General features: G+C 60.5%; 52 protein-coding genes, 1 tRNA gene and 1 pseudogene (2 of these 54 only partly in view). 21 read left to right on the top strand and 33 right to left on the bottom strand.

The window, feature by feature from the left end:
- From queE to AACY42_RS01300, 3 genes are all read left to right on the top strand, one after another.
- A protein-coding gene (gene queE / locus AACY42_RS01310) for a 7-carboxy-7-deazaguanine synthase QueE (RefSeq protein WP_339475523.1) crosses the window boundary here: on the top strand, positions 1-17 show its 3' portion. 631 nt of this gene lie to the left of the window's left edge; the window shows 17 of its 648 coding nt (coding positions 632-648); the start codon falls outside the window, past its left edge; its stop codon occupies positions 15-17.
- A gap of 19 nt (positions 18-36) precedes the next feature.
- The gene (queC, locus tag AACY42_RS01305; protein WP_339475718.1) at positions 37-711 is read left to right on the top strand and encodes a 7-cyano-7-deazaguanine synthase QueC; all 675 of its coding nucleotides are present in this window, start codon (positions 37-39) and stop codon (positions 709-711) included.
- Between the two features lie 63 nt (positions 712-774).
- Positions 775-850: transfer RNA gene (locus AACY42_RS01300), tRNA-Lys, on the top strand.
- Between the two features lie 117 nt (positions 851-967).
- Here AACY42_RS01300 and AACY42_RS01295 read toward each other — a convergent pair.
- Positions 968-1,903 carry a LysR family transcriptional regulator gene (locus AACY42_RS01295; protein WP_339475521.1) on the bottom strand — a complete coding sequence of 312 codons (936 nt, stop codon included), beginning with the start codon at positions 1,901-1,903 and terminating at the stop codon, positions 968-970.
- A 169-nt stretch (positions 1,904-2,072) separates the two neighbouring features.
- On the opposite strand from AACY42_RS01295, the gene AACY42_RS01290 reads away from it, so the two are divergent.
- The 6 genes from AACY42_RS01290 to AACY42_RS01265 are packed head-to-tail and all read left to right on the top strand — an operon-like array spanning position 2,073 to position 8,977.
- On the top strand, positions 2,073-2,690 hold the full coding sequence (locus tag AACY42_RS01290) for a thermostable hemolysin (protein ID WP_339475519.1): 618 nt from the start codon (positions 2,073-2,075) through the stop codon (positions 2,688-2,690).
- Positions 2,687-4,252 carry an AMP-binding protein gene (locus AACY42_RS01285; protein WP_339475517.1) on the top strand — a complete coding sequence of 522 codons (1,566 nt, stop codon included), beginning with the start codon at positions 2,687-2,689 and terminating at the stop codon, positions 4,250-4,252. The genes AACY42_RS01290 and AACY42_RS01285 overlap by 4 nt, the downstream gene beginning before the upstream one ends.
- Positions 4,227-5,108, top strand: a complete 882-nt coding sequence (locus AACY42_RS01280) for a TauD/TfdA family dioxygenase (RefSeq protein WP_339475515.1) — start codon at positions 4,227-4,229, stop codon at positions 5,106-5,108. The genes AACY42_RS01285 and AACY42_RS01280 overlap by 26 nt, the downstream gene beginning before the upstream one ends.
- Positions 5,109-5,116: 8 nt before the next feature.
- Positions 5,117-6,241: an aminotransferase class III-fold pyridoxal phosphate-dependent enzyme gene (locus tag AACY42_RS01275; protein WP_339475514.1), complete on the top strand. Its 1,125-nt coding sequence runs from the start codon at positions 5,117-5,119 to the stop codon at positions 6,239-6,241.
- On the top strand, positions 6,219-7,559 hold the full coding sequence (locus AACY42_RS01270) for an aspartate aminotransferase family protein (RefSeq protein WP_339475513.1): 1,341 nt from the start codon (positions 6,219-6,221) through the stop codon (positions 7,557-7,559). The genes AACY42_RS01275 and AACY42_RS01270 overlap by 23 nt, the downstream gene beginning before the upstream one ends.
- Before the next feature lie 2 nt (positions 7,560-7,561).
- Positions 7,562-8,977 carry an amidase gene (locus AACY42_RS01265; protein WP_339475717.1) on the top strand — a complete coding sequence of 472 codons (1,416 nt, stop codon included), beginning with the start codon at positions 7,562-7,564 and terminating at the stop codon, positions 8,975-8,977.
- A 6-nt stretch (positions 8,978-8,983) separates the two neighbouring features.
- On the opposite strand, the gene AACY42_RS01260 is transcribed toward AACY42_RS01265, so the two are convergent.
- The 6 genes from AACY42_RS01260 to AACY42_RS01235 all read right to left on the bottom strand — a co-directional run bounded on the left by AACY42_RS01260 (position 8,984) and on the right by AACY42_RS01235 (position 15,414).
- Positions 8,984-9,895 (bottom strand): DMT family transporter, encoded by a 912-nt coding sequence (locus tag AACY42_RS01260; protein WP_339475512.1) that lies wholly within the window; start codon positions 9,893-9,895, stop codon positions 8,984-8,986.
- A gap of 129 nt (positions 9,896-10,024) precedes the next feature.
- Positions 10,025-11,212, bottom strand: coding sequence for a cyanate transporter (locus AACY42_RS01255; protein ID WP_339475511.1), 1,188 nt, complete (start codon positions 11,210-11,212; stop codon positions 10,025-10,027).
- A 182-nt stretch (positions 11,213-11,394) separates the two neighbouring features.
- Entirely contained in the window at positions 11,395-12,306 is a 912-nt protein-coding gene (gene copD / locus AACY42_RS01250) for a copper homeostasis membrane protein CopD (protein ID WP_339475509.1), read from the bottom strand.
- 4 nt (positions 12,307-12,310) lie between these two features.
- Entirely contained in the window at positions 12,311-12,697 is a 387-nt protein-coding gene (gene copC, locus AACY42_RS01245) for a copper homeostasis periplasmic binding protein CopC (protein ID WP_339475508.1), read from the bottom strand.
- A gap of 52 nt (positions 12,698-12,749) precedes the next feature.
- Complete coding sequence (locus AACY42_RS01240) at positions 12,750-13,652, bottom strand: copper resistance protein B (RefSeq protein ID WP_339475507.1); 903 nt, start codon at positions 13,650-13,652, stop codon at positions 12,750-12,752.
- 10 nt (positions 13,653-13,662) lie between these two features.
- Complete coding sequence (locus tag AACY42_RS01235) at positions 13,663-15,414, bottom strand: copper resistance system multicopper oxidase (protein ID WP_339475504.1); 1,752 nt, start codon at positions 15,412-15,414, stop codon at positions 13,663-13,665.
- A gap of 316 nt (positions 15,415-15,730) precedes the next feature.
- On the opposite strand from AACY42_RS01235, the gene nadA reads away from it, so the two are divergent.
- Positions 15,731-16,789 (top strand): quinolinate synthase NadA, encoded by a 1,059-nt coding sequence (gene nadA, locus AACY42_RS01230; protein ID WP_003205010.1) that lies wholly within the window; start codon positions 15,731-15,733, stop codon positions 16,787-16,789.
- A 223-nt stretch (positions 16,790-17,012) separates the two neighbouring features.
- Here the strand turns inward: nadA and AACY42_RS01225 are convergent, their stop codons facing one another.
- From AACY42_RS01225 to AACY42_RS01190, 8 genes are all read right to left on the bottom strand, one after another.
- Positions 17,013-17,501, bottom strand: coding sequence for an RDD family protein (locus tag AACY42_RS01225; protein WP_339475502.1), 489 nt, complete (start codon positions 17,499-17,501; stop codon positions 17,013-17,015).
- A gap of 95 nt (positions 17,502-17,596) precedes the next feature.
- Positions 17,597-17,809, bottom strand: a complete 213-nt coding sequence (locus AACY42_RS01220; protein WP_166591775.1) for a cold-shock protein — start codon at positions 17,807-17,809, stop codon at positions 17,597-17,599.
- A 394-nt stretch (positions 17,810-18,203) separates the two neighbouring features.
- Positions 18,204-19,328 (bottom strand): glycine cleavage system aminomethyltransferase GcvT, encoded by a 1,125-nt coding sequence (gene gcvT / locus AACY42_RS01215; protein ID WP_339475497.1) that lies wholly within the window; start codon positions 19,326-19,328, stop codon positions 18,204-18,206.
- A gap of 39 nt (positions 19,329-19,367) precedes the next feature.
- Positions 19,368-20,744 (bottom strand): L-serine ammonia-lyase, encoded by a 1,377-nt coding sequence (locus tag AACY42_RS01210; protein WP_339475495.1) that lies wholly within the window; start codon positions 20,742-20,744, stop codon positions 19,368-19,370.
- A 186-nt stretch (positions 20,745-20,930) separates the two neighbouring features.
- On the bottom strand, positions 20,931-23,780 hold the full coding sequence (gene gcvP / locus AACY42_RS01205) for an aminomethyl-transferring glycine dehydrogenase (protein WP_339475492.1): 2,850 nt from the start codon (positions 23,778-23,780) through the stop codon (positions 20,931-20,933).
- A gap of 10 nt (positions 23,781-23,790) precedes the next feature.
- Positions 23,791-24,174: a glycine cleavage system protein GcvH gene (gene gcvH, locus AACY42_RS01200; protein ID WP_339475490.1), complete on the bottom strand. Its 384-nt coding sequence runs from the start codon at positions 24,172-24,174 to the stop codon at positions 23,791-23,793.
- 427 nt (positions 24,175-24,601) lie between these two features.
- Positions 24,602-26,110 (bottom strand): sigma-54-dependent transcriptional regulator, encoded by a 1,509-nt coding sequence (locus tag AACY42_RS01195; RefSeq protein WP_339475488.1) that lies wholly within the window; start codon positions 26,108-26,110, stop codon positions 24,602-24,604.
- Between the two features lie 205 nt (positions 26,111-26,315).
- Entirely contained in the window at positions 26,316-27,221 is a 906-nt protein-coding gene (locus AACY42_RS01190; RefSeq protein ID WP_339475486.1) for a LysR family transcriptional regulator, read from the bottom strand.
- 115 nt (positions 27,222-27,336) lie between these two features.
- On the opposite strand from AACY42_RS01190, the gene AACY42_RS01185 reads away from it, so the two are divergent.
- Both AACY42_RS01185 and AACY42_RS01180 read left to right on the top strand, forming a co-directional pair.
- Entirely contained in the window at positions 27,337-28,215 is an 879-nt protein-coding gene (locus tag AACY42_RS01185; RefSeq protein ID WP_339475483.1) for an MBL fold metallo-hydrolase, read from the top strand.
- A gap of 97 nt (positions 28,216-28,312) precedes the next feature.
- Positions 28,313-28,927 carry an NAD(P)-dependent oxidoreductase gene (locus tag AACY42_RS01180; RefSeq protein WP_339475480.1) on the top strand — a complete coding sequence of 205 codons (615 nt, stop codon included), beginning with the start codon at positions 28,313-28,315 and terminating at the stop codon, positions 28,925-28,927.
- A gap of 162 nt (positions 28,928-29,089) precedes the next feature.
- On the opposite strand, the gene AACY42_RS01175 is transcribed toward AACY42_RS01180, so the two are convergent.
- From AACY42_RS01175 to AACY42_RS01125, 11 genes are all read right to left on the bottom strand, one after another.
- On the bottom strand, positions 29,090-29,419 hold the full coding sequence (locus tag AACY42_RS01175; RefSeq protein WP_339475715.1) for a GlpM family protein: 330 nt from the start codon (positions 29,417-29,419) through the stop codon (positions 29,090-29,092).
- Between the two features lie 25 nt (positions 29,420-29,444).
- Positions 29,445-30,773 carry a sigma-54-dependent transcriptional regulator gene (locus tag AACY42_RS01170; RefSeq protein ID WP_339475478.1) on the bottom strand — a complete coding sequence of 443 codons (1,329 nt, stop codon included), beginning with the start codon at positions 30,771-30,773 and terminating at the stop codon, positions 29,445-29,447.
- Entirely contained in the window at positions 30,770-32,674 is a 1,905-nt protein-coding gene (locus tag AACY42_RS01165; protein ID WP_339475476.1) for a sensor histidine kinase, read from the bottom strand. The genes AACY42_RS01170 and AACY42_RS01165 overlap by 4 nt, the downstream gene beginning before the upstream one ends.
- 172 nt (positions 32,675-32,846) lie before the next feature.
- The gene (locus AACY42_RS01160) at positions 32,847-33,581 is read right to left on the bottom strand and encodes an amino acid ABC transporter ATP-binding protein (protein ID WP_003204983.1); all 735 of its coding nucleotides are present in this window, start codon (positions 33,579-33,581) and stop codon (positions 32,847-32,849) included.
- Positions 33,578-34,249, bottom strand: a complete 672-nt coding sequence (locus tag AACY42_RS01155; RefSeq protein WP_339475474.1) for an amino acid ABC transporter permease — start codon at positions 34,247-34,249, stop codon at positions 33,578-33,580. Before AACY42_RS01155 ends, AACY42_RS01160 begins: the two co-directional genes overlap by 4 nt.
- The gene (locus AACY42_RS01150; RefSeq protein ID WP_339475471.1) at positions 34,249-34,995 is read right to left on the bottom strand and encodes an amino acid ABC transporter permease; all 747 of its coding nucleotides are present in this window, start codon (positions 34,993-34,995) and stop codon (positions 34,249-34,251) included. Before AACY42_RS01150 ends, AACY42_RS01155 begins: the two co-directional genes overlap by 1 nt.
- 190 nt (positions 34,996-35,185) lie before the next feature.
- Positions 35,186-36,100, bottom strand: a complete 915-nt coding sequence (locus AACY42_RS01145) for a glutamate/aspartate ABC transporter substrate-binding protein (protein WP_339475468.1) — start codon at positions 36,098-36,100, stop codon at positions 35,186-35,188.
- 444 nt (positions 36,101-36,544) lie between these two features.
- Positions 36,545-38,083 (bottom strand): glycerol-3-phosphate dehydrogenase, encoded by a 1,539-nt coding sequence (gene glpD, locus AACY42_RS01140; protein ID WP_339475465.1) that lies wholly within the window; start codon positions 38,081-38,083, stop codon positions 36,545-36,547.
- Positions 38,084-38,399: 316 nt separating this feature from the next.
- The gene (locus tag AACY42_RS01135; protein WP_339475463.1) at positions 38,400-39,155 is read right to left on the bottom strand and encodes a DeoR/GlpR family transcriptional regulator; all 756 of its coding nucleotides are present in this window, start codon (positions 39,153-39,155) and stop codon (positions 38,400-38,402) included.
- 85 nt (positions 39,156-39,240) lie between these two features.
- Positions 39,241-40,746 (bottom strand): glycerol kinase GlpK, encoded by a 1,506-nt coding sequence (glpK, locus tag AACY42_RS01130; protein ID WP_339475461.1) that lies wholly within the window; start codon positions 40,744-40,746, stop codon positions 39,241-39,243.
- A gap of 73 nt (positions 40,747-40,819) precedes the next feature.
- Positions 40,820-41,671: an MIP/aquaporin family protein gene (locus AACY42_RS01125; protein ID WP_339475458.1), complete on the bottom strand. Its 852-nt coding sequence runs from the start codon at positions 41,669-41,671 to the stop codon at positions 40,820-40,822.
- A 326-nt stretch (positions 41,672-41,997) separates the two neighbouring features.
- Between AACY42_RS01125 and ybaK the strand changes: the two genes are divergently transcribed.
- The gene (gene ybaK, locus AACY42_RS01120; protein WP_339475456.1) at positions 41,998-42,468 is read left to right on the top strand and encodes a Cys-tRNA(Pro) deacylase; all 471 of its coding nucleotides are present in this window, start codon (positions 41,998-42,000) and stop codon (positions 42,466-42,468) included.
- A gap of 162 nt (positions 42,469-42,630) precedes the next feature.
- Entirely contained in the window at positions 42,631-43,413 is a 783-nt protein-coding gene (locus tag AACY42_RS01115) for a PhzF family phenazine biosynthesis protein (protein ID WP_339475454.1), read from the top strand.
- Between the two features lie 126 nt (positions 43,414-43,539).
- Here AACY42_RS01115 and AACY42_RS01110 read toward each other — a convergent pair whose 3' ends face one another.
- Positions 43,540-44,643, bottom strand: coding sequence for an ABC transporter ATP-binding protein (locus AACY42_RS01110; RefSeq protein WP_339475452.1), 1,104 nt, complete (start codon positions 44,641-44,643; stop codon positions 43,540-43,542).
- Positions 44,640-45,560 (bottom strand): ornithine carbamoyltransferase, encoded by a 921-nt coding sequence (argF, locus tag AACY42_RS01105; protein WP_339475451.1) that lies wholly within the window; start codon positions 45,558-45,560, stop codon positions 44,640-44,642. The genes AACY42_RS01110 and argF overlap by 4 nt, the downstream gene beginning before the upstream one ends.
- Positions 45,561-45,963: 403 nt before the next feature.
- On the opposite strand from argF, the gene AACY42_RS01100 reads away from it, so the two are divergent.
- The 3 genes from AACY42_RS01100 (at position 45,964) to grxD (ending at position 48,922) form a co-directional block, all read left to right on the top strand.
- Positions 45,964-46,251 (top strand): hypothetical protein, encoded by a 288-nt coding sequence (locus tag AACY42_RS01100; protein WP_339475449.1) that lies wholly within the window; start codon positions 45,964-45,966, stop codon positions 46,249-46,251.
- Positions 46,252-46,382: 131 nt separating this feature from the next.
- Positions 46,383-48,491 carry a molybdopterin oxidoreductase family protein gene (locus AACY42_RS01095; RefSeq protein WP_339475447.1) on the top strand — a complete coding sequence of 703 codons (2,109 nt, stop codon included), beginning with the start codon at positions 46,383-46,385 and terminating at the stop codon, positions 48,489-48,491.
- A gap of 89 nt (positions 48,492-48,580) precedes the next feature.
- Positions 48,581-48,922: a Grx4 family monothiol glutaredoxin gene (gene grxD / locus AACY42_RS01090; RefSeq protein WP_339475446.1), complete on the top strand. Its 342-nt coding sequence runs from the start codon at positions 48,581-48,583 to the stop codon at positions 48,920-48,922.
- A 121-nt stretch (positions 48,923-49,043) separates the two neighbouring features.
- Here the strand turns inward: grxD and bfr are convergent, their stop codons facing one another.
- Both bfr and AACY42_RS01080 read right to left on the bottom strand, forming a co-directional pair.
- Positions 49,044-49,517, bottom strand: a complete 474-nt coding sequence (gene bfr, locus AACY42_RS01085) for a bacterioferritin (protein WP_003178701.1) — start codon at positions 49,515-49,517, stop codon at positions 49,044-49,046.
- Positions 49,518-49,725: 208 nt separating this feature from the next.
- Positions 49,726-49,944 carry a bacterioferritin-associated ferredoxin gene (locus AACY42_RS01080; protein WP_339475443.1) on the bottom strand — a complete coding sequence of 73 codons (219 nt, stop codon included), beginning with the start codon at positions 49,942-49,944 and terminating at the stop codon, positions 49,726-49,728.
- A gap of 313 nt (positions 49,945-50,257) precedes the next feature.
- On the opposite strand from AACY42_RS01080, the gene AACY42_RS01075 reads away from it, so the two are divergent.
- Positions 50,258-50,860 (top strand): peroxiredoxin, encoded by a 603-nt coding sequence (locus tag AACY42_RS01075; RefSeq protein WP_339475442.1) that lies wholly within the window; start codon positions 50,258-50,260, stop codon positions 50,858-50,860.
- 187 nt (positions 50,861-51,047) lie between these two features.
- Here AACY42_RS01075 and rnt read toward each other — a convergent pair whose 3' ends face one another.
- Entirely contained in the window at positions 51,048-51,725 is a 678-nt protein-coding gene (rnt, locus tag AACY42_RS01070; RefSeq protein ID WP_003204947.1) for a ribonuclease T, read from the bottom strand.
- Entirely contained in the window at positions 51,722-52,768 is a 1,047-nt protein-coding gene (gene pyrC / locus AACY42_RS01065) for a dihydroorotase (RefSeq protein WP_339475439.1), read from the bottom strand. The genes rnt and pyrC overlap by 4 nt, the downstream gene beginning before the upstream one ends.
- Before the next feature lie 190 nt (positions 52,769-52,958).
- Between pyrC and AACY42_RS01060 the strand changes: the two genes are divergently transcribed.
- Together AACY42_RS01060 and AACY42_RS01055 are read left to right on the top strand one after the other, a co-directional pair.
- Positions 52,959-53,948, top strand: a complete 990-nt coding sequence (locus tag AACY42_RS01060) for a flagellar protein MotY (protein WP_339475436.1) — start codon at positions 52,959-52,961, stop codon at positions 53,946-53,948.
- A gap of 128 nt (positions 53,949-54,076) precedes the next feature.
- Positions 54,077-55,294 carry an argininosuccinate synthase gene (locus tag AACY42_RS01055; protein ID WP_339475434.1) on the top strand — a complete coding sequence of 406 codons (1,218 nt, stop codon included), beginning with the start codon at positions 54,077-54,079 and terminating at the stop codon, positions 55,292-55,294.
- 319 nt (positions 55,295-55,613) lie between these two features.
- Here AACY42_RS01055 and AACY42_RS01050 read toward each other — a convergent pair.
- Positions 55,614-55,871, bottom strand: a pseudogene (locus AACY42_RS01050) (hypothetical protein); the annotation flags it as partial.
- 467 nt (positions 55,872-56,338) lie between these two features.
- Here AACY42_RS01050 and AACY42_RS01045 point away from each other — a divergent pair.
- On the top strand, positions 56,339-56,840 hold the 5' portion of the coding sequence (locus AACY42_RS01045; RefSeq protein WP_003204939.1) for a response regulator transcription factor. It continues 125 nt past the right edge of the window; the window shows 502 of its 627 coding nt (coding positions 1-502); its start codon is at positions 56,339-56,341; its stop codon lies beyond the right edge, outside the window.

The raw sequence follows: 56,840 nt of genomic DNA, 5'->3' as shown, positions 1-56,840 counted from the left end.
ACGAGCCAGGGCGTTGATATGACTGAACATTCGAACATTGCAGAAAAACGTGCGGTCATCCTGTTGTCCGGTGGTCTGGATTCGGCCACGGTCGTGGCCATGGCCCATGCCGAGGGCTACCGCTGCTACACCATGAGTTTCGATTATGGCCAGCGTCACCGCGCAGAACTGCACGCCGCTGAGCGAGTGGCCCGGGACCTGGGCGCGGTGGAGCACAAAGTGATCGGCTTGAACCTCAATGGCATTGGAGGCTCGGCCTTGACCGACAGCTCCATCGACGTACCCGAGGCGCCTAGCGAAGGTATTCCGGTGACGTATGTGCCGGCGCGTAACACGGTGTTCCTGTCCTTGGCATTGGGCTGGGCTGAAGTGCTGGGCGCCCGTGACATTTTTATCGGCGTCAATGCCGTGGATTATTCCGGCTACCCGGATTGCCGCCCGGAGTTCGTCGAAGCCTTCGAGCGCATGGCCAACCTGGCGACCAAGGCCGGCGTGGAAGGGCAGGGTTTCCGCATCCAGGCGCCGTTGCAGAACCTCAGCAAGGCTGACATCGTCAAGGCGGGTGTGAAGCTTGGCGTGGACTACGGGCTCACTGTTTCCTGCTATCAGGCCGACGATCAGGGCCGTGCGTGTGGCAAATGCGACAGCTGCCGCCTGCGTGCAGAAGGCTTTGCGGCGGCGGGCGTGAGCGATCCAACCCGTTATTTTTGATTTATTTCAAATTAAGTGTTGAATAGTCCTTAGAAATCAGTATTATACGCGCCACCACACAGCGGGTCGTTAGCTCAGTTGGTAGAGCAGTTGGCTTTTAACCAATTGGTCGTAGGTTCGAATCCCACACGACCCACCATTTTTTGCAGTTTTAAAAGTCTGGAAGGCCCACGAAAGTGAGGATTTCCGGATTTTTTTTTGCCTGATGAAAAGTCGAAGCCTGAACCGCTCGACGATTCGAGCGGTTTTCGGCGGATTAAAGCAGGCCGTCCTCGGCACATACTTTGATGATCTGTTCGCGAAACCAGCTATTGGCGCTGTCCTGGCTCGTTTTTTCGCTCCACATCATGTCCAGCGTGAAATTCGGCAGACCTGCCGGTGGTCGACGATGGCTGAATGTGTCCTCGTCGCAGGTCAGCGCCTGAATGCGTCGAGGCAGCGTCAGGATGAAGTCGGTATCGGTGATCATGTTCAATGCCGCGACGTAGCTGTTGGCTCGAGCGACGATCTGTCGGTGATAGCCTTGCCGGGCGAGCCATCCATCGATCATGTTGGTGTCGGATGTCCAGGGTGTCGGAAAAACATGCTGGCAGGCGACAAACGCTTCCAGGTTGAACGCCTCTTCTGGCAATGTGAAGTGCTTATCGACCACGCACACCAGTTCATCTTCCAGTAGTACTTGCGAGCGCAATCCCTTGCCGCCTCGATGGAAGTTCGGACCGAAACAAATAACCAGGTCGAAACGACCGTCCATCAACTCGTCGGTTGGAATGTCCCTGTAAAATTTAGTGATATTAATGATGACCGGAAAGCGGCTGCCAATAAAACGTTTGACGAGTTTAGGTACGACAAGGAGTTCAAAGTATTCGGGGGCGTAGACATTGAAGGTTATCTCTTTCTGGGTCGGGTCGAATGCCGGGATGCCAGAATGACATGTGTTTATTGTTTTAAGGATATTAACCAGATGAGGGTACATGGAAGTGGCTTTGCTTGTAGGCAGCATGCCACTACGGGTATTAACATAAAGTTCATCTTCGAAGCTCGTACGCAGCTTCTTCAGGCAATAGCTTACGGTTGACTGGCTGACACAAAGGGCTTCGGACACCTCGGTGACGCTGCTCTGCTCGTACACCGCGACAAACACCATCAGGTCTTGGATATCCAGCTTTCTAAGCGCATTACTATTAAGCATAAGGTCCTTCTTGACGCATCCCGTTGGTAGCATCCCCGACTTTTATGACAAGGACGTTTATTTATATATTAGCGGAAGCATTTTATTTTTTAAATGGCCTGTAGGAGATTTCCTAAATATGCTCGCCTCGCTTTTATAGAAAACTCACACAAGGACGGAGGAGGACGATATGCAAATACGTATCGCAGAAACTCAAACACCGTTATGGGTGCAAGCCACACAAGTTGTAAGGGATAAATTTCGCAGTTCTTATTCGGCCTCAGTTGAACCGAATCCGCAGTACTTTGCGGTTACTCAGGATCCGGCTGATCGTATTCTTGCCTGCGCAGGTATTACCTTTGCGGATCACCGGATACTTTTTTCCGAGCAATACCTGGCGCAATCTATCGACAAGATATTGTCCCAGCGTTTCGAAAAAACGATTGAGCGCTCGAATATTGTCGAAATCGGCAACCTGATCTCCCATCACCTGACGGCCGGAATGATTCTGGTCAATATGATTCCGTTGTTGGCCTGGTGCATGGGCGGGCATTACCTGTTGTGCACCGTGACGCCTCGTGTACGGCAAATGATGGAGAGTTGCCAGATCGATTTCGAGCCCCTGCTGACCGCAGACCCTACGCGCCTGGCCGACGACGGTGGCAAGAGCTGGGGGAGCTATTACGCCAAGTTGCCCGTCACGGGGTTCATCCGCGTCGACCCACAACGTTCACGCTTCGCCGCCATGACGCTCAATACCTCATTCACTCAATTGGCCGGTGACGATCTGGCGAGGGCGCAGCCATGAGCGGCGGGTTTGTCACTCAGCTACAACGGGCGTTGCAGGACAATCGCCAGGCGGTCTGTGCGGTGGACTGGTTGGCGTCAGGCAAGGAGTCGGTGACGCTGACCTACGGCGAACTGGAGCACCGAGCCCTTAACCTGGCAGCCGAACTGCAGCGACGTTTCCCTGAGCCGGCCTATGGCGATCATGTGGTGTTGGGCATCGCCACGCGCAACAGCAGCGACTGGCTGGTCGCCGACTTGGCCTGTCTGTTCGCCGGGATCACCGCGCTGCCGCTGCCACTGGCGTTCAGCCAATCCCAGGCCGAACATCTGGCATCCCGTTGCGATGGATTTCTGGTAGATGCGGCAGGGCAGCGAACGCTGGAGCAGCGCTGGAAGTTGAATTTTGCCGACAGTCGCCTGCGCCGCCTCAACGAGCCGGTGATCGAACAACCTTTGCTGCAGATGCCGGACGGTGAGGGTGACTGGATCTGCAAGATCATTCATACCTCGGGCACTACCAGCCGTCCAAAGGGTGTGCGTCTGAGCAACCAGGCCGTCGGCACGGTGCTCGCCTCGCTGCGCCAGAGCATGCCGGTCAATGCGCATCGACGTTACCTGTCGCTGGTGCCCCTGAGCCTGCTGCTTGAGCAAGTCACCGCCGCATACCTGCCGCTGTTGGCGGGCGGGACCGTGCATTTCCTGCCACCGGACGAACCGTTGCTCGGCGAGCCGGGCGCTTCACCGCAACGCCTGGTCGACTGGATCCTGCACGTCCAGCCAACGGCCCTGACGGTTCCTCCGGTCATGGTCAATCGTTTCCTGGAGCAGGTGAACGAAGGCGGTGAGCCGGGCGAGCGCCTGGCGCGCTATCTGGCATCGGGCGCGCACATCACCTGCGGCGGTGCGGCGGTGAGTATCGATGCCCTGCGCGGTCTGACTGAGCAAGGCATCGACGTGTATCAGGGCTACGGCCTTTCGGAGAACGCATCGGTCGTTAGCGTGAACACCTTCGAACAGCAACGTCTTGGCAGTGTTGGCAAGCCGTTGCCCCATGTCCAGGTGCGCATCGGCGCTGACCAGACCATCGAGGTCAAGAGCAGCTCGCTGTTCAGCGGCTACTCGGGCACGGACCCCAGTGCCTGTTCCATGTCGGACGACGGCTGGATGGACACCGGTGACCTGGGCGCGTTGGATGCCGATGGCTACCTTTATGTGCACGGGCGCAAGAAGAGCGTGATCTGCCTGCCCAATGGCCGAAACGTCAGCCCCGAGCAGGTTGAGCTGGAGTATCGCAAGTACCCCGGCGTAAGCGATGCAGCGGTGTTTTTCGATGAGCAGCACGGTCTGGTGGCATTGCTGTGCGTCGAGTCGACGCCGGTGCGCGATGAACTGCTCGCCTGGTCGGCGGGGCGTTTCTCCGACATCGAGCGACCGAACCGACTCTGGTTGTTGACCCAGGACGATCCGTTGATCGAGCAGCTCTACACCGTCACAGGGCGGCCGAAACGCGCCGATATCGCCACTGTTTTTTCCACGCAGCAAAGGAATGCATCCAATGAGCACACCTGCTTTTCACTTTGAGAATCCGGACGTCTCCATCATTGAGTCGCGCCACTTCGCCAGCCTGGGCAAGGCTGAGTTGTATGAGCTGCTGGGACATTACGGTGTCGTACTGTTTCGCAACTGTATTCATAGCGCCGAGGATTTCAGTGCGTACGTGAAGCAAAACAGTTCGCGGTTGAGCCTTGACCCAGCCCGGGTCATGGTCGGTGGCGCAGCGCAATTGGTGGATGCCGGGCGCCAGGCGGTCGGCCTGCATTGCGAAAATGGCAACTCGCCGTTCTGGCCGGACATGACCTGGTTCTATTGCCAGGAAGCACCGCGCAAGGGCTCGCAAACCACCCTGTGTGACGGCGAACGGGTGCTGGAGAAACTGTCCTCGGACTGTCGCACGTTCTTTGAAGAAAACCCGATTCGCTACAGTCGCACCGTGGCGGGGGAAAAATGGCGCCGACTGGTGTGTCATTACTCGTCAACGTTATCGGATCCGGCGGCCGTCGCGATCGAGGATCTGTTGAAGATCATCGGTGACGACCCGCAAACCCTGATTTCCTTCAACCCGGCCGATGACTCGATCCATTACGCCTTCAGCACGTCGGCGATCCTGACGTCCCCCTTCAGCCGGCGTCCGGCCTTTGCCAACAGCATTCTGGGGCCTTCCTTCAACTACGAGGCACCCGTTATCGATACGGTGGACGGGCAGTCGATTCCTTCCCGATTCCTGGCCGAAATCGCCAAAGTCTCCGCCGATTACACCTGCCCGGTTGGCTGGCGTGACCACGACATGGTGATGATCGATAACCGTCGGGTCATGCACGGTCGGGAAACCATCGTCGACGAGCGTCGGCGCATTTTCAACGCCTTGAGCTATCGCTGAGAGAGTCCATGAAAAACAATAAACAGATTATCGGCGGACAGTACGAGACCTACCTTGACGGTGAGGGTCGGCAGATCATTGACCTGACTGGCGGGTTTGGCTTCCAGGTGCCGCCCGTGATCGAGGCGGTCAACCGTCAGGCGCAGACCATGGGCCTGTCCAATCGGGTGTTGATGTCCGAGCCGCTGATTGCCTTGTGCCGACGCCTGGCCGAGCTGTTGCCCGCACCGCTGGCCAGCTCTTATGTATGCAGCTCCGGCGACGAGGCTTTTGAGGGCGCCTTGAAGTTGTGCAAAGGGCTCAAGCCCAAGGGCAACACCATCGTGTTCATCCAGGGCGGCGACTACGGCTCGCTGACGTACGGGCGCTGCCTCAACGCCGCGCAAGGAGACCTGGGTGTCCAGGCCTTCCTGGGATTCAAGCGGGTGGCGATCCGTCACCTGGCGGACCTGGACGCGGTGGATTGGAGCGATTGCTTCGCGGTCTGCCACAGCAACACCCGCACGGATGCAAACGGCCGGCTGCAGTTGATCGATGCTGATTTGATCGAGCAATTGCATGCTCGCGCGGCAAAAGCCTCGGCGCCCGTCATCGCGGTCGATACCCACAGCTGCCTCGGTAGCCTGGGTTCGCTGTTCGGCTTCCAGCGGTATCGCCCGACTCCCGACATCGTTGTGCTCGGCGGGCCCCTGGGTGGCAGTGCAATTCCCATCGGTACCTATACCTGCAGCGAACACTTGGCCTGGCAGGTCTATGGGCGCAGCAGTCCGGCCAAACACGGCAGCACCACCGCCGGTAATCCAATGGCCTGCGTGGCGGCCCTGGCCGTGCTGGATTACGTGCAAGCCCACGACTCGCCCCGGCACTGTCAGGAAAACGGCCAGTTCCTGGCACAAGCTCTCGCGTCATTAGGGGCTGTGGCTGTCGGCGCCTGGGTCAGCTTGCCGCTGGCCGATGATCTGCAACCGGCCGTGCTGTGCGAGGCGCTTTACCAGCAGGGTGTCTATGTCAGTACGCCCCGTGGCCGCGAAGTGATTTTGCGCTGCCCGATCACCGCACGCCCCGAGCAGATCCAACGTGCCGCACTCATCATCAAGGAGACGTTAAGCCATGTCCTTACTCAGGCCGCATGAACAACTGCTGGATGACTGCCAGCGCCACTGGAGCGCGTCGGCGGCCAAGTTGTATCGCCTTGGCAAGACCACTGTCGAGCAGCAGGCTGATGGCATCCACGTCACCGACCACACCGGCAAGCGTTTCATCGACTGCGCGTGCAGCTACGGGGTGTTTATCGTTGGGCATCGCAATCCAATGGTGCGTGAGCGGGTGCAGGCGCAACTGAATAAAATGGCCTGGGTGCCGGAAGGCCGGCGCCACCCGCTGCAGGACACCTTGTCCGAGCGGCTTTGCCAGTTGGTGCCGGGGGAGTGGGGCGATGTGCAATTCATGGTCTCGGGGGCCGAGGCCGTCGAGCAGAGCCTGCGCTATGTGCTGCAGATCCAGCCCCAACGGCGTGGCATCGTGGTGATGAGCGGCTCCTACCACGGCAAGACCCTGGCGGCGATGAGCATCCTGGGTCAGCAGCAGAACCATGCTAGCTATGGTATCGCCCCCCCTGACGTGACCTGCGTGCCCTACGGTGATTTCGCCGCGTTGCAAAAAGCCGTGGGCGAGGGTGTGTGTGCGGTGTACGTCGAGCCGATTCTGGGCGGGGCACATTTGCAGGTGCCGCCAGTGGGCTACATGGCCAATATCCGGGCCCTGTGCGACGCCACCGGCACCCTGTTGGTGGCCGATGAAATCCAGACGGGTTTCGGTCGCTGCGGCAAATGGTTCGCCGTGCAATACGATGACGTGGTGCCCGACATCATGATCCTCTCCAAGGGCTTGACCGGCGGCTACACCTCGTTTGCCTGCGCCATGTACAGCCAGCGCCTGGCCACCCAGTACCCCCTCGGCGATATCGAGCCGGATACGCGAACCAACGGCGGACATCCGGTCGCCTGCGCTTCGGCACTCGCGGCCATCGATTACATCGAGCAAAACAACCTGGTGGAGTTATCCCGGGTCAACGGCGGCGTGTTGCGCCACGGCCTGCAACGGCTGGCCTTGCGTTATCCGCACATTGTCGAGGATGTGCCGGGTGTCGGCTTGATGACGGGCCTGCGCCTGCGTGGCTCGGTCTATGAAGCCTTGATGAGCATGGAACTGGGCAAGCGCGGTGTGCATGCCGGGCATTCGATGAATGAAAAGGCCGAGCGTCCGGTGCTGCGCTTCTATCCGCCGTTGAATATCGAACCCGAAGCGTTGCGTCATGTCCTGGCGATGATCGAGGAGGCCCTGGAAGCCATCAACCAGCGTCCGGCGCTGGCGGTGAAGGCGTTTTCCCTGGTAGTGCGCAATATGTATCAGTTGCCCAACAAGTGGTTGCGCAGCAAGGAGGCATCGTGAGTATGTTCAACCCCGACACGCTGACTTTGCGGGAAATGGCCGGTCTGTTGCGCCGGGGCGTGCTGACCAGCGTGACGTTGCTGGAGTTCTACCTGCAGCGCATCGCCGAGCGTAACCAGCAGATCAATGCATTGATCCAACTGACGCCGGTCGAGGAACTGCGGCGCCAGGCCCGTGAGGCTGACGAGATGGCGCGCATCGGTCAGATCAGCGGTCCGCTGCATGGCATTCCCATCACGATCAAGGACGTCCTCCATGTTCGCGGATTCAAAATGTCCCGCGGCGTGGAGGAGCTGATGGGTGGTGTCAGCCAGGAGGACGCGACGACTGTCGCCCGACTTCGGCAAGCCGGCGCGATCATTCTGGGCATCAGCAATGTGCCGGAGCTGTGCATGGCCTTTGAGACCGAGAACCTGATCTACGGGCGCACCCTCAACCCCCACGATCCGCTCCGCTCGGCGGGAGGCAGCAGTGGTGGGGAGGCGGCCGCCATCGCCGCCGGGTGCTCGCCAGCGGGGCTGGCGTCCGATGCCTGCGGCAGTGTGCGGATTCCGGCGCACTTCAATGGTATCTGCGGCCTGAAACTGACCCAGGGACGGGTGCCGCTGACCGGCCAGTTTCCCAATGACCGTTCCGGACTGTTTCATATGACCTCGGCTTTTGGCGTGATGGGGCGCTATGTCGATGACCTGGCGCTGCTCGGTCCGCTGATCAGTGGTGCCGACGGCCATGATCCGGACACCGTCGATGTGCCGTTCGCCGCCAGCGAGCCCCTGGCCGACCTGCGTATCGCGCTGTTTTCGGCGTCGAACCGAACCCCTGTCAGCGCTGCGGTGAACCATGTGCTGCAGCAGGTCGAACGGTGCCTGAGCCCTGTGGTGTCGCAGGTGAGCGAGGTCGCGCCGCCGATGCTCGACGAAGCCTGCGATGTGCTGTGGCGGGTGTTCATCACGGGCGCCGATGCCGGACGTGGCTGGCGGCGTTTGTTCGAATCCATGAACAAACGCAGCTTTACCCCGGCTATCGCTCAGTTGCTGGACATGAGTGAAGCCGTGGAATTGAGTGTGGATGAAGTCAAGCGCGACTGGATCATGATCGATACCTTCCGCTATCAGTTGGCGAAGTTCTTCAAACAGCACGATTTGTTTATCTGTCCGGTCTTTCCGGATGTCGCGTTCCACCACGGGGAGTCCCTGGAGGACCGCGATCAGTATGCCTTCGTGTTCCCGTTCAGTCTCAGCGGCTCACCCGCGGTGGTAATCCGCGCCGGCGTCGACCCGTCCACCGGGATGCCCATCGGCATTCAGATTGTCGGGCCTCACTGGCAAGAGGAACGGTTGTTGGCGGTAGCGGCTTTCCTTGAACGGGAGCTGGAGCGTTGGAGCCCGGTTTCGCCTCGCCCGGCATCGACGTACTGAGGGGGCTCAAGCCGTAACGGTTCTGGCGTTACGGCTGCTGACCACCAGTGCCAGCATGCCGCCCCCCACCAGCGCGGCGCCGATGATCTCGATCATCATCGGTTGCTGCCTGAGCCAGAACCAATTCAATAGGGTGACGAACAACGTGTTGAGGTAGACGTAGGAAATCACCGTGGAGGGCGAGATCACCCCGATGGCCCGGTGCAGCAGCCAGAACGTGGCGAGGGTCCCGAACAAGGCCAGGTACACCAGCCAGCCGATGTCCAGCGTTGACAGTTGCAGGCCGCTGCGCCACCCACCGCTGACCAGGCAGAACACCAGCAAAAACAGCGAACCGAACAGCATGTTCCAGAACGTCATCGCCACCGGATCGCGGCCTCGCAACGCGGTCGCCTTGAAGCGTTGACTCAGCGGCGAATACAACGCCATCGCCAGGCAACCGGCACCGAACACCAGCACCGGATAGAGCGCCGGCATCTGTCCCGGGGCCGAGCCCTTGAGTGTCAGCAACACTGCACCGGCTGCCGCCACCAACATGGGGAGCAGGCGGGTCTTGAGGCTGGGACTGGGCAGCAGGAATACCTCGAAAAACAAGGTCATCAAGGGCACCAGCGTGTACAACGTCGCGGTGTTGACCGCTGAGGTATAGCGCAGCGCTTCGAACAACGAACCAAAATAAGTTGCCAACAGCAGGCCGAGCACGGCATGGGCCAGCAGGCCCCTGACGGAAATGGGCGAGGTATTTTTCAGGAGCAGTAGCGGCAGGAACATCAGTGCGGAAAACAGCAGCCGCAGGCCTGTGAGCAAGATCGGGTCGATCGTCTGGCTAACCTGGGCCGCGGCAAAGAATGACGAGGCGATCAGCATCGCCCAAATAAGCATGCCCCAGTGAGCGGCAGCAAAGCCGACGTTTTTCATCAAGGTCTTATTCCTGTATTGCGGATCGGAACGTCATGATGGACAAAACGGTCTGCCGTCATGGGTGAATTGTCAAAACCGGGGCTGCATCCAATGCAGCCCCGGGCACGAGTGGCTGGTCTTCGTCGACTAACTGATGTGCCGCGCGTATTGCTTGGGATTGAAGCGCAGGACCATCAGGAGCATCAGCGCCATGACGGCCGTGAGCGACCACCAGGCCCATTCGAAGCTGCCCAACTGATCGCGAATCATCCCGGCAATCAATGGCGAGAGCCCAGCGATCAGGTAGCCGATGCCTTGCACGAACGCGGTCAGGCCGCCGGCCCGTCGTGGGTTGTCCAAGTGGTCGAGGGACACGATCAAACTCATTGGAAACAGGCCGCCGATGCCCAGACCCAACAGGCAAGGCCACAACAGGCTGAAGCGTTCCGGACTGAGGATCAGGCCACAGAAGCCGCTTATGATCAGGACCAGTAACACGGCGAGCACCACGCGCTTGTCCTGGCTGCGGTTGGCAATCGCCGGGGTGACGAGGCCGGACAGCACTTCCATGGCCGTGAGGAACCCCAACAGCAGGCCCGCGTGTTGTTCACTCCAACCCTTCTCCACGTAGTACGGGGCCAGCCAGGCCAATACACAGGTGTAGGAGGCGGTGCCCAGGCCGAAGAAAATCGCCAGTAACCAAGCTCGGGAATTGCTGAAGAATGACTCTTGCTGCTGGACAGGGGTTTCAGGCAGCGGTGTCACGGCTGCGCGCTGGGCGTACCAGCAACCCAGGGCGACCAACGCTAGCAGTGCCCAGATGGCCAGGCCGATGCGCCAGCTGCCGGTCTGCGACAGGACAAACGGCGAAAACGACGCGGCAATCGCCGCCCCGCCCATGATCGACGTGACATACAGGCCCATGAACAGTGAGACGTTGTCGGCGTAGCGCGACTTGATCAGCGCCGGCATCACCGCCTGGATGAGCGCAATGCCGAGCCCGGCCAACACCGCGCTGATGATCAGCTCGGCGGCGCTGTCCAGGTACAAGCGCGACGCGGTGGCAATACCAATGATCAACAGCGACAGCACGATGGTGCGGTGCTCCCCGATGCGCAGGGCGATGCGCATGCCCAGGAACATCGCCAAGCCCATCGCCATGACCGGCAACATGGTCAGCAGCGAGGCGGTGCTGAAACTCAGGGGGATCTCGCCGCGAATGGCGGATAACAGCGGTCCGACGGCGGCCATCGAGGGCCGCAGGTTCAGCGCCACCAACACGATGCTGACCATTAACCAGACGGCATGGGTGCTTGAGGTTCGAACGTTTTCCATAACAGAGCCTTGGCTAAAACAAAGCATCATTTATGCGTCGGTACGGTGTTTTGGGCAAACTGAAAACTGGCGGTGCTTATTGAATAATTAAATGCCGAGCCCGGTTGATCTTTGTGGCGTGGGAGCCAGTTCCCTCGCTACGGATTCAGTTGGGCGTTATAAGGGGGCCAGCGTGCCCCCGACTACTCCATTCCAGGGCTCAAGGTCCCCAGCCAAGCCACCCCCCCCAGGATGATCACCGCCACAGAGAACTCCAGGACTATGCTGCGCCGCAGGGCATTCACCGCGACCCCGTGCTCGCCGCTCTGCCGGGCATTTTCCAGGAGTGGACTCAGATGAAAACGGTTCAACGCGGCGAACACCAGCATGGCCGCGAACAAGACGAGCTTGAGCGCCAGCAACTGGCCGTAGGTGCTGTCGAGCAATTGCGCGACGCTCGGGCCGACGATGAACAGATAATTGACCACCCCCGTCACGCTGATCAGCACCACGATCATCGCCCCGGCGGTTTCAAACCCGGTCAATGTCCGGACCAGTATCGCCAACTGAGGTTCGGCCTGGCGAAGCAGCAGGGCAAACGCGGCCAATGCCCCGACCCAGCCACCCGCCGCCCACAGGTGCAGGAAGTCGGTGATGAAGTGCCAGTTACGACGGGAGCCTTCGTCCATGGCGCCGTGGCCTGCCCAGGCCAGCGTCGCCAGCGCCACGGCCCCGCCCAGTGTGACCAGGCTTAGGCTGGCGGTCGGCCAACGCTGATTGAGCGTCACGGCGAAACCGGCCAGCAACAGCGCGGCCATGCGCAGCGTCCACGTCAGGCCGACATCGGTCTGCACTACCAGCATTTCTATGTGCGGCCACAGCTCGCTCCACTCCGAAACGCCGCTCATGGCCCAGGCCATGCAGGCCATGGCGGCCAGAGAGAGCAACCCGCCCAGCAGCGCCGAGATCAGCAGCAGCGGCACGAAAGGCAACTGCACCCCTGAGGCCCGCTCCTGGCCTCGCAGGCTATAAAGGCCAAACGCGGCCAGACCGAACAGCAACATCAAATCCAGGTACAGGGCAAAACGCAGCGCAATGTTGATCAAGTCGCTCATCAACTCACTTCACCTTGAACGTGACGTTGCCGGTGATCGGATGAGTGTCGGACGACACCGCACGCCACTGGACCTGATAGGTACCGGCGGAGAGGGGGGCGTTCGGGATAATGACCATGGTTTTCGGGTCATCGCTGCCGGAGACCTTGGCTGGCATGGGCATGGGCGAATGCGCCGCCATGCCGGGCATCTCGGTCATCGTCAGCTTGGCGCCGGAGAACTTGGTCATCAGGATTTCGGAAAAATGCAGCTCGATTTTTGCCGGTGCCGCGCCGTCTGCGCCTTCGGCAGGGCTAGAGGACAGCAGTTTCGGGTGAGCCTGGGCCAAGGCACTGACCAACAGGCCGGTGGACAAGGCGACAGCAACAACAGCGGTTTTGATGAATGACATGCAAGGACTCCTACAACTTGGTTCTTGGTTTTTAGTGAGGCAGGTCAGCGGCTCAGAACCACATGCGCAGGCCCAGCACCAGGCGCGCTTCGCTGCGGTCTTCGCCTTCTTGTCGGGCGTAATCGGCGGTGTTGCCGTAGACGCGGTTCCAGGTGACGCCAATGTAGGGCGCGAATTCGCGGCGTATTTCATAACGCAGTCGCACGCCGAGTTCGGTGTCTGACAACCCTGAGCCGACACCACGGGTGGGATCGTTCTTGCCATAGAAGTTGACCTCGGCGGTGGGCTGCAGGACCAACCGATTGGTCAGCAAGATATCGTAGTCACCTTCCAGGCGCGCTGCGCTCTGGCCACCTTCGCCGATGAACGCAGTGGCTTCGGCTTCGAAGTTGTACAGCGCCATGCCTTGCACGCCGAAGGTGGCCCAGGTTTGCGGGTCGCCCGGCTTGAAGTCCTGGCGTACGCCGGCCACCACGTCCCACCAAGGACTGATGGCGTGGCCCCATAGGGCTTGAAGTTCCGCCTCTTCGGTCTTGCCGTTGAGGCGTTCACCTTCGGAGCGCAGCCACAAACGGTCGATGTCGCCACCGATCCAGCCGGAGGCGTCCCAGCTCAGGGCGCTGCCGTCATCGGCGTCCTGCCACTCCAACTGGTCGATGAGGAAAAACGAATTGATGGCGCGGTCATGCACCGCGTGTCCGCCACGATCCTCGTAGACGGCGGCGCGGTCGGCGGCGGTCAGTTCCGGGATCGGCGTGCGGCTGCTGGTCGGCGCTGATTGCATGGTTTCCATGCCCTGCATCGAATCCATGCCTTGCATCTGGCTATGGTCCATCCCGGGCATCTGGTTGTGATCCATGCCTTGCATGTCGTTGCCCGCCGCCCAGGCCGAGGGGGTGGCACCGAGGGTCAGGCCGGCAATGAGTGCCATGGGGTATTGAAAAACAGTGGTCATGGTCGGCTCCTCATTCCTGCACCCGAACTTCACGGAACATCCCCATCTCCATGTGAAACAGCAGATGACAGTGGTACGCCCAGCGTCCGAGGGCATCGGCCGTGACGCGGTAGCTGCGCTTGGCGCCCGGTGGCACGTCGAGGGTGTGCTTGCGCACCATGAATTGACCGTTCTCATCCTCCAGGTCGCTCCACATGCCGTGCAGGTGGATGGGGTGGGTCATCATGGTGTCGTTGATCAGCACGATGCGCAGTCGCTCGCCATACTTGAGCAGCAGCGGCGCCGCGTTGGAAAATTTCACGCCGTTGAACGACCAGACGAATTTCTCCATGTGCCCGGTCAGGTGCAGCACGAGCGTACGGCCTGGCTCGCGGCCGTCGGGGTCGGGGAAGGTGCTGCGCAGGTCTGAGTAGGTCAGCACTTTGCGGCCGTTGTCGCGCAGCCCCATGCCCGGGTCGTCGAGTTTGGGCTTGACGCTCATGGCCTGCATGTCCACCAGGGGGTTGTCTTTCACGGTGTCGGGGGGCGACAGCATACCGTCCATGCCTTGCATGGCGCCGTGATCCATGCCGGTCATGTCGTCCATGCCCTGCATCGAACCGTGGTCCATACCGCTCATTTGCCCCATGCTGCCGTGGTCCATGTCACCCATGCCCATGTCGTCCATGGTCACCAATGGCCGCGGGTCCAGGGGCGGCACTGGCGCCGACAGCCCGGCCCTGGCCGCGAGGGTGCCGCGGGCGTAGCCGGTGCGGTCCATGGACTGGGCGAACAGGGTGTAGGCCTCCTGGGTCGGCTCGACGATGACGTCATAGGTTTCGGCCACGGCGATCCGGAACTCATCGACACTCACCGGTTTGACGTATTGGCCGTCGGAGGCCACCACCGTCATCTTCAAGCCGGGAATGCGCACGTCGAAATAGCTCATGGACGAGCCGTTGATGAAGCGCAGGCGAAGACGTTCGCCAGGCTTGAACAGGCCGGTCCAGTTCATGTCCGGCGCCTGGCCGTTCATGAGGTAGGTGTAGGTGGCACCACTGACGTCGGCCAGGTCGGTGGGATTCATCTTCATCTCAGCCCACATCTTGCGGTCGGCCACGGTGCTGGCCCAGCCGTTCTTGCCCACATCGTCGATGAAGTCGCCGACGGTGCGTTTGTTGTAGTTGTAGTAGTCCGACTGTTTCTTGAGCTTGCGCATGACGGCGCCGGGGTCTTCATCGGTCCAGTCGGTGAGCATCACCACGTAGTCCCGTTCGTACTGGAAGGGCTCCGGTTCCTTGGCATCGATCACCAGCGGGCCGTAGACCCCGGATTGTTCCTGGAAACCGGAATGGCTGTGGTACCAGTAGGTGCCGTTCTGCCGGACTTTGAACTGATACACGTACATGCCGTCGGGTTCTATGCCCTTGAAACTCAACCCCGGAACGCCGTCCATGTTGGCTGGCAGCAGGATACCGTGCCAGTGGATGGACGTGGTGTCCCTCAAGCGATTGCGCACCCGCAGGGTCACGGTGTCGCCTTCACGCCAGCGCAGCAGCGGACCGGGAATGCCGCCGTTGATGGTCTGGGCGGTGCGTGGGTTGCCGGTGAAATTGACCGGGCTTTCGCCGATGAATAAGTCGAACTCGGTGCCGCTCAGGACGTTGGGCTGGCCCGGGCCGGTGACTGCCCAGACAGGTGCGCGCCACAAGCCCAGGCCGCCGAGGATGCCGCTGGCAGTCAGGCCCTTTACGAAGGTTCGCCGGGAAGTTTTTGTTTGCATACGATGGAAGTCCGTCAGTCGATTCGCAGCGAACACGGGGGCTGTTCCCTGGTGTCGCTTTGAAAAGAAGATGACATAAGCCAGCGGGGCAGGTGATTACATTTCGGTCAGCTTGCTCCCGCTGGGGCGCACGTCCGGTTCTAGGGTTGGGCACAGGTCAGAATGATCTTTTGCATCGACGGGATATTCTGTAGCCTTGCCGGCTTCACGCTGTCCCGTGCCTGATTGATACCCACTTTCCCGGCGGTACCCGAGTGGTCCGGAGCCGGGTGTATACTCGACTTTCGCGCTAAACGCGCTTGCAGGTCTTGCGAACATGACGCAAATTTCCGAACGCCTTCTGGTCCAAGCCCACCTCGACGCCAAGCAGCCCAAGCCGCTGACCGCCGAGCAAGAAGCCTGGTACCGCGCCGCCATCGCCGCCGAGCTCAAGGCTCAGGACGCGGTGCTGGTCGCGCACTTCTACTGCGACCCGATCATCCAGGCCCTGGCCGAAGAGACCGGTGGTTGCGTGTCCGACTCCCTGGAAATGGCCCGCTTCGGCAATGCCCACCCGGCCAAGACCGTGGTGGTGGCGGGGGTCAAGTTCATGGGGGAAACCGCCAAGATCCTCAACCCCGAAAAACGTGTGCTGATGCCCACTCTGGAAGCCACTTGCTCCCTGGACCTGGGTTGCCCGGTGGACGAGTTCTCGGCGTTCTGCGACCAGCATCCGGAGCGCACCGTGGTGGTCTATGCCAACACCTCGGCGGCGGTCAAGGCCAGGGCCGACTGGGTGGTGACATCCAGTTGCGCGCTGGAGATCGTCGAGAGCCTGATGGACAACGGCGAGACGATCATCTGGGGGCCGGACAAGCACCTGGGCACCTACATCCAGCGCAAGACCGGCGCCGACATGCTGCTCTGGGACGGTGCCTGTATCGTCCACGAAGAGTTCAAGTCCAAGCAGTTGGAGGACATGAAGGCGCTGTACCCGGATGCTGCGATCCTGGTGCACCCGGAGTCGCCGACGTCGGTGATTGAACTGGCGGATGCCGTTGGCTCCACCAGCCAGTTGATCGCTGCGGCCCAAACCCTGCCGAACAAGACGCTGATCGTCGCCACCGACCGAGGCATTTTCTACAAGATGCAGCAGTTGTGCCCGGACAAGGTCTTCATCGAAGCCCCTACGGCCGGCAACGGCGCGGCGTGCCGCAGTTGCGCGCACTGCCCGTGGATGGCGATGAATACCCTGGAACGCACGCTCAAGAGCTTGCAGGAGGGCGCCAACGAGATCTTCGTCGACCCGGCGCTGATCCCCCAGGCGATTCGCCCGCTCAAGCGCATGCTGGACTTCACCCAGGCGGCGCGGATGAAGCTGGCGGGCAATGCCTGATTGTTGGAAGGCTTGAGGCTTTTAAACGGTCTTGAGGCCTATCAAGCTTTTTATGGCCAGGGCGCTTGCTCCCACTCGGCTCTGTAGGAGCTGCCGAAGGCTGCGATCTTTTGATCTTTTGCTTGAGACTCAAGTGTCTGGGAAAGATCGCAGCCTCGTTTCACTCGACAGCTCCTACACAGCTCCACAGAGCCGAGCGGGAGCAAGCGCCCTTGTGGTGTTCTTATTTGGGCTTCTTGGGAATCCGCACCAACTGCGTATCCGAGTAGATGTCATGCCAACTGCGCTTGCGCTTGTCGAACAGCGCCCAGATGAAACCCAGCCCCACCAGCAGCAATGACGCAATCGATACCACGAACCGTAACAGCGCCTGCCATAGGCTGATGGCCGTGCCATCGGCGTTCTGTACCCGGATGCACCACACTTGCATGCCCAGGGTCTGGCCGTTGTGGGTCCAGAACTTGGCGAAGAAGCCGAACAGCACGAACAGCAGCACGGTGGACAGCAGCGGGTCACCGTCCAGGGCGCCGGCTTCGCTCAGGGCGCGCATTTTTTCTTCGCCGATGATCGCCATCTGGATCATCTTATAGGCACCGCTGGTGACGATCAGCAGCGCTGTGCACAACAAGAAGTCATAAAACATCGCTGCCAGGCGACGGCCCAGGCCGGCGGGAGGAAAGTCGCCCTGGGGAGTGAGCAGGTGTTTCGGCATGACGGCCTCAGCTGAAAAAAGAAGCCATTTTACGGATTTACGCCCATAAAAAAGCCCCTGATATCAATCAGGGGCCTTTTTAGTGTGCGAAAGCCTTAGGCTTCGGTTTGAACCTCGTCAGCCTGCATGCCTTTCTGGCCTTGCACGGCAACGAAAGTGACTTTCTGGCCTTCTTTCAGGCTCTTGAAGCCGTTGCCCTGGATGGCGCGGAAATGCACGAACAGGTCCGGACCGCTTTCAGGCGTGATAAAACCAAACCCCTTCTCGTCGTTGAACCACTTGACGGTACCGCTCTGACGTTGAGACATTTTCTTATTTCCTTTGACGCTAACATTGATGACAGCCTCTTTCGCATGAAAGAGTACTGGGGCTGGGTTGCAGGAAAGTAAGAGACGTCGAACGGGATGTAGCGAACTTCATAAGCTACTGCCCAGGTCACGATTCCAAGCGACCCATGCAAACACAGTGACCAAACTCTACGCCAACTACGAATGAAAAAACAACCCCCGGGGAAGCCCGTATTTACTCAGCTTTCAGGCAATTACATACATCGCCAGGCGGGGCCTATTCGATAGGCCAGTTCAATGGTTAACGACTGTTATAAGCGCCATTGAATGTCTAAGGATATGCACCTTTTTATGGCGGTTGCGTTACACATTAGTGCACGTATAACGCAATCGCGTTACTTATAGAAACAGTCAATCAACCGCGGTAGTAGCGTTGTGGGACGAATGGCATTTTGCTTACAAGTAAAGGCACCTTTTTCCCACGCACGATGGCCCAGACTGGCGTATCCAGCGCGACATAGGCGCTGTCCAGGTAACCCATCGCCAACGGACCGCCCAGGGTCGGGCCGAAACCGCCGCTGCACACCGTCCCGATAATCACGCCCGCTTCGTTGACGATCTCTGCGCCTTCGCGCACCGGTGTGCGTTCCTGGGGCAGCAGGCCGGCACGTTTGCGGCGCACGCCGCCCTGTTGTTGGGCGAACACGGTTTCGGCGCCGGGGAAACCGCCAGCGCGGGTGCCGTCGGCACGACGTACTTTGGACATCGCCCACAGCAGGCTGGCTTCGACCGGCGTGGTCTCGGTGTTCATGTCGTGGCCGTAGAGGCACAGGCCGGCTTCCAGGCGCAGGGAGTCACGGGCGCCGAGGCCGATGGCCGCGACTTCCGGCTCGGCCAGCAGGGCGCGGGCCAGTTTTTCCGCATCGGCGGCGGGTACCGAGATTTCGAAACCGTCTTCACCGGTGTAGCCGGAACGGCTGACAAAGCAGTCCACGCCCAGCAGCGTGACGCGCTGGAACTGCATGAAAGTCATTTTCGCCACGTCTGGCGCCAGGCGTGCAAGCACGGTGACGGCAGCTGGCCCCTGCAGGGCAAGCAGGGCTCGGGCTTCGAACAGTGGCTCGATGCTGCACTGCGCGCCAATGTGGGCACGTAGGTGGGCCAGGTCCTGGTCCTTGCAGGCCGCATTGACCACCAGGAACAGTTCGTCGTTGCCCAGGTTGGCCACCATCAAGTCGTCAAGGATGCCGCCGTTGTCGTTGGTGAACATGGCGTAGCGCTGCATGCCCACCGGCAGGTCGATGATGTCCACCGGCACCAGGGTTTCCAGGGCCTTGGCGGCGCCGGCGCCAGTCAGGCGGATCTGGCCCATGTGGGACACGTCGAACAGCCCGGCCTGATCGCGGGTGTGCTGGTGTTCCTTCATCACGCCCAGAGGGTATTGCACCGGCATGTCGTAGCCGGCGAACGGCACCATGCGGGCGCCGAGTTCGAGGTGCAGCGCGTGCAGCGGGGTCTTCAGCAGTTGTTCGGTGGACATATCAGCTCCTGGAAAAAATGTAGAAGTGAGGCAAGCGCATCAGCATTCGATGATGTTGACCGCCAGACCGCCGCGGGCGGTCTCCTTGTATTTGCTTTTCATGTCGGCACCGGTCTGGCGCATGGTGCGGATGACTTTGTCGAGGGAGACGAAGTGATGCCCGTCGCCGCGCATGGCCATGCGCACCGCGTTGATGGCTTTCACCGAGCCCATGGCGTTGCGCTCGATGCACGGCACCTGCACCAGGCCGCCGATCGGGTCGCAGGTCAGGCCAAGGTTGTGTTCCATGCCGATCTCGGCGGCGTTTTCCACTTGCTGCACGCTGCCGCCCAGCACCTCGCACAGGGCGCCGGCGGCCATGGAGCAGGCCACGCCCACTTCACCCTGGCAACCGACTTCGGCGCCGGAGATGGAGGCGTTTTCCTTGTACAGGATGCCGATGGCGGCGGCGGTCAGCAGGAACCGCACCACGCCATCCTCGCTGGCCCCGGGGATAAAGCGCATGTAGTAATGCAGCACGGCCGGGATGATGCCCGCCGCCCCGTTGGTCGGTGCGGTGACGACGCGCCCGCCATAGGCGTTTTCTTCGTTGACCGCCAAGGCATACAGGTTGACCCAGTCCAGCACCGACAGCGGGTCGCGCAGTGCGGCTTCCGGGTTCTTGCACAGCTGGCGGTGCAACGCCGCGGCCCGGCGCTTGACCTTCAGCCCGCCTGGCAGAATCCCTTCGTTGCGACAGCCCGCCGCCACGCAATCCTGCATCACCTGCCAGATTTTCAGCAGGCCGGCGCGGGTCTCGGCTTCGGGGCGCCAGGCGCTTTCGTTAGTCAGCATCACCTGGCTGATGGACAGCCCATAAGTGCTGCAGTGGCCCAGCAGGTCCTTGGCACTCTTGAACGGGAAGGTCAGGGGCGTGGCATCTTCGACGATGCGGTCGGCGCCAGCCGCGTCTTCATCCACGACAAAGCCGCCACCGATCGAGTAGTACTCGCGGCTGCGTACTTGCAGCCCTGCGGTATCGAAGGCGCGGAAGATCATGCCGTTGGGGTGAAAGGCCAGCGGCTTGCGGATCATCGCCAAGTGCAGCTTTTCATTGAATTCGATGGAGTGTTCGCCGAGCAGGTTCAGGCGACCGCTGCTGCGGATCGCTTGCAGGCGGGCGTCGACGGTTTCGGTGTCCACGGTGTCGGGATGCTCGCCTTCCAGGCCCAGCAGCACGGCCTTGTCGCTGCCGTGACCCTTGCCGGTGGCGCCGAGCGAGCCGTAGAGCTCGACTTTGACGCTGGTGGTGCAATTGAGCAAGTCATCGCGACGCAGCCCCTCGGCGAAACGGGCAGCGGCACGCATCGGGCCGACGGTATGGGAGCTGGAAGGGCCGATACCGATCTTGAACAGGTCGAACACGCTTAACGACATGGTGTTTCTCCGGTTTCTTTTTATGAGGATCGACGGTTTAAAGTCGGGCATAGATCCTTGTGGGAGCGAGCCTGCTCGCGATAGCGGAGTGTCAGGCAACATCTCTATTGGCTGTTACGCCGCTATCGCGAGCAGGCTCGCTCCCACAGGGGATTCGGAGGGCTGGCAGATCGCCCTCCGTTCAGGTCAAGCGTAGCTTTCGATCGACGGGCAGGCGCAGATCAGGTTGCGGTCGCCGAACACGTTGTCGACCCGGCCCACGGGCGGCCAGTACTTGCCCTCGACCAACGAGGCCACCGGGTAAACCGCCTGTTCGCGGCTGTAAGGGTGGGTCCACTCGCCGACGATTTCAGCCGCCGTGTGGGGGGCGTTTTTCAGTGGGTTGTCGTCTTTGTCCAGGCTGCCGTTTTCCACCGCGCGGATTTCTTCGCGGATGCAGATCATGGCGTCGCAGAAGCGGTCCAGTTCTTCCTTGGACTCGCTTTCGGTCGGCTCGATCATCAACGTGCCGGCCACCGGGAACGACATCGTCGGGGCGTGGAAGCCGAAATCGATCAGGCGCTTGGCCACGTCATCGACGCTGATGCCGCTGCTGTCCTTGAGTGGGCGCAGGTCGAGGATGCATTCGTGGGCTACCAGGCCGTTGCTGCCGGAGTAGAGCACCGGGTAGTGCTCTTCCAGGCGACGGGCGATGTAGTTGGCGTTGAGGATCGCCAGTTGCGAGGCGCGCTTGAGGCCGGCTCCGCCCATCATGCCGATGTACATCCAGGTGATCGGCAAGATGCTCGCGCTGCCGAACGGCGCCGCGCACACCGCGCCTTCCTTGCGTTCCATGTTGGCGTGGCCCGGCAGGAACGGTGCCAGGTGCGACTTGACGCCAATCGGGCCGACGCCCGGGCCGCCACCGCCGTGGGGAATGCAGAAGGTTTTGTGCAGGTTCAGGTGCGACACGTCGCCGCCGAACTTGCCCGGGGCGCAGAGGCCGACCATGGCGTTCATGTTGGCGCCGTCGATGTACACCTGGCCGCCGTTGTCATGAATGATGCCGCAGATTTCGCGGATGCCTTCTTCGAACACACCGTGGGTGGACGGGTAGGTGATCATCAGCGCGGCGAGGTGTTCGCGGTGCTCGATAGCCTTGGCCCGCAGGTCTTCGATGTCGACGTTGCCGCGGGCATCGCAGGCGGTCACGACCACGCGCATGCCGGCCATGTGGGCGGTGGCCGGGTTGGTGCCGTGGGCCGAGGACGGGATCAGGCAGATGTCGCGACGATCGTCGCCACGGCTCTGGTGATAGGCGCGGATCGCCAGCAGGCCGGCGTATTCACCCTGGGAACCGGCGTTGGGTTGCAGGGACACCGCGTCATAGCCGGTGGCGGCGCAAAGCATGGCCTCCAGCTCATCGGTCAGTTGCTGGTAGCCAGCACTCTGCTCGACCGGGGCGAACGGATGCAGGGCGCCGAACTCGGCCCAGGTCACCGGGATCATTTCGCTGGCGGCGTTGAGTTTCATGGTGCAGGAGCCCAGCGGGATCATGGTGCGATCCAGGGCCAGGTCCTTGTCGGCGAGTTTGCGCAGATAGCGCATCAGTTCGGTTTCGGAGTGGTAGCGGTTGAACACCGGATGGCTGAGGATCGCCGATTGGCGCACCAGCTCGGCCGGGATATGGCTTTGCACGCTGGCGGCCAGTGCCGCGAAGTCCGGCAGCGCCTTGCCGTCGGCCAACACGTTCCACAGGGCTTCGACGTCAGCCTGGCTGGTGGTCTCGTCCAGGGACAGGCCCAGGCGTTCAGCGTCCACGACACGCAGGTTGATGCGCTGTGCGCGGGCCTTGTCGTGCAGGGCGGCGGTTTGCGCGCCGGTGTGCAAGGTCAGGGTGTCGAAGAAGCTTTCTTGCTCGACGCTCAGGCCCAGCGCGCCCAGCCCCTTGGCGAGGATCGCGGTCAGGTGATGGATGCGATTGGCAATTTGTACCAGGCCCTTGGGACCGTGGTACACGGCGTACATGCTGGCGATGTTGGCCAGCAGCACCTGGGCGGTGCAGATGTTGCTCGTGGCTTTCTCGCGGCGGATGTGTTGCTCGCGGGTCTGCATCGCCAGGCGCAGGGCCGGCTTGCCGAAACGGTCCACGGAAACGCCGACCAGGCGGCCCGGCATATCGCGCTTGAAGGCATCCTTGGTGGAGAAGTACGCCGCGTGCGGGCCGCCGAAGCCCAGTGGTACGCCGAAGCGCTGGGCACTGCCGATGGCCACGTCGGCGCCGAATTCACCTGGCGGGGTCAACAGGGTCAGGGCCAGCAGGTCCGCGGCAACCGCCACCAGGGCATTGGCGGTGTGGAAGCGTTCGGTCAGTTCGCGGTAGTCGAACAGGTCACCGTTGCTGGCCGGGTATTGCAGCAGCGCGCCGAAGAAGCTGCTGACGTCGCTCAGTTCGCGCTCATCGCCTACCACGACGTCGATGCCCAGGGGCTCGGCACGGGTGCGCAGTACGTCGAGGGTCTGCGGGTGGCTGTGTACGGAGGCGAAGAACGCGTTGCTGCCCTTGTTCTTGCTCAGGCGCTTGCAGAAGGTCATGGCTTCGGCGGCGGCGGTGGCTTCGTCGAGCAAGGACGCGTTGGCAATCGGCAGGCCGGTGAGGTCGCTGATCAAGGTCTGGAAGTTCAACAACGCTTCGAGACGGCCCTGGGAGATTTCTGGTTGATACGGGGTGTAGGCGGTGTACCAGGCCGGGTTTTCCAGCAGGTTGCGCAGAATAGGCGCCGGCGTATGGCAGTTGTAGTAGCCCTGGCCGATGTAGGTCTTGAACAGTTGGTTCTTGGCGGCGATCGCCTTGATCGAGGCCAGAGCATCGGCTTCGCTCTGGCCGTCGCCCATGTCCAGCACGCTGGTGCCCTTGATGCTTTCTGGAATGACGCTGGCGCTCAGGCTCTCCAGGGAGTCGTAGCCCAGGCGCTCGAGCATGGCTTGCTCGTCGCTGGCACGCGGGCCGATATGGCGGGCAATGAATTCGTTGGCAGTGCCGAGATTAACGGTCATGTGGCGCTCCTCAGGCTTGGGCGTTGGCTTTGATCAGGCGGTCGTAGGCGTCTTGATCCAACAGCTTAGCCACTGCGTCGACGTCGGTCGGTTTAAAGCGGAAGAACCAGCCTTCGCCCATAGGATCTTCGTTGACCAGTTCCGGGCTGCTGTCGAGGTTGCCATTCACTTCGAGCACTTCACCGTCCAGTGGCATGTACACACCGCTGGCGGCCTTGACCGACTCCACGGTGGAGGCTTCGGCGCCTTTTTCATAGGCTTGCAGTTCAGGCAGTTGCACAAAAACCACGTCACCCAATGCGTTCTGCGCGAAAGCGGTAATGCCTACGGTGACGCTGCCGTCGGCTTCGGTGCACAGCCATTCGTGATCTTCAGTGAAACGCAACTCGCTCATGGAAACTCCTGGGGCCAGATTCGTCTGGTGGACGCGAAGAAAGGCGCGGGGCTTGGCCCGGCCGAATGCTAATACCCATAGCAAGAATGCGGCCAATGTTAATAATTGCTTACATATCAATGGTTTGGCTGGTTTTGTCGAAGCTTGGATCGACTTCGCTGTAGCGAAATCGCTACAGCTGGGAGGCTGGAAAAAATCGTTGTGGGATCAAAGCCTTGCGCAGCGCTGCTTAGCGATGAGTGTAGCGATATCGTTCCGCTGTAGCGCTTTCAGTACAGGTGGATGTCGTTTTTGACGCGATTCTCGACCACAACACAGAACCCAGTGGGAGCGTGCTTGCTCGCGATAGCGGTGTGTCAGTCAACCTATGGCTGACTGGGCTACCGTCATCGCGAGCAAGCTCGCTCACAAGGGGATTGCGGTGGGCTTATGGCTTGTTGGAAATCCCGTATTTACGCAACCGATGGGCAATCGCGGTGTGGGAGGTTTGCAGGCGGCTGGCGAGCTGGCGGGTGGAGGGGTAGTTGACGTAGAGGCTTTCGAGCAGGTGTTTCTCGAAGGTTTCCATAGCCTGCTCCAGGCTTTCGACTTCCACATCGCCTTGGCGCGCCACGGAGGTGCCGGCGATGTCCAGGTCGCCGATGTCCACCAGGCTGCTTTCGCAGATGGCGGCGGCGCGGAAGATCACATTCTGCAATTGCCGCACGTTGCCCGGCCAGCGGTTGCCCAGCAGGGCCGGGTAAGTGCCGGGGGCCAGGCGGCAGACCGGGCGCTGGATTTGTGCGCAGGCCTGCTGCATGAAATAACGCGCCAGCAGCAGGATGTCCTGGCCGCGCTCACGCAGCGGCGGGACTTCGACGTTGAGCACGTTCAGGCGATAGAACAGGTCTTCGCGGAACGAGCCCTCGCTGACCATTTTCTCCAGGTTGCGGTGGGTGGCGCTGAGGATCCGCACGTTGACCTTGATTTCCCGGTCGCCGCCCACTCGACGGAAGCTGCCATCGTTCAAGAAACGCAGCAACTTGGCTTGCAGGTAGGGCGACATCTCGCCGATTTCATCGAGGAATACCGTGCCCTGGTTCGCCAGCTCCATCAGGCCTGGCTTGCCGCCCCGTTGGGCCCCGGTGAAGGCGCCGGGGGCGTAGCCGAACAGCTCGCTTTCCGCCAGGTTCTCTGGCAATGCCGCGCAGTTCAGGGCTAGGAATGGGGTGCCATGACGGGCGCTGATGGCGTGGCAAGCCCGGGCTACCAATTCCTTGCCGGTGCCGGTTTCCCCCTGGATCAGCAACGGTGCATCCAGCGCCGCGACCCGCAGGGCCCGGGCCTTGAGGGTGCGAATTGCCGGGGACTCGCCCAGCAGCGCGTCGAAGCCTTCGGCGTGATCGTGATGCAGTGCCGACAGGCGTTCGCCGATGCGGTTCGGTTGATACAGCGTCAGCAGCGCGCCGGCGTCGGTGATGGGCGTGGCGTCCAGCAGCAGCGTCTGGCCGTTGAGGGTGATTTCCCGCAGCGGCAAGCGAAAACCGCTCTCCAGCAAGGCGTCCAGCAATGCCTCGTCACCGAACAGCTCGGCCACGCTTTCCCCGGCCGGTTCACGACCGTACAGGGCAATCAGCGCCGGGTTGGCCAGCAACACCTTGCCGGCACTGTCCAGGGCCAGTACCGGGTCGGTCATGGCCGCGAGCAAGGCATCGAGCTGCAAGTGCCGACGCTGACCCGGCAGGATGTCCACCACGGTGACGGCCTGCACGCCGCGCACGCTGAACAGCGCCTCGCGTAACTCGTCGAGCACTTGCGGGCTGAGGGTCGGGGCGTCGATGTAGACGTTGGGCGGCACCATCTCCACCGCATCCAGATTGAGATTGCGCCCACCGAGCAAGGCCAGGACTTCCTGGGTGATGCCGACGCGGTCGATGAAACTGACGTGGATACGCATGGGGCGGTTTTGGGTTCTGGAGTGCGGAGGGTGGCCAGTATGCCTTGGGGCGGGCTATTGGTGAAATCCTGGTCATACACTGATTTCCATTGTGTGCGAGCCTGCTCGCGATGGCGGACAGTCAGTCAACATCGCTATTAGCTGTCACACCGCTATCGCGAGCGGGCTCGCTCCCACAGGGGAACCTCATTGTGGCCAATATTGTTTAGAGCCCCACATCCCACTCGGGCGTCTCGGGAAACTTGAGCACCAAAAAATCCAGCAGACTGCGCAGCGCCGACGGCATGTGTTTGCGTGAGGCGTACACCGCGTACATGTTCATCCGCCGGGGTTCGGCGTGGGGCAACAGGCGGGTCAGTTCGCCGTTCTTGATGTGGGCGCCGGCCTGGTAGCTGGGCAGCATGGCCACGCCGGCACCGGCTATCGTTGCCTGAAGCAATGTGCTGGCTTCGTTGGCGCTGATATTCCCTTGCACCGGCACCGACACCTGCTCGCCGTCCTGCTCGAAATGCCACAGGCTCTTGCCGACGTAGGAGTGGGTCAGGCAGTTGTGTCGGCTCAGGTCTTCCACTCGCAGCGGTGTCGAGTGTTCCCCCAGATATCGCGGCGAGGCGCAGATCACCGAGCGGCAGACCGTGAGGCGACGGGCAATCAGGTTCGGGTCCAGGTCGTTGCTCATGCGGATCGCCAGGTCGATGCGCTCATCCACCAGGTTCACGGTGCGGTCGAGCATTTGCAGGTCGACGCTCACCCCTGGGTAGCGCTTGACGTATTCGGCCATGGCGCTCGCCAGTTGCGCTTGGCCGAACGAGGTACTGGCACTGATGCGCAACATGCCCCGTGGCGCGTCGTCCGGGGTGCTGACGGCGGCTTGCATGTCGCCGGACAGCTCCAGCATCTGCCGGCAACGCGGCAGGATCTCCGAACCTGCGGCCGTCAGGCTCAGCTTGCGGGTGGTGCGGTGCATCAACCGGGCACCGACCCAGTCCTCCAGTTCCGCCAGATACCGCGACACCACCGGCCGCGACAGGTCCAGATGCTCGGCCGCCGCCGACTGGCTGCCCAGGTCCACCACCGTGACGAACACCCGCATTGCTTGTAGACGATCCATGATTTGCCCGATTTCAGAAACAAACTATGTTCCAGCATCGCATTTTTTGTAACGAGTCAGGTAACTAAGCTCAGTCCCCATTCCCCTGACGGCTTTTTGGACAACGGAGCACACCATGACCGGATTTATCCCACTCAAGCGCCTACTACTGGCAACCGCCGCCCTGGCCTTCACGGCCCAGACCTGGGCCGCCGGCCTGACACTCGACGTCTACAACCCCGGCGCAGCGGCGGTTTTCCCGGTGACTTCGGTGTTGGTCAGCGGTGAAAAAGAGGCGATTCTGGTGGACGCCCAGTTCGGTAAGACCCAGGCCGCCCAGGTGGTGGAAAAAATCCGCGCCAGTGGCAAGCGACTGACCACGATCTACATCAGCCACGGCGACCCAGACTACTACTTTGGTCTGGAAACCCTGACTGCCGCGTTCCCTGAGGCCAAGGTGCTGGCGTCGGCGCCGACCGTCGAACACATCAAGCACACCATGGACGGCAAGCTGAAATATTGGGGGCCGATCCTGAAGACCGATGCGCCGGCCAAAGCCATCGTGCCCCAGGTGCTCAAGGGCGACAGCCTGACCCTGGAAGGCCAGCGCTTGCAGGTCGTCGGCCTCGATGGCCCGCAGCCGGACCGCAGTTTCGTGTGGATTCCATCGATCAAGGCCGTGGTTGGTGGTGTGGTGGTGGTCGAGAACACTCATGTGTGGATGGCCGATACCCAGACGCCGCAGTCTCACAAGGATTGGCTGGCGACCCTCGCCAACATTGAAAAATTGCAACCGAGCACGGTGATTCCGGGTCACTACTTGGGTGACAGCGCCCGTTCCCTGGCCCCGGTGCGCTTCACCGCCGGTTACATCAAGGCCTTCGACGAAGAAACCGCCAAAGCCAAGGATTCCGCCGCGCTGATCGCTGCCATGAAGCAACGCTACCCGGACCTGGGTGAAGACAGTTCCCTGGAACTCAGTGCCAAGGTGGCCAAGGGCGAGATGAAGTGGTGAAAGCCAATCTTTGATCCGGGTACTTTTGTGGCGAGGGGATAAATCCCCTCGCCACAAAAACAGACATTTCGAACATCGCTAACCAATGGAGAGCACCATGAGCAAAATCGCAATCATCGGCGCCACCGGTCGCGCCGGCAGCCAATTGCTGGAAGAAGCCCTGCGGCGTGGTCACAGCGTGACGGCCATTGCCCGCAACACCGCGAAAATCGGTGAAAGGGCCAGGGTGGTCAGCAAGCAACTGGATGTATTGGACAGCGAGGCGTTGACCGCAGCCATCGCCGGGCATGACGTGTTGATCAGTGCCGCTCACTTCGCCAATGTGCCGGCCGACAAGCTCATCGGGCCGGTGAAAGCTGCCGGGGTCAAGCGTTTGCTGGTAGTCGGCGGGGCCGGTTCGTTGCTGTTGCCGGATAACAGCCGTGTGATCGACAGCGATGACTTCCCGGAGGAATACCTGGCCGAGGCCAGCGCCGGAGCATTGTTCCTGGACGTACTGCGCAAGGAGCAGGACTTGGACTGGACCTTCCTTTCGCCTTCGGCAGAGTTCGTCGAAACCGAGCGCACGGAGGCGTTCCGCGTCGGCGAGGATCACCTGCTGTTCAACGATGCCGGGGAGAGCAGGATCAGCTTTGCCGATTACGCCATTGCGATGATCGATGAAGTGGAAAAGCCGCGGTTTTCGCGGACCCGGTTTACCGTCGGCTATTGATCCTGCACGACCTGTCTGGCCTGCGCGAACTGTAGGAGCTGCCGAGTGCAACGAGGCTGCGATCTTTCCTCTGACAATTGAGTCACGAGCGAAAGACCAAGATCAAGATCAAAAGATCGCAGCCTTCGGCAGCTCCTACGGGGGATGTGCGTCGCCGCAGCTTCAGCCGTGGATTCTTACCCAGGCGCTGACCAGCACCGTCGCGGCCATCAGCCACGCCACCGCCGCTACGGCGAGGGAGGCCTCCAGGCGCATGCGGTCGACCATCACGTAGAGGGTCGCCAGATAGACGAAGTACGGAATGATCGACCACATCCCAAACACGATGGTGGTCTTCAGGTCGTCCACCGAGCGGCCCTTGCCGACGATGTAATGGGCAATCAGGGCGAAGGTCGGGAACAGCGGCACCAGTCCGGCGATGTAATAGTTCTTGGTCTTGGCCAGCATCGCCAGGATGACCACCACGGCTGCACCCAGCGCCGCCTTGAAAATCAGGTCCACAGGTTTACGTCCCCGGTCAGTGGCTCAGACCATATTTTTTGACTTTGTCGAACAGCGTGGTCTTGGCCATGCCCAATTCCAGGCTGGCCTGGGTCAGGTTGCCACCGCTGCGTTGCAGGGCGTCTACCAGCAGGTTGCGCTCGAAGGCTTCGACTGCTTCGGCGAAGGCCAGGCCCTGGTTGCCGCCGCTGGCACCGGAGCGCTTGAACGCCGGCAGGCCCAGGGCGTAGCGCTCGGCGACGTTGCGCAGTTCGCGCACGTTACCCGGCCAGTCGTGGCTCATCAGGTTCGACAGGGTCTGGTTGTCCAGCTCCGGCACCGTGCGGTCGAAGCGCAGGGACGACTGCTGGAGAAAGTGCTTGAACAGCTGCAGGATGTCTTCGCGCCGCTCGCGCAGTGGCGGCAGTTCCAGGGTCACCACGTTGAGGCGGTAATACAGGTCGCTGCGGAACTGCCCGGTCCGGCCCATTTCGTCCAGGTCGGACTTGGTGGCGGCGATTACCCGGCAATCCACGGCCACGCTCTGGTTCGAGCCCAGGCGCTCGAGGGTACGTTCCTGCAACACGCGCAGCAATTTGATCTGCAAGGGCAGGGGCATGCTTTCCACTTCATCGAGAAACAGCGTGCCACCGTCGGCGTGTTCGATCTTGCCGATCCGGCGTTTGCCGGCACCGGTAAAGGCGTTGGCCTCGTGGCCGAAAATCTCGCTTTCGAACAGGTTCTCCGGCAGGCCGCCACAGTTCAGCGCGACGAACGGCTTGTCGTGGCGTCGGCTGAAGTCATGCAGGCAACGGGCGACCAATTCCTTGCCGGTGCCGGTTTCGCCTTCGATCAGCACGTTGGCCGAGGTGTCGGCGACGTTGGCGATCAGGGCGCGCAGGTGCTGCATGGCGGGCGAGCGGCCAATGATCCGGCCTTCCAGGGAATCGCGTTCGGCCAATTGCCGACGCAGCGATGACACTTCCCGGGCGAGGCTGCGCTGTTCCAGGGCACGGCGGGCGACGTCCACCAGGCGCTCAGGGGAGAAGGGTTTTTCCATGAAGTCATAGGCGCCTTTTTGCATGGCATCGACGGCCATGGAAATGTCGCCGTGGCCGGTGATCAGCACCACCGGCAAACTGCGGTCCCGTGCCTTGAGGCGGGTCAGCAGTTCCAGGCCATCGATGCCCGGCAGGCGAATGTCGCTGATGACGATGCCGGCAAAGTTATCGTCGACGCGCTCCAGGGCCTCTTCGGCGCTGCCCACGCCGATGCAGGGAATGTCTTCCAGGGTCAGCGCCTGCTTGCAGCCCAGCAGGACATGGGGGTCGTCTTCGACGATCAGTACGCTCAGGTCGTTGTTCATAGCGGCTCGGCAGGTAAAAGGCTTACCAACGGTAAACTGAGGACAAACGTGGTTCCACTGCCCTCAACCGGGTGTTCAACGCCCAGGTATCCACCTGTGGCGGCGGCTAGGCTGGCGGAAAGCGTCAGGCCCAAGCCCAGGCCTTGTTCGCCGGGTTTGGTGGTGAAGAAGGGTTCGAACAGATGCTTGCGTGTTTCTAGGTCAATGCCGTGGCCGTTATCCCGCACGCGCAGACGATATTTGCCATCGCCGGCCTGACCTTCGAGCCACAGCTGCGGTTCGGGTTGCGTCTGCATGGCGTCCAGGGCATTGCCGATCAGGTTCACCAGGATCTGCTCCAGGCGCGTCTGGTCAATGTGTACCTGGACGTCGTCGACGCTGGAATGAATCTGGATGTTCAAGCTTTCAAGGCGAGCGCCCAGCAGTTGCAGCGCGGCCTCGATGCCTTTGCCGAGGCTGGCCTGGCCCTGGTCGTCCCCGCGGCGGGCGAAGGCGCGCAGGCTGGCGGTGATCCGGCCCATGCGGTCGATCAAATCGTTAATGGTCTTGAGGTTAGTGCTGGCGATGTCCAGTTGGCCGCGCTCCAGGAAGCGTACGGTATTGCCGGACAAGGTGCGCAGTGCCGCCAGCGGCTGGTTGAGTTCATGGGCGATGCTGGTGGACATCTGGCCGATGGCCGCCAGTTTACCGGCCTGGACCAGTTCGTCCTGGGCCCGGCGCAAGGTCTCTTCGGCCTGACGCCGTTCGCGTATCTGGCCCTTGAGTCGTTCGTTGCTGGCGCGTAGGTCCGTGGTGCGTTCGGTAATCCGACGCTCGAGCTGGTTGTTGGCTTGCTGCAAGGCTTCCCGGGCCGCGAGACGGGTGGCAATGACCTTGCGCCGTTCGTTCCAGGCGATCAGCAGGAACGCCACCAGGGCGAAGGCCACGGCCACCAGGATGCCTTGGTTGATCGCCTGGCGACGCAGGTCTTCAAGCGGGGTCAGCAGGGTGAAATTCCACGGTGTGTCGCTCAAGGGTCGGGTCTGCGACAAGTAGCTGATGGCGCGCTCGTCGGACACCAGTTCGCTGTTGGCCGGGAACGTCAGCTTCTCCATGCCTTCGGCCAGGCGCTCCCGGGCCAAGGGCACCAGTTCATTGAGCGGGAACCAGTAGTACTGCAGGCTGCGGGCCAGGCGTTCCTTGGTGTCGTCGCTCAGGGGGCGCACCGACTTGAGCCGCCGCGCCGGGTCGCTGGACAGGATGATGATGCCGTTCTCATCACTGACGAACGCCTCCAGTCGCGCTCGCTGCCAGCGTTCCTCCAGGGCTTCGAGGCGTACCTTGACCACGGCGACGCCGATGATCTTGCCTTGTTGCTCCAGGCCATGGGCCAGGTAGTAGCCGGGTTCGCCGTTGGTGCTGCCGATGCCGTAGAAGCGCCCCGGCTGGCCGCGCACGGCGTTCTGGAAATAGGCGCGGAAGGACAGGTCTTCGCCCAGGTAACTGTCGACGTCGCGCCAGTTGCTGGTGGCCATCACCCGGCCAGTGGTGTCCATCACGTAGACGGCCCGGCTGCGGCTACGGCGGTTCAGGCCTTCGAGGTATTCATTGACGGTCCTGCGATGCTCGGGTGTCGGGTCATCGAGCAGTTGCGAGACACTCGATTCAAGCTCCAGCAGGCTGGGCAGGTAGGTGTACTTGTTGATTTCGCTCTCGACCGCACGGGCGTGCAGCTCCAACTGGCGTTCGCCATTCTCGGCGAGGCCACGTACGCCATAATGCTCGCTGATCCAGAAGCCGAGGTAACCCAGGCCGATCATCAGGGCAATGACCAGTGGCGGCAGGAACAGATGGCGGATCAGACGGGGTTTCACGGCGAGTGATGGCGGCGCGGCGCGATAGAGGGTGGGGTCGCATTTCATCACAGAAGCCTTGGGTCAACCACAACACTTACTCAGAGTCACCACGGCCCCTTGTGGGAGCGAGCCTGCTCGCGATGGCGGACCTACCTTCAACATTGATGTTGACTGTGATGGCCTCATCGCGAGCAGGCTCGCTCCCACAGGAGGCGTGGGAGCTTTCGCAAATGTGTTTTTAGTGCTGCAGGATTTTCTCAAGGAAATGCTGCGCGCGTTCGGAGCGGGCGCTGATGTCGCCGAAGAACTCTTCTTTCTTGCAGTCTTCGATGATCTGGCCCTGGTCCATGAAGATCACCCGGTTCGCCACTTTGCGGGCAAAGCCCATTTCGTGGGTCACGCACATCATGGTCATGCCTTCGTGGGCCAGTTGCACCATCACGTCGAGCACTTCGTTGACCATTTCCGGGTCAAGGGCCGAGGTCGGTTCGTCGAACAGCATCACCACCGGGTCCATCGCCAGGGCACGGGCAATTGCCACGCGCTGCTGCTGGCCGCCGGAGAGCTGGCCCGGATGCTTGTGGGCGTGGGCCGAAAGGCCGACCCGCTCAAGCAGTTGCAGGCCTTTCTTGGTGGCTTCTTCCTTGCTGCGGCCCAACACCTTGATCTGCGCGATGGTCAGGTTTTCGGTGATGGTCAGGTGGGGGAACAGTTCGAAATGCTGGAACACCATGCCCACGCGCGAGCGTAGTTTCGGCAGGTTGGTCTTCGGGTCGGCGATGGAGGTGCCGTCGACCACGATGTCGCCTTTCTGGAACGGTTCCAGGGCGTTCACGCACTTGATTAGCGTCGACTTGCCCGAACCCGATGGCCCGCACACCACCACCACCTCACCTTTGCTGACCTCGGTGCTGCAATTGGTCAGTACCTGGAAGTCCCCATACCACTTGTTGATGTTCTTGATAGAGATCATACGGCGAACCTTTTTTGCAGATGCTTGACCAGCTGCGAGGCGGCAAAGCTGATGGTGAAGTACACGAGACCTGCGATGATCAGGAACTCATTGGAGCGGCCGATGATGTCGCCACTGGCCCGCGAAGCATTGAGGAAGTCCACCAGGCCGACCGTATAGACCAGCGAGGTGTCCTGAAACAGGATGATGCTTTGTTGCAACAGCAGCGGGGTCATCTTGCGAAACGCCTGGGGCAGGATGATCAGGCGCATGGTCTGGCCGTAATTCATGCCCAGTGCCTGGGCGGCGCCCATCTGGCCCTTGGGAATCGACTGCACGCCGGCGCGGACGATTTCGCAAAAGTACGCCGCTTCGAACATCATGAACGCCACGATGCAAGAACCGAATGCCCCGATCGGCGTGTCTTCGCCGGTGATCCAGCGCAGCACGAACGGTACCGCCAGGTAGAACCAGGTGATCACCAGCAGCAGCGGGATCGAGCGGAAGTAGTTGACGTAGGCGCCAGCGATATTGGAGACCAGCTTGTTATGGGACAGGCGCATCAGCGCCAGGATCGTGCCGAGGATGATCCCGCCGACCACGCCCAAGGCCATCAGCTTGAGGGTCATCACCATGCCGTTCCACAAACCGGGAATGGCCGGGATGATGCCAGTGAAGTCGAATTCCATTATTTACCCCCCACGGAGATCAGGCCGGGCACCGCGACTTTCTTCTCGACCATGCGCATAAGCAGCATCAGGCTCATGTTCAGGGTGAAATAGATCAGCGTGGCCAGGGTGAAGGCTTCGAACAGGTTGGCGGAGAACTCGGCGGTCTGCTTGGTCTGCGCGAGCAACTCCATCAGGCCGATCAGCGAGGCCACGGAGGAGTTCTTGAAGACGTTGAGGAACTCCGAGGTAAGCGGCGGAATGATGATCCGATAGGCCTGGGGCAGCAGCACGTTCCAGTAGATCTGTGGCAGCTTGAAGCCCATGGCACGGGCGGCGGATTCCTGGCCGCGCGGTAGCGCCTGGATACCGGTGCGCACCTGTTCGCAAACCCGGGCGGCGGTGAACAGGCCCAGGCACACGACGACGCTCAGGTAGGCCGAGGTGGTCGGGTTCAGGTCCTGCTTGTACCACTCCTGAATATCGGCGGGCAGCAGGTCCGGCACCAGGAAGTACCAGATGAACAGCTGAACCAGCAGCGGTACGTTACGGAAAAGCTCCACGTAGCAAGTGGCGATGCCCGACACCAGTCGGTTCGGCACGGTACGCATCACACCCAGAATCGAGCCCAGCAGCAAGGCGATGATCCAGGCTACGATGGCGATGGCGATGGTCCAGCCCAAACCGGTCGCATACCAGTCGAGATAGATCTCGCTGCCTATGCCGGTGGACTTGAAGAACACGCTCCAGTCCCAGTTGTAATTCATTAGGGTCTCCCCTCAGATCGTTCGATGTACAAATGCCCGCCTGGGGAAACTCCGTTCCCGCCTGGCTTGAAGGCCAGGCACACGCGATCGGCTCGACAGCCACCGGTTCGAGTGTTTCCAGATTTGCCAGCAGGGAGTGACCATCCCCTGAAAGGGCCGGGCCCCTTCAGGAGACAAGGTTAGTCAGAAATCAGGATTTCTTGTCGTCAGCCGCTTTGTCGGTCGGCTTGGCGATCAGTGCCTTGAGTTCTTCGCTCATCGGGAAGTTCAGGTTCAGGCCTTTTGGCGGGATAGGTTGCATGAACCATTTTTCGTAGATCTTGTTGATCTCGCCCGACGCGTAAGTGGCCTTGATGGCGTCATCGACAGCCTTCTTGAACGGCTCGTCGCCCTTGCGCATCATGCAGCCATAGATTTCGTAGGACTGTGGGGTACCGGTCACGGCCCAGTCATCGGCCTTCTTGGCCTTGGCGGCTTCGCCTGCCAGCAGGGCGTCGTCCATCATGAACGCAACGGCGCGACCCGATTCCAGCATCTGGAAGGATTCGCCGTGGTCCTTGGCGGAGATGACGTTCATGCCCATCTGCTTGTCGGCGTTCATGGACTTGAGGATGCGCTCGGACGTGGTGCCGGCAGTGGTCACGACGTTCTTGCCCTTGAGGTCGGCGAAATCCTTGTACTTGGAATCTTTCTTGGACAGCAGCTTGGTGCCGATTTCGAAGATGCCAACGGAGAAGTCAACCTGCTGCTGACGCTCGACGTTGTTGGTGGTGGAGCCGCATTCCAGGTCCACGGTACCGTTCTGCACCAGCGGGATACGGGTTTGCGAAGTGACCAGGTTGTATTTGACTTGCAGGTTCGGCAGGTCCAGGTCCTTCTTGATCGCTTCGACGACTTTCATCTGGATGTCGTGGGAGTAGCCGACTGGCTTGCCCGTAGCGTCCGCGATGTAGGAAAACGGAATGGAAGCGTCGCGATGGCCAAGCGTGATAACGCCGGATTCTTTGATCTTTTTCAGTGTGCCGGTCAGTTCGGCCGCGAAAACCGGAGTGCTGATCAGAGCGGCAGCAATGGCTGCGCCCAGGAGATGGGGAACGATGCGCATCTATATTTCCTCGACATTGTTTTTTTTATTTCGGCCGGTTCGTCGGCCCTGAGTACTTCGAAGTGCCTGGAAGCTCCTGTTGTGTTGGCGTACAGGCATTCGTCTCGCAGGAGTGTAGAGCATGACTCGTGCCAGGCTCGGAGGTTACTACTTAACTTGTTGATTTAAATAATAATTAATGTTTTGTTTCAGGCTTTGTGCGGCCTGATTTATCCGGTTAGCCGAACTGACTGGTGGGTCTTGTTCGGAAAACCGAATGGCTTGAGCTTGCCTCGATCCATCGGGCGCGCTCGCTGGCGATAGCGGTGTGCCAGCCACCTGGATGTCGAATGTGCCGGCCTCTTCGCGAGCAAGCCCGCTCCCGCAGGATCTGTGGCGAATTTCAGATAGCAAAAAGCCCCTGAATCGCAGGATTCAGGGGTCTTGGGTGCGGCGGGCTATCGTTCAGGCCGCTTCGATCTTGCGGCGGTTGTGCTCGAGCTTGTCCAGGTACTGCTGCAGTTTCTCCTGCTCGACCGGGGTGGTGAACAAGCCTAGCTTGCTGCGGCGCCAGAGGATGTCCTGGGCATCGACGGCCCACTCGTCGCTGCACAGGTAGTCGACTTCGCGGGTATAGAGACCGGCGCCGATGTGCTCGCCCAGATCTCCCTGGTTGTGCACACCTTCGAGCATGCGCCAAGTGCGGCTGCCGTAGGTGGTGGCCCAGCGGCGGGCGATGTCGGTTGGCAGCCAGTCGAACTTGTCGCGGATCGCCGAGCACAGCGCCTGCGGGGTGGTCATGTTTTCGCCGCCAGGGAGGGCCTCTACGGCGGTCCAGCTCGGACGCATTTGCGTGAAATACGGGGCCAGTTGCGCCATCGCCGATTCGGCCAGTTTGCGGTAGGTGGTCAGCTTGCCGCCGAACACCGACAGCAGTGGGGGTTCTTCACCGCCACCCGACAGCGCCAGGGTGTAGTCGCGGGTCACGGCCGACGGGTTGTCGGATTCGTCGTTGCACAGCGGACGCACACCGGAATAGCTGTGCAGAATATCGTCGCGGCTGATCTGCTTCTTGAAGTGGGCATTGACCACTTTCAACAGGTAATCGGTTTCGCCTTCGGTGATCGCCACTTTGGCCGGGTCACCGGTGTATTCGCGGTCAGTCGTGCCGATCAGGGTGAACTGGTTCAGGTAGGGAATGGTGAACACGATGCGCTGGTCTTCGTTTTGCAGAATGTGCGCATGTTCGCCTTCGTAGAGTTTCGGCACGATCAGGTGACTGCCCTGGATCAGGCGGATGCCGTAGGGCGATTCCAGCTTAAGGTCATCACGAATGAACTTGGCGACCCACGGGCCGGCGGCGTTGACCAGTGCCTTGGCACGAATCGAAAACAGGCTGCCGTCGGCACGTTCCAGGTGCAAGTGCCACAGGCCTTTGCTGCGACGGGCGTTCACACAGCGCGTGCGGGTGTGGATATGCGCGCCTTTTTCCCGGGCGGCCATGGCGTTGAGTACCACCAGCCGGGCATCGTCGACCCAGCAGTCGGAGTATTCGAAACCTTTGGTGATCTCGCTTTTCAATGCGCTGTCGGCACCGAACTTCAGGCTTTTGGAACCGGCGAGCTGCTCACGTTTGCCCAGGTGATCGTAGAGGAACAGGCCGGCGCGGATCATCCAGGCCGGGCGCAGATGCGGGCGGTGAGGCAGCACGAAGCGCATTTGCTTGACGATGTGCGGAGCCTTACTCAGCAGCACCTCGCGCTCGGCCAGCGCTTCGCGCACCAGGCGGAACTCATAATGTTCGAGGTAGCGCAGGCCACCGTGGATCAACTTGCTGCTGGCCGACGATGTGTGGCTGGCCAAGTCGTCCTTTTCGCAAAGGAACACCGAAAGACCGCGACCGGCAGCGTCCGCGGCAATCCCCACGCCGTTGATACCGCCACCAATGACGGCGACGTCGTAAACCTCGGCGAGAGGGGGCGTAGGCATGGTAGAAGTGGGCATCGGCTGGCCTCAGGCTCTTTTTCGTAATATTTTAATTCGAACATAAATGTTCATTTGCGAAAATACTAGCCCATAAAGACAGCAACAGCCAGCCATCTTCGATTGAAAATACTGATCAAGGGGAGCTGAAAGGAAAATTTTCGAACATGGAAGGACGAGCAAAGGTGCCTGGGCACGCTTTTGTGGCGAGAGGGATTTGTGGGAGCAACGCTTGCTCGCGAAACAGGCGCCTCGTTCTATGTAGAAAGTGTGTTGCCTTCATCGCGGGCAAGCCATGCTCCCACAGCAGCCTCGCCACAGGGTATTGAGGCGGTCGTCAGACCACTTCCAGCCGAATTTTGTGCTGGCTCAGCAATTGCGCCAGGGCCGGCACGGGTTGCTGGTCGGTCACCAGGCAGTCGATCAGGCTGATGGGCCCCAGTCGGACCATGGCGTTGCGCCCGAATTTGCTCGAGTCCGCCGCCAGCAGCACCTTCCGGGCGTTGGCGATGATGGCTTGGGAAACCCGCACTTCCTGGTAGTCGAAGTCCAGCAGGCTGCCGTCTTCATCGATCCCGCTGATGCCCACCAGGGCGAAGTCGACCTTGAACTGGTTGATGAAGTCGACGCTGGCCTGGCCCACCACGCCGCCGTCACGCCGTACGTTGCCGCCGGCGATCAGGACTTCGAAGTCGTCCTTGGCGCTGAGGATCGAGGCCACGTGCAGGTTATTGGTGATGACCTTCAGGTGGTTGTGATTGAGCAGCGCCCGGGCGATGGATTCGGTGGTGGTGCCGATGTTGATGAACAGCGAGGCGTGATCAGGGATCTGGGCGGCGATGGCTTCGGCGATGCGTTGTTTCTCGTCGCGCATCTGATCGGCGCGCATGGCGTAGGCGGTGTTTTCCACGCTTGAATCGTAGGCGGCGCCGCCATGGTAGCGGCGCAGCAGGTTCACTTCCGCCAGCTGATTGATGTCGCGGCGGATGGTTTGCGGGGTGACGACGAATAGCTGCGCCATTTCCTCGATGCTGACATAGCCGCGTTCGCGGACCAGTTCGAGGATTTGCTGCTGGCGGGGAGGCAGATTCATGGGGCTTCCTTTGGGCTGCCATACAAAATTTGCCCATGATGCCGCAGGAATCTGCTCCCGACCAGTTTCAGAACCTTGTCAGGCTCTATTCAGCGTCTTCATGGGGTTCCCAGTCACGGGTGCGGCTGACCGCTTTCTGCCAACCGGCGTAGAGTTTTTCCTTCGCCTGCTCGTCCAGCTGCGGTTCGAATTCACGCTCGATCACCGCTTTGCCGCGCAGTTCTTCCAGACTGCCCCAGAAACCGCACGCCAGTCCGGCCAGGTACGCAGCACCCAGGGCAGTGGTTTCACGCATTTTCGGGCGCTCGACCTGGGTACCCAGGATGTCGGCCTGGAATTGCATGAGGAAGTTGTTAGCCACCGCGCCACCGTCGACGCGCAGGGCCTTGAGGCGTTCACCTGAGTCCTGCTGCATGGCGTCGAGTACGTCGCGGGTCTGGTAGGCAATCGACTCCAGCGCTGCACGAATGATGTGATCGACCCGTACGCCGCGGGTCAGGCCAAACAGTGCGCCGCGGGCATAGGGGTCCCAATACGGAGCGCCCAGGCCGGTGAAGGCGGGCACCAGATACACGCCGTTGCTGTCCTTGACCTTATTGGCGAAGTATTCGGTATCCAGTGCGTCGTTGATGATCTTCAGTTCATCGCGCAGCCACTGGACCGTGGAGCCGCCATTGAATACGGCGCCTTCCAGGGCGTAGGCGACTTCGCCGCGCGGGCCGCAGGCGATGGTGGTGAGCATGCCGTGATTGGATTTTACGGCTTTGTTGCCGGTGTTCATCAGCAGGAAACAGCCGGTGCCGTAAGTGTTTTTCGCCTGGCCTGGCTCCACACACATTTGGCCGAACAGGGCCGCCTGCTGGTCGCCGGCGATGCCACCGATGGCGATGCCGCTCTTGGTGCGGCCATAGATCTGCGAGGAGGGCTTCACTTGCGGGAGCATTTCGCGGGGGATGTCGAGGATGTCGAGCATCTTCGCATCCCATTCCAGCGAGTGAATGTTGAAGAGCAGGGTGCGCGAGGCGTTGGTGTAGTCGGTGACGTGGACCTTGCCGCCGGTGAATTTCCAGATCAGCCAGCTGTCGACGGTGCCGAACAGCAGTTCACCGTTGCGCGCACGCTCGCGGCTGCCTTCGACGTTGTCCAGGATCCACTTGAGCTTGGTGCCGGAAAAGTACGGGTCGGTGACCAGACCGGTGGTTTGGCTGATGTATTGCTCGTGGCCATCGCGCTTGAGCTGCTGGCAGATTTCGGTACTGCGGCGGCATTGCCAGACGATGGCGTTGTAGATCGGCCGGCCGGTGATCTTGTCCCAGACCACGGTGGTTTCACGCTGGTTGGTGATGCCGATGGCGGCCACCTGGTCATGGTGCAGGCCGGCCTGGGCGAGGGCTTCGACCATGACCGCGCTCTGGGTGGCGAATATTTCCATCGGGTCGTGTTCGACCCAGCCGGCCTGTGGGTAATGCTGGGCAAATTCGCGCTGGGCGGTGCAGACCACGTTGGCGTCACGGTCGAAGATGATCGCCCGCGAGCTGGTCGTACCCTGGTCGAGGGCAATGATGTAGTTCTTGTTCTGTATGTCGGTCATGTCGATTGCCTTGGGACGTAAAAGGAAGAAGCCACGGCGCAGGCTGGAGTGGCAGGAGCCTGCGCCGACTGTTTCAGGATGTTCTGGGCTTGCCGTCAATGGCCGGTTCTGCATCCTTTGTAGCAGTTATGGCGCTGGGCAGGTGCCGGGCAATCAAGCCGCGATAGGCCGCGGCACCGAGGCATGCACCCACAATCGGGGCAAAAATCGGAACCAGGAAGTAGGGGATGTCGCGTCCACCCGTGAGGGAAATTTCACCCCAGCCAGCGAAGAAAGTCATCAGTTTAGGACCGAAGTCTCGCGCCGGGTTCATCGCAAAACCCGTCAGCGGCCCCATGGAGCTGCCGATCACCGCAATCAGCAGGCCGATCAGCAGTGGTGCCAGAGGGCCACGGGGTAAGCCATTGTTGTCATCGGTCAGGGACATGATCACCCCCATCAGGATGGCCGTGATGATCACCTCCACGAGGAAGGCTTGGCCGGTGGAGAGCGCTGCGTGCGGGTAGGTGGAAAACACCGAGGCGAGTTCGAGGCTCGCTTCGGTGCCGCGGATCATGTGTCGGGACTGTTCGAAATCGAAGAATAGGTTGCTGTACAGCGTGTAGACCAGGAGGGCGCCGCAGAAGGCGCCAGCCACCTGGGAAATCATGTAGAGAGGCAGCTTGCGCTTTTCGAAGTCAGCGAAAATGCACAGGGCAATGCTGACGGCGGGGTTGAGATGGGCGCCGGAAATGCCCGCGCTCAGATAGATCGCCATGCTGACGCCGACACCCCAGATGAGGCTGATTTCCCACAAACCGAAGCTGGCACCCGCAACCTTGAGCGCCGCGACGCAACCGGTGCCAAAAAAAATCAGCAGGGCAGTGCCCAGGAATTCAGCCAGGCATTGGCTGGACAGGGATGGCTGTTGTAAAGCAGTTGTCATTCAAACCTCGGTTTTTTGTTCTTTTGCTGCGCCTTCGATAAAGCTCAATTGCGCGATCTCCACCGAGGCAGGATCCCCATCCTGATCTCGGGTTGCTGCTTGAGACATGTGATACGACTTTCAGTTTCGAAAAAATATAGACAAGAAACGCTGGTGTCAAAGGTCGAAAGTGAACCATCGGTCACATTTCAACTATTCGTGGCGTGAATGACTCTTCCTCTGGCGGTGGGTCACCGCTACTCCTGACCCCCGTCCCAAGCCTTTTCGCTGGCGATGGCTTAGAATCCGGCCACTCTTTTTTTTTGATTTCCTTGCCAGGAGCAGTCATGACACCCGCGTTGGATCTGCTTAAGAAAGTGCGCGCCGAACATCGCATCCACAGTTACGAACACGATCCCAAGGCCGCGTCCTACGGTTTGGAAGCGGCGGAAAAGCTCGGGCTGGATCCGACGCAGGTGTTCAAGACGTTGTTGGCGGCCAGTGAGAAGGGTGAACTGTTGGTGGCGGTAGTGCCCGTAGCCGGAAGCCTGGACTTGAAAGGCCTGGCCCATGCGGCCGGGGTGAAGAAGGTCGAGATGGCCGACCCAACTGCGGCGCAGCGTTCGACCGGCTATTTACTTGGCGGGATCAGCCCGCTGGGGCAGAAGAAGCGCTTGCGCACTTTTATCGACAGTTCCGCACAGCCGCTCGTCAGTATGTTTGTCAGTGCGGGAAGGCGCGGCTTGGAAGTCGAGTTGGCGCCTTCGGTATTGAAGGCGCACACCGGGGCGACGTTTGCTGATATTGGGCGTGCTTGAATAAAGCCAGGCACGAGCAAGTCTCGCCACAAGGGTGTGAATGGCTAAGCTGTGCGTCAGTTCTTCCATCCCACGCTGTAGGGTGAAAATGCTGCTGATCTGTCACTGGATAAGCCGTGCCGCTGCCCCGGATACTGGCGCCTCAAGAAAAGGAGAAGTGCCATGCAGCTTGCGTTTCATCAGGTCGATGCATTCAGTGACCGCCCGTTCGGCGGTAACCCGGCGATGGTCTATCGACTCGACGGCTGGCTTGCCGATGACTTGATGCAGAAGATCGCCGCCGAACATAATCTGGCGGAAACCGCGTTTCTGGTACGTGAAGACCAGCATTGGCATATCCGCTGGTTCACGCCCACCACCGAAGTCCCGCTGTGCGGACACGCCACGTTGGCCGCCGCTTATGTACTGTTCGAGGTCTACCGCGAAACCGCCGAGCGGCTGGACTTCATCTGCCAGTCCGGTTCATTGAGCGTTACCCGCGAGGGCGATCGGCTGTGGCTGGATTTTCCGGCCGTCGTGCCTGCCGGGTTGGGGGCGTCCTTGGCCGTCCAGAGTGCCCTGGGTGTCGCAGCTGTGGATGTGCTGAGTTCCAATGAGCTGTTCGTGGTGCTGGAGTCGGAGCAAGCGGTGCTCGATTGCAAGCCGGACATGGCGGCCCTGGCAAAACTGCCTTGGCCCGGCGCTATCGTGACCGCGCCGGGGAGCAAGCATGATTTTGTCTCACGCTATTTTGCCCCGGCGATCGGGATCCACGAAGACCCAGTGACCGGCTCGACCCACTGCAGTCTGATTCCCTATTGGTCCAAGCGCTTGGGCAAGCACAGCCTGACGGCTTACCAATGCTCGAGCCGGGGCGGGGCGTTGTTCTGCCGGTTGGAGGGTGAGCGGGTGAAGATCGGCGGGAATGCGACGTTGGTGGCCAGTGGGACGTTGATGCTGGGGTGATGGTATTCCCTGCTGGTTTGCGCCCTGCAGGAGCTGGCGAAGCCTGCGATCTGTTGATCTTTTGATCTTTCGCTTGAGATTCAAGTGGCTGGGCAAAGATCGCAGCCTCGTTCCACTCGTCAGCTCCTACAGGCTATAGCGCCGCACACCACTGTCCACCGGCGGGATGTGCGCCGCGGTGCTGCCCGAGGCCTGGAACAGCACCAAGTGTTCAGCGGCGACGCGGATACCGACACTGTCCCCGAGCTGATGGTCGGCGTGGCTGGGGAAGATCGATTCCAGTTGCGCGCCAGTCGGCAATTGCAGGCGATACAAGGTTGAAGCGCCCAGGAAGGTCTTGCCGACAATACTGGCGGTGAGCGGGCTGTCCGGTGCGTAGACGATATCGTCTGGGCGCAGCAAGACATCCACCGCACCGCCGATGGGCCAGGTGTAGGCCCGGTTACCGCGCAGGGTGCCCAACTCGGTTTGCACCGATTCCGGGCTGTCGAGCCGGCCGCGAATGAAGTAACCCTGGCCAATGAAGCTGGCGACGAATGGCGTCAGCGGTTCGTGATACAGGTTGTAGGGCGTGTCCCACTGTTCCAGTCGACCTTCCTTGAATACCCCGACATGGTCACTCACGGCGAAGGCTTCTTCCTGGTCGTGAGTGACCAGGATCGCGCTGGTGCCGCGGGCCTTGAGAATATCCCGCACTTCGTGGCTGAGCTTGCGTCGCAGCTCGCCATCGAGGTTGGAGAACGGCTCATCGAGCAACAGCAGTTGTGGTTCGGGTGCCAGCGCGCGGGCCAGCGCTACGCGCTGTTGCTGGCCGCCGGACAACTCATGGGGAAAACGCTTGCCCAGGTGCTTCAGGTTGACCAGTTCCAGCAACTCTTCGACGACGCGATCCTTGTCGGGATGCTTGCGAATGCCAAAGGCGATGTTCTCGGCCACGCTCAGGTGGGGAAACAGGGCATAGTCCTGGAACACCATGCCGATACGGCGTTTTTCCGGGGCGAGGGTGAAACCGGCACGGGAAATGGTTTCCCCGGCCAGTTGGATTTCACCCTCGTGCACCGGTTCGAAGCCGGCGATGGCGCGCAACGTGGTGGTCTTGCCGCACCCGGACGAACCGAGCAGGCAACCGATATCGCCGGCATTGAGGTGCAGGTTGAGGTTTTGCACGACCCGCTGGTTTTGGTAGCCGCAGGCCAGGTCATGCAAATTCAGCAGCAGCGAATGGCTCATGCGTGGTGATACGCCGGCTCGACAAGGAATTCGAGCAGTGCCTTTTGCGCGTGAAGTCGATTTTCTGCCTGGTCCCAGGCCACCGAGCGCGGGTCGTCCAGCAAGTCGAGGCTGATCTCCTCGCCACGGTGGGCCGGCAGGCAGTGCATGAACAGCACGTCGGCATCCGCCAGGTCGAGCAAGGCCCGGTTAACCTGGAGCGGCGCGAACAGCTTGAGACGCTTGGCGGTTTCTTCTTCCTGGCCCATGGAGGTCCAGACGTCGGTGCTCACCAGGTGCGCACCGGCCACGGCCTGTTTCGGATCACGCACAATGGTCACCCGGTCCCCGGCCTTGGCGAGCAGCTCGGCATTGGGGTCATAACCTTCAGGGCAGGCAATGCGCAGTTGGAAGTCGAATTGCATCGCCGCTTCTATGTAGCTGTTGCACATGTTGTTGCCGTCGCCGATCCAGGCCACGGTCTTGCCCTGGATCGAGCCGCGCTGCTCGAGGAAGGTCTGCATGTCGGCCAGCAACTGGCAGGGGTGCAGGTCATCGGACAGGCCATTGATGACGGGGACGCGGGAATGGGCCGCGAACTCGGTCAGGGTGCTGTGGGCAAAGGTACGGATCATCACGGCGTCGAGCATGCTCGACATGACGATGGCGCAATCGCTGACCGGTTCGCCACGGCCTAGCTGGGTGTCGCGCGGCGATAGGAAGATCGCCTGGCCGCCCAGCTGGATCATGCCGGCTTCGAAAGAGATGCGGGTGCGGGTCGATGACTTTTCGAAGATCATCCCCAGCACGCGGTTTTTCAAGGGCTCGAACAGTACGCCGCGGTTACGCAGGTGCTTGAGCTCCACGCCTCGACGGATCACACCGAGCAACTCATCGGGCGTTAAATCCATCAGGGAGAGAAAGTGCCTAGCGCTCATGATTGACTACCTTTTTGTAACTGACCGCAGATGCTCAAAGCCTTGTTTATTCAAAAAACGGGCGAGACCTGCGGCAAAAGCCGCACGGGGCGACGAAATAGGGGAAGGCGCGATCTTATAATTAAATGTCGCGTCTTACCAATAGGGCTACGGTTTTTGGGGATTTCAGCGAGGCCATCCCGCGAATGCGATGGCATGTTCGTGGCCGGTTTCCTGACAGCAGCGACCCATTTGTACACTGGCGTTGCTTGGCTTGGCAATCAAGTGTGGCGGGCGTGCCATGGATGGAGGGCGTTTTACGCCGTGGTATCTCATTCTTTCGCTGGTCTGCCGGTGGTTGTGAAACATTTCCTAATGCAAAGGCCTGGGTTATAAATGAGCCACAGCGGCACAGGAGCCTGAAATGGATTCGAAAGAGCAACAATTGATGGAATTGCTGGGGCTGACTGCACGCTCGCTGACGCACCTGACGGCTTCGATGACTTCCATGTCATTCGAATTGCTGCGCAGCGATGATGAGGTGACCAAGGCCGCGGGCCGCCGGATGATCGATCGCATGGCCACTATCAGCAGCGGCCTCGATGAACATTGGCGGCTGATTGGCGAGCTCACGGGGGTGCCCATTGCTCAGGAGCAGGTGGAAACCGTCGAAGAAGTTCAGATGCTGGCGCCGCCTCCCGGCCAGCCTTGACGCGCTGTCATCGGTGGGCCTGATGCCCGGCAATTCACAGGACGAACGTCGCTGGCGCTGCCGGGAGTCACGCGCCATAGTTTTGTTCCCGCGGCCGAAAGCGCCCGCCACGAATAAAACAGAGACTGGCCATGACCAAGACTCTCCACCACCGTGCGTGCCACCTGTGTGAAGCCATCTGCGGCTTGACCCTCGAAACCACTGAAACCGACGGCCAGGGCATGGCGATCACCTCGATCAAGGGCGATGCACTGGACACCTTCAGTCGCGGTCACATCTGCCCCAAGGCGGTGGCCCTGCAAGATATCCAGAACGATCCGGATCGCTTGCGCCAGCCTATGCAGCGCGTTGGCAATGAATGGCAACCCATTGCCTGGGACGATGCCTTCGCGTTGGTGGCCGAGCGCCTGGCGGATATCCAGGCGCGCCACGGCCAGAACGCGGTGGCGGTCTACCAGGGCAACCCCAGCGTGCATAACTATGGGCTGATGACCCACAGCAACTATTTCCTGGGCCTGCTGAAAACCCGCAGCCGTTTCTCGGCGACCTCGGTAGACCAACTGCCCCATCACCTGACCAGCTACCTGATGTACGGTCACGGCCTGCTGCTGCCGATTCCGGACATCGACCAAACCGACTTCATGCTGATCCTGGGCGGCAACCCACTGGCTTCCAACGGCAGCATCATGACCGTGCCAGACGTGGAGAAGCGCCTCAAGGCGATCCAGGCCCGTGGCGGCAAGGTGGTGGTGGTTGATCCGCGCCGCAGCGAAACGGCGGCCATTGCCGACCAGCATGTCTTTGTACGCCCTGGCGGTGATGCTGCGATGCTGTTTGGTTTGCTCAATACATTGTTCAGCGAAGGCTTGACCCGAGACAGTCACCTGCCGGTGGACGGCCTGGACGAGGTGCGTGAGGCCGTCACCACGTTTACGGCTGAAGCCATGAGCCCGCTCTGTGCGGTGCCGGCAGCGCAGATCCGGCAATTGGCCCGGGACTTCGCCGCCGCGCCGTCAGCGGTGTGCTATGGGCGGATGGGGGTGTCGACCCAGGCGTTTGGCACGCTGTGCCATTGGCTGATCCAGGTGATCAACCTGGTCACCGGTAATCTTGATCGGGTGGGCGGGGCACTGTGCACCGAGCCGGCGGTGGATCTGGTGGCTACCACCTCGGGCGGGCATTTCAACCGTTGGCAGAGCCGGGTGTCCGGACGTCCCGAGTATGCAGGGGAGTTGCCGGTATCGGCCCTGGCCGAGGAGATGCTCACCGAGGGCGAAGGCCAGATCCGTGCGCTGGTTACCGTGGCCGGCAACCCGGTGCTGTCTACACCCAACGGGCGGCAACTGGAGCAGGCCCTGGACGGGTTGGCGTTCATGGTCAGCCTCGATTTGTACATCAACGAAACCACGCGTTATGCCGACCTGATCCTGCCCTCGACCTCGGCCCTGGAGAACGATCATTACGACACCACGTTCAACCTGTTCGCGGTACGCAACGTGACCCGTTTCAACCGGGCGATCCTGCCCAAGCCCGAGGGCGCGCTGCACGACTGGGAAATCTTCGTCGGCCTGGCCAAGGCTTTTGCCGCCCGAACCGGCAAGGAACTCAAGCCGACCATGCCGCCGGCGCAGATGATCGATTTCGGCCTGCGTAGCGGGGCGTATGGCGACGCCTCGCCGCATAAGCTGTCCCTGACGACCCTGTTCGATCATCCCCATGGCATCGACCTCGGCGCACTCAAGCCCAACCTGGCTGCGCGCCTGAAAACCGAAAACCAACGGGTGCAAGCCGCGCCAGCGGTGATTCTTGCCGACCTTGCGCGCTTTGCCGCGTTGCAGGCGCCAAAACCGGATGAGTTGCTGATGATTGGCCGTCGCCATGTGCGCAGTAACAACTCCTGGATGCATAACTTCCATCGACTGGTGAAGGGCAAGCCGCGTCATCAGTTGCTGATGCACCCGGATGACCTCACCTATCGGGGCCTTGTCGACGGGCAACGGGTCACGGTCAGTTCGCGGGTGGGCGTCATCGAGGTCGAGGTGCTGGGCAGCCTGGACATGATGAAAGGCGTGGTCAGCCTGCCCCACGGCTGGGGCCATGCCCGGCCGGGCGTGCAGATGACCATTGCCAGCGGACAGCCGGGCTCCAGCGCCAACGACCTGACCGATGATTGTCAGCTCGATGAGTTGTCCGGCAACGCGGCGCTTAACGGCGTACCGGTGAAGGTGGCGGCTGCGTAAAATTGTCTCTGGAGCAGGTTCGGCTTTCCGTTACAATGCGTCACCGTGTCGACAACTTAAGTCGCAAAAGTTTTAAGCCGAGGTGCTCCATGGATATCATCGAAACGATTAAAGACCAGATTGCCAACAACACCATCCTGCTTTACATGAAAGGCTCGCCGAACGCGCCACAGTGCGGTTTCTCGGCCAAGGCTGCTCAGGCTGTGATGGCGTGTGGCGAGAAGTTTGCCTACGTGGACATCCTGCAGAACCCGGAAATCCGCGCCAACCTGCCCAAGTACGCCAACTGGCCAACCTTCCCACAGCTGTGGGTGGGTGGTGAACTGATCGGCGGTAGCGACATCATGACCGAGATGGCCGCTGACGGCTCTCTGCAGGCCACGATCAAGGAAGCGGTAGAAAAAGTGGCGGCGAACAAGACCGAAGCCTGATCTACACATTCGTATTCACCACGTAGGTTGTGGCTGAATGCGGACACACAGGGATAGGCAATAAAAAGCCCCGCCTCTCGAAAGAGGGCGGGGCTTTTTAGTGGCTTGCTTTCGGGGAAGCTTACTCTTCACCCATCTGCGATTGCAGGTAATTCTCAAGACCGACTTTGTCGATCAGGCCCAATTGGGTTTCCAGCCAGTCGATGTGCTCTTCCTCGGATTCGAGGATGTCTTCCAGCAGTTCGCGGCTACCGAAGTCGCCAACGCTTTCGCAGTGGGCAATAGCGGCCTTCAGGTCAGCATGGCCGGTACGTTCGATACGCAGGTCGCACTCAAGCATCTCGCGGGTGTGTTCGCCGATGTGCAGCTTGCCCAGGTCCTGGACGTTTGGCAGGCCTTCGAGGAACAGGATGCGCTTGATCAGCTTGTCCGCGTGCTTCATCTCGTCGATGGATTCGTGATACTCATGCTTGCCCAGTTTGTTCAGGCCCCAATCCTCATACATGCGTGCATGCAGGAAGTATTGATTGATCGCGACCAGCTCATTGGCAAGGATCTTGTTGAGATGCTGGATGACTGTAATGTCGCCTTTCATGATGAGGCCTGCCCTGTAATAGCTGTGTATAGGGCTGAGTTTGAGCCGCGCATTTACGAGTGTCAAACCTAAGTTATTGAATAATAAATGAAAATTAATCGGAATAAGAATGTTTGTGTTCCGCGTCTGGACGCTAAGCATTTGATTTACAGGCATAAAAAAACCGGACGCTGGGTCCGGTTCTTTGAAAACTGTTTATTACGCGTTATTACGCGGCGCTAAATTCTACCGGGTAAGGGATCGAGGCCTGTGCCGTTTGCACTTTGGCGAGGGTTTCACGAACCACTTCCTTGGCCAGGCAGGCACATTTGCCGCATTGGCTGGCTACGCCGGTGGCATGGCGGACTTCGCGATAGCTGCAGCAACCTTCGTAGATCGCTTCGCGGATTTGCCCGTCGGTGACGCCAGTGCAGAGGCATACGTACATAAGTAAGAACCGTCGCTGGTTGTGACTCAATTGGGATGGATCTTAATGTTAACGAGAATGATTGTCAAAGTTGTTTCTCAAGGTCTTGCGCCAGAGCGTTGCCAGGCTGACGAACGGTTTATCCAGGACGGCTGATGCGGCATGCAACCGGATGGCGATTTTTTGATGCCACCGAAAAACCGTTGAAGACAGTCCAAATGCGCGGTGTATGATGGTCGGCCCTTGCAAGCGGGTTCGTGTCACAGGGCTGTCGCCTGAGGGTGACAGGCTGGCCCGGACCTTGTTCTCACGCTATTACATCAGGAGATATCCAATGAGCGTACTCGTAGGCAAACAAGCCCCAGACTTCACCGTTCCAGCCGTCCTCGGCAACGGCGAAATCGTTGATAGCTTCACCCTGTCCTCGGCCATCAAAGGCAAATACGGCCTGGTGTTCTTCTATCCACTGGACTTCACCTTCGTCTGCCCGTCCGAGCTGATCGCACTGGATCACCGCATGGATGATTTCAAGGCGCGCAACGTCGAAGTGGTCGCTGTTTCGATCGACTCGCACTTCACCCACAACGCCTGGCGCAACACCCCGATCAACAATGGCGGTATCGGTCAGGTGAAATACACCATGGCTGCCGACATGAAGCACGAAATCGCCAAGGCCTATGATGTTGAGTCCGAAGGCGGCGTAGCCTTCCGTGGCGCGTTTCTGATCGACGACAAAGGCGTTGTCCGTTCGCAGATCATCAACGACCTGCCACTGGGTCGTAACATGGAAGAACTGATCCGTCTGGTCGACGCGCTGCAATTCCACGAAGAGCACGGCGAAGTCTGCCCGGCCAACTGGAAAAAAGGCGACAAGGGCATGACCGCTTCGCCTGAAGGCGTTGCTGCTTACCTGGGCGAGCACAGCGGCAAGCTGTAAGCGCACCCTGGCATAAAAAAACCGGCCCACGATGGCCGGTTTTTTTATGGGTGTGTAGGAGCTGCCGAGTGCAACGAGGCTGCGATTTTTCCTAAGCCAGTGAGTCCTGGGTGCAAGCCTAGATCAAAAGATCGCAGCCTGCGGCACTTCCTACAGGGCAGTCCCGCCTCGCCACAGCTGCGCTCTCTTAGTCGTCGAAATCCTGCCAGCCACCCATCTCTTTCCACCGGTTGACGATGCCGCAGAACAGCTCGGCGGTCTTCTCGGTGTCGTAACGGGCCGAGTGGGCTTCACGGCCATCGAAATCGATGTCGGCTGCCTGGCAGGCCTTGGCCAGGACGGTCTGGCCGTACGCCAGACCAGCCAGGGTCGCGGTGTCGAAGCTGGAGAACGGGTGGAACGGGTTGCGCTTCATGTCCAGGCGCGCGACGGCGGCGTTGAGGAAGCCCAGGTCGAAGCTGCTGTTGTGGCCGACCAGGATCGCTCGCTTGCACCCATTGGCCTTGAGCGCCTTGCGCACGCCACGGAAGATGTCGGTCAGGGCCGTTTCTTCGCTAACCGCCATGCGCAACGGGTGATCGAGCTTGATCCCGGTGAACTCCAGGGCTGCCGCTTCGACGTTGGCGCCTTCGAACGGTTCGACACGGAAGAAATAGGTGTGGTCGGGGAACACAAAGCCTTTTTCGTCCATACCAATGGTGGTCGCGGCGATTTCCAGCAAGGCGTCGGTGGCGGAGTTGAAACCGCCGGTTTCTACGTCGACGACCACCGGCAGGTAGCCACGGAACCGAGCAGCCATGGGGTGACGGGCGCCGCCCGAACCACCGTTGCCGTCCAGTTCGTCGTCGAAATGATCTTCACTCACGCGTTTTCCTCCAGCAGGCGCCAGCGCAGTTTTTCACCGGCGCGCAGCGGGATAACAGCCAGATCGCCGAGAGGCAGGCTGGCGGGGGCGGTCCACTCATCGCGGACCAGGGTAATACGATCGGTGTTCACCGGCAGGCCGTAGAAACGGGGGCCGTGCAGGCTGGCAAAACCTTCGAGTTTGTCCAGCGCGTTGCGCTGTTCGAACGCCTCGGCGTACATCTCGATGGCGGCATAGGCGGTGTAGCAACCGGCGCAACCGCAGGCCGCTTCCTTGGCGTGCTGGGCGTGGGGTGCCGAGTCGGTGCCGAGGAAAAACTTGGCGCTGCCGCTGGTGGCGGCGTCCAGCAGGGCTTCCTGGTGAGTGTTGCGCTTGAGGATCGGCAGGCAATAGAAGTGCGGCCGGATCCCGCCCACCAGCATGTGGTTGCGGTTGTATAACAGGTGATGGGCTGTAATGGTCGCGCCGACGTTGGCCGGGGCCTCGTTGACGAACTGCACGGCGTCGCCGGTGGTGATGTGTTCGAACACCACCTTGAGGGTCGGGAAGCGCTCCACGACGCGGCGCATGTGCTCGTCGATGAAGATTTTCTCGCGGTCGAACACGTCGACGTCGCCCCGGGTGACTTCACCGTGGATCAACAACGGCATGCCGACTTCGGCCATGGCCTCCAGCGCCGGGAAGATCTTGTCGATGCTGGTGACGCCGGAATCGGAGTTGGTGGTCGCGCCGGCCGGGTACAGCTTGGCGGCGTGGATGAAGCCGCTGGCCTTGGCCTCGCGGATCTCTTCGGGCTGGGTGCGGTCGGTGAGGTACAGCACCATCAGCGGTTCGAAGCGGCTGCCAGCCGGGCGTGCGGCGAGGATGCGCTGGCGATAGCCGTCGGCCTCAGCGGCATTGCGCACTGGCGGAACCAGGTTAGGCATGATGATTGCGCGCCCGAAGGTGCGCGCGACATCGGCGACGGTATGGGTCAACACAGCACCATCGCGAAGATGAATATGCCAGTCGTCGGGACGCAGCAGGGTCAGGCGGTCGGACATTGGGGGTCTTCCAGGCGGGTCAAACTGTGGGAATGCTACCGGAAAAGACCGATTCAGGCACCCGCTATCAAGTTCTGGCGCAACTTACCGATAGCTCCTACAGGTGTGCCACGAATCCGTGCAGTGCGCCGGACAGGCGTCATGCCCACAGCATGCGTCGATCTTTGTATAAAAGTCAGTGGAGCCTCCCGTGCGCCAGCGTTATCTAGCCTTGCTCAGTGTGTTTGCCAGCCTTCCCGCCATGGCGCTCACTTTCCAGACCCGTCTGGAGAGCATTGAGTGGACGGTCGAAGGCGACAAGTTCGAGTGCCGGTTGAGCCAGCCGGTCACTGATTTTGGCAGTGGCGAATTCGTACGCCGGGCGGGCGAACAGGCTACGTTTCGCCTCAAGACCTACAACCCGATGCTTGGCGGCGGTTCGGCAACCTTGCTGGCGGCCGCCGCACCGTGGCAACCGGGGCGGGGTGATGTCAACCTGGGTTCGGTCAGGATCGGTAGCGGTGACGTACTGTTCAACAGCTCCCAGGTCCAGGCCGGTCGCTTGATCAGTGGACTGATGGAAGGTCGCAGCCCTGTGGTGCGCCGCAACACCGAGGACGGGCGGGTTTCGGAAGTACGCCTGCTGCCGGTGCATTTCAGCAAGGCGTTCAATGACTACCAAGGCTGCGTGGCGAAACTGTTGCCGAAAAATTTCGAGCAGGTGAAGCTGACACATATCGGTTTCCCCGGCGAATCGGTCGAGCTCGATGCCCAGGCCAAGGCTCAGTTGCAGGTGATGCTCGACTTCATCAAGGCCGATCCGAGCGTCAATCATGTTGAGCTTGACGGCCACTCCGACAACAGCGGCAATCGCCTGACCAACCGTGAGCTGTCACGCCGACGGGCCCTGGCGGTCCAGGACTTCTTCAAGGCCAATGGCTTCCAGGAGTCGCAGATTACCCTGCGCTTCCACGGCGAGCGTTATCCCATGGTGCGGAACAGCAATGCCGCCAACCGTGCCAAGAATCGTCGTGTGGTCGTGCGCCTGGAGCGCGTGGCGCCGACCGAAGCGCCAGCACCGCAGGCACCTGCCGTGCAGCCCGCACCCACTGCGGCGCCTACCAAGGCTCCGGCGTCCACCGCGACGCCGGCCAAGTCACCCGCCGTCACGCCCGCTGGGACGACAGCGCGGACGTCCTGAGTCGATTTTTATCGTCGCACGCTCGACATAATCTGTCGCTTCGTCGTCATAAGCTGTCGCGCCTCTGTAAATTATTTGCGTTGGACGTTAGACTTCCCGGCTTTCCGTACAACCCGTGGAGTGATGGCATGGCGGACGTAAACAAGGTCGTTCTGGCGTATTCCGGCGGCCTGGACACTTCGGTGATCCTCAAGTGGCTGCAGGACACTTATAACTGCGAAGTGGTGACCTTCACCGCTGACCTGGGGCAGGGCGAAGAAGTCGAGCCTGCACGCGCCAAGGCCCAGGCCATGGGCGTCAAAGAGATCTACATCGATGACCTGCGCGAAGAATTCGTCCGCGACTTCGTGTTCCCGATGTTCCGCGCCAACACCGTTTACGAAGGCGAGTACCTGCTGGGTACGTCCATCGCCCGTCCGTTAATCGCCAAGCGCCTGATCGAAATCGCCAACGAAACCGGCGCCGATGCCATTTCCCATGGCGCCACCGGCAAAGGCAACGACCAGGTGCGTTTCGAACTGGGTGCCTATGCCCTCAAGCCGGGCGTGAAAGTCATTGCCCCGTGGCGTGAATGGGACTTGCTGTCCCGTGAAAAACTGATGGACTACGCCGAGAAGCACGCGATTCCGATCGAGCGCCACGGCAAGAAAAAATCCCCGTACTCGATGGATGCCAACCTGCTGCACATCTCCTATGAAGGCGGCGTGCTGGAAGACACCTGGACCGAGCACGAAGAAGACATGTGGCGCTGGACCGTCTCCCCGGAGAAGGCTCCTGATACCCCGCAATACCTGGAGTTGACCTATCGCAATGGCGATATCGTCGCACTCGACGGCGTGGACATGAGCCCGGCCACCGTGCTGGCGACTCTGAACCGCATCGGTGGCGAACACGGCATCGGTCGCCTGGACATCGTCGAGAACCGCTATGTGGGCATGAAGTCCCGCGGCTGCTACGAAACCCCGGGCGGCACCATCATGCTGCGCGCCCACCGGGCGATCGAGTCGATCACCCTGGACCGCGAAGTGGCTCACCTCAAAGACGAGTTGATGCCCAAGTACGCCAGCCTGATCTACACCGGCTACTGGTGGAGCCCAGAGCGTCTGATGCTGCAACAGATGATCGACGCCTCCCAGACCAACGTGAACGGTGTCGTGCGCCTGAAGCTGTACAAGGGCAACGTGATTGTGACCGGACGCAAGTCCGACGACTCGCTGTTCGATGCCAACATCGCGACCTTCGAAGAAGACGGCGGTGCCTACAACCAGGCTGACGCGGCCGGCTTCATCAAGCTCAATGCGCTGCGCATGCGCATCGCGGCGAACAAGGGTCGCAAGCTGTTCTGACCCTGATGACGTGAAAACGGCCTGCCATGAGCAGGCCGTTTTTTTTTGCGCTTTTTTTGTGTGTGGCCTTTGCTGCGGCGCTGCCCCCGATCGCTCATTCATCCTGTCCGCGCGTTGCCTGGTCTGCGTTGCTGTAGATGATGTACACGACGATGCTGGCTTGTTTCAAATGTCTTGATCGACAGGTCTCGATCGGGCGTTTCGATTGGCTGCATACGATACAGAGGGTGTCTGGTTCGCGCCTGCGTCGATGAAAGCGTATCACCAGCAGTGCGTTGGCCTCGTCCGTCCGACCTAGCTGTCGTTTGCGTCGACAGGGCGAATCATTCATGGACTTTATGAAGTGTTTGCTCTTGCTAAAATCCGACGGTGAATACAAGGAACGATAATTGAAGTTGAGCGTTATGAAAAAAAGCAGCAGTAGATAAAAAGGAAAGCTGATCAGGAACCAGAGATAATATTCACGATCCTGATCATCCAGAAAGGGCAGGGAAATCGCTGCGGAAGTTTCGGATAAAGTTGCGAATATGGCGATGAGGGTCATGGGGTTGGTTATGGTCTTCAAAGGTTTGTTCATGGTTAATGCTCATGGAGTGTTTGTGCTCGGTGAGTGGGTTGGAAAGTAGTTGTCCATGCCAAATAAAATATTGGCGCGGTCCAGTGGCTGCCCATGTTGGATGTCAGGTGCCTGAGTGTGTTTTATATATGATTCCCCCGCCCTAAGTGAGTGGAAGGCAGTTTTAAGAGTAAATAATTCAGTTACTTTCTATGAGTGAGGAGATTTTCAAAGGGTTGGCCATAGGTGGGTGTGGCGGTGAAAGAACGCATTGTTCACAGGGTTGTCGGATTGTTAAGAAAGGTCATTCCTTCTCTGTAAAAAATCCATGACACATTTTTTCTGCGGCGATTTGTAGGAATTTTCTGTATAGCTTGTAGGTTCTGTCTCTCGGTGCAAGTGTTCAGGGGGGGGCGGCATGCCAAGGTAGAAATGACTAGGCTATTGTGCGTGCTCTAAAAATTCGAACAGCGAAGTTGGATTTGCCCATGAATAAAGTGCTGATCGTGGATGATCATCCCGTCATTCGTCTTGCTGTACGTTTGCTGATGGAGCGTCATGGTTATGAAGTCGTTGCCGAAACCGATAATGGCGTCGATGCGTTACAGTTTGCTCGCGAACTTATGCCCGATATTGTCATTCTTGATATCGGTATTCCGAAGTTGGACGGATTGGAAGTCATTGCTCGCCTGACGGCCATTCCATCACCCATGAAAGTGTTGGTGCTGACTTCCCAGGCGCCGGGACATTTTTCGATGCGTTGCATGCAGACGGGGGCGGCGGGGTATGTATGCAAGCAACAGGATCTTACCGAGTTACTGAGTGCAATAAAGGCGGTACTGTCCGGTTACAGTTACTTTCCCAACCAGGCATTGCATACGGTGCGGTCGAGTCTGGGTAATGCCAGTGAGTCGGATATGGTCGATCGACTATCAGGGCGGGAAATGATGGTCTTGCAGCAACTGGCGCGCGGAAAGACCAACAAGGAGA

Origin of the sequence: Pseudomonas sp. RL_5y_Pfl2_73 (assembly GCF_963970515.1) — a bacterium.
Classification (GTDB): Bacteria; Pseudomonadota; Gammaproteobacteria; order Pseudomonadales; family Pseudomonadaceae; genus Aquipseudomonas.
This window is presented reverse-complemented; position numbering and strand designations above follow the sequence as displayed.

Bases quoted from the DNA above. Each gene is read 5' to 3' on its own strand.
- AACY42_RS01295 (WP_339475521.1), bottom strand. From the start codon at position 1,903: ATGCTTAATAGTAATGCGCTTAGAAAGCTGGATATCCAAGACCTGATG.
- AACY42_RS01290 (WP_339475519.1), top strand. From the start codon at position 2,073: ATGCAAATACGTATCGCAGAAACTCAAACACCGTTATGGGTGCAAGCC.
- AACY42_RS01285 (WP_339475517.1), top strand. From the start codon at position 2,687: ATGAGCGGCGGGTTTGTCACTCAGCTACAACGGGCGTTGCAGGACAAT.
- AACY42_RS01280 (WP_339475515.1), top strand. From the start codon at position 4,227: ATGAGCACACCTGCTTTTCACTTTGAGAATCCGGACGTCTCCATCATT.
- AACY42_RS01275 (WP_339475514.1), top strand. From the start codon at position 5,117: ATGAAAAACAATAAACAGATTATCGGCGGACAGTACGAGACCTACCTT.
- AACY42_RS01270 (WP_339475513.1), top strand. From the start codon at position 6,219: ATGTCCTTACTCAGGCCGCATGAACAACTGCTGGATGACTGCCAGCGC.
- AACY42_RS01265 (WP_339475717.1), top strand. From the start codon at position 7,562: ATGTTCAACCCCGACACGCTGACTTTGCGGGAAATGGCCGGTCTGTTG.
- AACY42_RS01260 (WP_339475512.1), bottom strand. From the start codon at position 9,895: ATGAAAAACGTCGGCTTTGCTGCCGCTCACTGGGGCATGCTTATTTGG.
- AACY42_RS01255 (WP_339475511.1), bottom strand. From the start codon at position 11,212: ATGGAAAACGTTCGAACCTCAAGCACCCATGCCGTCTGGTTAATGGTC.
- copD (WP_339475509.1), bottom strand. From the start codon at position 12,306: ATGAGCGACTTGATCAACATTGCGCTGCGTTTTGCCCTGTACCTGGAT.
- copC (WP_339475508.1), bottom strand. From the start codon at position 12,697: ATGTCATTCATCAAAACCGCTGTTGTTGCTGTCGCCTTGTCCACCGGC.
- AACY42_RS01240 (WP_339475507.1), bottom strand. From the start codon at position 13,652: ATGACCACTGTTTTTCAATACCCCATGGCACTCATTGCCGGCCTGACC.
- AACY42_RS01235 (WP_339475504.1), bottom strand. From the start codon at position 15,414: ATGCAAACAAAAACTTCCCGGCGAACCTTCGTAAAGGGCCTGACTGCC.
- nadA (WP_003205010.1), top strand. From the start codon at position 15,731: ATGACGCAAATTTCCGAACGCCTTCTGGTCCAAGCCCACCTCGACGCC.
- AACY42_RS01225 (WP_339475502.1), bottom strand. From the start codon at position 17,501: ATGCCGAAACACCTGCTCACTCCCCAGGGCGACTTTCCTCCCGCCGGC.
- AACY42_RS01220 (WP_166591775.1), bottom strand. From the start codon at position 17,809: ATGTCTCAACGTCAGAGCGGTACCGTCAAGTGGTTCAACGACGAGAAG.
- gcvT (WP_339475497.1), bottom strand. From the start codon at position 19,328: ATGTCCACCGAACAACTGCTGAAGACCCCGCTGCACGCGCTGCACCTC.
- AACY42_RS01210 (WP_339475495.1), bottom strand. From the start codon at position 20,744: ATGTCGTTAAGCGTGTTCGACCTGTTCAAGATCGGTATCGGCCCTTCC.
- gcvP (WP_339475492.1), bottom strand. From the start codon at position 23,780: ATGACCGTTAATCTCGGCACTGCCAACGAATTCATTGCCCGCCATATC.
- gcvH (WP_339475490.1), bottom strand. From the start codon at position 24,174: ATGAGCGAGTTGCGTTTCACTGAAGATCACGAATGGCTGTGCACCGAA.
- AACY42_RS01195 (WP_339475488.1), bottom strand. From the start codon at position 26,110: ATGCGTATCCACGTCAGTTTCATCGACCGCGTCGGCATCACCCAGGAA.
- AACY42_RS01190 (WP_339475486.1), bottom strand. From the start codon at position 27,221: ATGGATCGTCTACAAGCAATGCGGGTGTTCGTCACGGTGGTGGACCTG.
- AACY42_RS01185 (WP_339475483.1), top strand. From the start codon at position 27,337: ATGACCGGATTTATCCCACTCAAGCGCCTACTACTGGCAACCGCCGCC.
- AACY42_RS01180 (WP_339475480.1), top strand. From the start codon at position 28,313: ATGAGCAAAATCGCAATCATCGGCGCCACCGGTCGCGCCGGCAGCCAA.
- AACY42_RS01170 (WP_339475478.1), bottom strand. From the start codon at position 30,773: ATGAACAACGACCTGAGCGTACTGATCGTCGAAGACGACCCCCATGTC.
- AACY42_RS01165 (WP_339475476.1), bottom strand. From the start codon at position 32,674: ATGAAATGCGACCCCACCCTCTATCGCGCCGCGCCGCCATCACTCGCC.
- AACY42_RS01160 (WP_003204983.1), bottom strand. From the start codon at position 33,581: ATGATCTCTATCAAGAACATCAACAAGTGGTATGGGGACTTCCAGGTA.
- AACY42_RS01155 (WP_339475474.1), bottom strand. From the start codon at position 34,249: ATGGAATTCGACTTCACTGGCATCATCCCGGCCATTCCCGGTTTGTGG.
- AACY42_RS01150 (WP_339475471.1), bottom strand. From the start codon at position 34,995: ATGAATTACAACTGGGACTGGAGCGTGTTCTTCAAGTCCACCGGCATA.
- AACY42_RS01145 (WP_339475468.1), bottom strand. From the start codon at position 36,100: ATGCGCATCGTTCCCCATCTCCTGGGCGCAGCCATTGCTGCCGCTCTG.
- glpD (WP_339475465.1), bottom strand. From the start codon at position 38,083: ATGCCCACTTCTACCATGCCTACGCCCCCTCTCGCCGAGGTTTACGAC.
- AACY42_RS01135 (WP_339475463.1), bottom strand. From the start codon at position 39,155: ATGAATCTGCCTCCCCGCCAGCAGCAAATCCTCGAACTGGTCCGCGAA.
- glpK (WP_339475461.1), bottom strand. From the start codon at position 40,746: ATGACCGACATACAGAACAAGAACTACATCATTGCCCTCGACCAGGGT.
- AACY42_RS01125 (WP_339475458.1), bottom strand. From the start codon at position 41,671: ATGACAACTGCTTTACAACAGCCATCCCTGTCCAGCCAATGCCTGGCT.
- ybaK (WP_339475456.1), top strand. From the start codon at position 41,998: ATGACACCCGCGTTGGATCTGCTTAAGAAAGTGCGCGCCGAACATCGC.
- AACY42_RS01115 (WP_339475454.1), top strand. From the start codon at position 42,631: ATGCAGCTTGCGTTTCATCAGGTCGATGCATTCAGTGACCGCCCGTTC.
- AACY42_RS01110 (WP_339475452.1), bottom strand. From the start codon at position 44,643: ATGAGCCATTCGCTGCTGCTGAATTTGCATGACCTGGCCTGCGGCTAC.
- argF (WP_339475451.1), bottom strand. From the start codon at position 45,560: ATGAGCGCTAGGCACTTTCTCTCCCTGATGGATTTAACGCCCGATGAG.
- AACY42_RS01100 (WP_339475449.1), top strand. From the start codon at position 45,964: ATGGATTCGAAAGAGCAACAATTGATGGAATTGCTGGGGCTGACTGCA.
- AACY42_RS01095 (WP_339475447.1), top strand. From the start codon at position 46,383: ATGACCAAGACTCTCCACCACCGTGCGTGCCACCTGTGTGAAGCCATC.
- grxD (WP_339475446.1), top strand. From the start codon at position 48,581: ATGGATATCATCGAAACGATTAAAGACCAGATTGCCAACAACACCATC.
- bfr (WP_003178701.1), bottom strand. From the start codon at position 49,517: ATGAAAGGCGACATTACAGTCATCCAGCATCTCAACAAGATCCTTGCC.
- AACY42_RS01080 (WP_339475443.1), bottom strand. From the start codon at position 49,944: ATGTACGTATGCCTCTGCACTGGCGTCACCGACGGGCAAATCCGCGAA.
- AACY42_RS01075 (WP_339475442.1), top strand. From the start codon at position 50,258: ATGAGCGTACTCGTAGGCAAACAAGCCCCAGACTTCACCGTTCCAGCC.
- pyrC (WP_339475439.1), bottom strand. From the start codon at position 52,768: ATGTCCGACCGCCTGACCCTGCTGCGTCCCGACGACTGGCATATTCAT.
- AACY42_RS01055 (WP_339475434.1), top strand. From the start codon at position 54,077: ATGGCGGACGTAAACAAGGTCGTTCTGGCGTATTCCGGCGGCCTGGAC.